Here is a 40,650-nt window from a genome sequence, read left to right on the forward strand (position 1 = left end):
GCCCTCACCCTTAATCCCTCTCCCACGGGGAGAGGGAAACGGGCGCTCCAACTACGGACCAACAATAACCCAGCCACTGAACCTCACGCCGGTTCTGCTATACCCCAATGCAAAGCGGCCCCCGCGGGCCGCCTTTTTGGTATCCGGTGCTTTAGAAGTAGATGCCGATGTCCAGGACGCCGCCCACCGAGTAGATGGAGTCGTTCAAATCGTAGAGGTAGCCCTCGTCATCCTCGACCTCGGTCACGCTGTTGTAGTGGAACAAGCCGCCGACGCCGATGGAAAAATTGTCGGAAACCCAGAAATCCACACCCAACCCGCCGTCCACACCGAAGCCACCGCCGGTCAAGGTATAGCTGTACTCCCCCGCATCCGAGCTCCACAGGGTCGAATCCCCGTTGAACATCGCGTACCCCATGCCGGCCTTGAACCAGGGCCTCGCCATTCCGCGGTCGAGGAAGGTGAGCTTGAACCCGAGGCCGAAGATCATCTCGATGTAGTTGTGGTCGGCGTACATCTCTGAGTCCTCGTAGTAGTCGTTGTAGGCCAATAACGAGAAGTACGGGCCGAAGGAGAAGATGGGGCCGAGGAAGATGTTGACCAGGAGCGTACCGCCGAACTGGACGCCGCGGTCGAATTCGGAGGTCATATCCTTGTAGAGCTCGTTGATGGAGAATAGGAAGGGCGCGCTCAGGGTGACGCCGAAGCCGGGCCCTTTGCCCCGCGGTCGGGGCGTCGTGATCGTGGTGACCACCTCATGCTCGCCGGTCTCGATCCTCCCGCCCAGGCGCACCTTGTCGCCCGTCCTGGGGGGAATGTCACCGGAAAAGGCTGCCTCCGAGAGCTCGTCGGCCAGCACCTTGGTGATTTTCGCCTCGCCCAGCTCCTCGATGTCGCGGCCCAGGAAGGCGCCGGTGTCGGGGTGATAGTACTCCTCGCCCAGGCGGTAGAGCTCCACCATGTCACCCACATTCACGCCCTCCTGGCGGCCCAGGTCCAGCTTGACCGTGTCCCCGGAGACCGAGACCACGGTGCCGACCACGGGGATTTTCGCGGCCAGGCGGGCGGCCATGTCCCGGGTCACGGATAAAAGACCGTCCAGGCTGTTCGACTCGGCCGACTCGGAGAGCTCGACCTTGCCCAGGAAAACGTCCACCACGCGGACGGTGGCGGTGAAGGTCTCGCCCACCTTGGACACCTTGCCCACCACGACCTTGCTCGCGCCGGCCAACTGACCGACCTGGACGAAGCACTCCGTGGTGGTGCAGCCGGAAAGCGCCAGACCCTGCTCCTCCATCAGGGCGTTCAGGCGGTCCCGCTCCACAATCTCGAAGCGCTTCGTATTGATGAGAGCGTCCAGGAGCGTGTCGGCGATCCCGCCGGCGGAGGCCTCGCTCACCCCGGAGGCCTCCAGGCCGATGAAGGCCACGGTGGTCTTTTCGGCGGCGAGGGAGCCCGCGGCGAGAATCAGAACGAATATAAAGAGTTTGCGCATCAACCCCTCCTTAAAAGAATCGGGATAAAAAGACTACAATTGCAGTATCGTAACACATAAACGTGGGAATGTTCCACCACCCGTTCGTGGAAGAGTCTCGGCGCCCCGTCAGCCGAGACGACCGGACGCCGCGAGCCAGTAAACCGTCCGACCCAGGAGGAGGGTCACGAGGCCGCAGAACATCGAAGCCTTCAACCAGCGCTGCACCCTCCCGGCCTCCCCCGTCCGAGAAAGACCGTAGACGCCGATGACGACGAGGGGCAGCGCCATCCCGACGGCGACTGCCAGGGCGTCTACCCAGGCGAGACGGTCGAAGAAATGGAAGAGCGCCAGGGCCGGCGTCACGGCGAAGGCGACCGAGGCGCCGATGAGCCTCGTGGGACCCTCGCCCAGGCGCACCGCCAGCGTACGCGCGCCGGCCTCGGCGTCCCCTGGGAGGTCCTCCACGTCCTTGAAAATCTCCCGGGAGAGGTTCACCAGAAAGGCCAGGGCGGCCAGGGGGATGACGCGGTCCAACCCGCCCGCCGCCGTGGCGCCGTAGGCCAGGGCCAATGATGTCATCAGCGCCACCGCCAGGTTCCCGGCGAGACCGGTGTGCTTGAGGCGCATGGCGTAAATGACGGAAAGGAGGATGCAGAAGGGGACGATGATGTACCCCGACGGGGGGCCGAAGAAGGTCAGCCCGATTGCCGCGGCCCAGGCGCAGACGCAGAAAACGACGGCGGAGCGCGGCGAGAGGTGTCCCGCCGGCAGGGGGCGCTCCGGGCGGTTGATCCGATCAATGGCGAGGTCCATCCGGTCGTTGAGGGCGTACCCCCCCGCGGCGACGAGGCTCAGGGCGACCGCGGCGGCAAGCAGCGGGCCGAGGGCTTCCCACCAACCGGATGTCGGGCACGCGCCGGGTGGCAGGGCCAGGGCGGTGCCGAAAACGACGGCGGCGAACACGAGCAGCATGTTGGTCGGCCGCGCCAGTTCCACGAAGGCCCTGAATTTCGTCACCACCAAAAACACCGCCTAGAGAAGGTGCCTCATTTTCAAAACCAGTCCCGGGGCGTTTTTCAGGGCGTAGCCGATGATTCTCAAGGGGGATATCTCCCCCAGCTCGCCCTTCGCCGCCCCGGCCGCCAGGGCCGCCACGGCCTGGTCTATCTCGTCGTCGGCGAGGCTCGTGACCAGGGCCTTGATTTTGTAGAGCTGGCGGTGCTCCCGCCCGTGCCGCTCCCGCCAGCGTTTCTCGTAAATTTTTAGGGTCTTGGTCGTGGGCTCAATGCCGGAGCTGATAACCTCGACCGCCGTCTCCCCGGCCAGCCGCCCGGCCTCCACGGCCCAGTTGATCCCCGCGCCGGAAAAGGGGTCCACCTGCCGCGCGGCGTCACCGGCCAGCATGCAGCCCTCACCGACGAAGCCCCGGGGCGGCGGCGACGTGGGAACGCAGCCGTGAACCTCCTCCAGCACGGAAATTCCCGGAAAGTTCTCGGAGAGGAAGTCGCGCAGGTAAGCCTGCGCCGTCCTCGACTGGTTGCCCGGGATTCCGAGCCCGACGTTCGCCGTCCCCCGGCCCTTGGGGAAGAGCCAGGCGTAACCCCCGGGCGCGACCCGGGAACCGAGTTGGAAGTAAACGGTGTCGTCCTCCACCCACGCGGGCAGGCCGGCGGCCAGCACCTGGGCCCCGGCGTGGACGTCGGCCGGAGGCAGGTGTCTGGAAAGACCCGTCCAGCGTCCGACCAGCCCCTCCACCCCGTCGGCGCCGACGAGTACCGGGGCCTCCACCGTCTCCTCCCGATCCGGACGGCGCACCCCGACCCGCCACAGAGCGCCGTCCCGCTCGGCCCGGAGAGCCTGTGATTTGACCCAAAGCTCGGTCCCGGCCCCGGCGGCCCGCTCGGCGAGATGGAGATCGAAGAGTTTCCGCTCGAGGACCCAGCCGGCGCCTTTTTTTTGAACCTGGGCCCGGTTCCCCCCGGGTGAGACGGTGATCCCGCCGTGGAGATGGGCGGCGCGGTAAGGCGGGGCGAGGTCTCCCGTCGGGCCTTCGGGGAAGAGGACCCCGTCGTCGCCCAACTCCTCGACGAACCCGTCGTGTCCGACCGCTTCGGCGCAGCGCACCGGGAAACCGACCTGCTGGCGCTTCTCCAGAAGGAGCACGCGCAGACCCCCCCGAGCCGCGTGATAGGCGGCGCTGGAACCAGCGGGCCCGGCCCCCACGACTATCACATCGTAGCGCAACCTTCTCCTGGATTCGGCTATCCCGACGGGCGCAGTTAATCGGACCAAGTATAACTTAAAGGCGAGGCTCATCGCCCCGCCCCTTCAGCCCGATCGAGAGGATTATACAGAACTCATCGTCGGCCGGCCTCGATGCCCCGACCATTCGGTCCGATCTCGGTGTCGCCCCCAAACATGGTGGACGATACACTCTACGCCCCGACCATTCGGTCCGATCTCGGTGTCGTCCCCAAACATGGTGGACGATACACTCTACGCCCCGCCCATTCGGTCCGATCTCGGTGTCGTCCCCAAACATGGTGGACGATACACTCTACGCCCCGCCCATTCGGTCCGGACGGTCGAGCTAGTATTCCATCGCCTTGATCTGGCCCCAGGACGTCTCCTTGACCGGGGTCTGCCATTCACCGAGGTCCACCCGGGCGGACTGGACGATCTGCTTGGTCATGAAATTCTGGACGATGACGTAGCCGATGACGTCGTCCACCTTCCACACCTGGTCCACGTCGAACTCCTGGGTCCAGTAGTGGACGCCCTCGTTGTCGGGGATAAGCCAGCCGGGGTAATCGGGCTCGGTGATGCGCATGGTGTAGTTGTAGTGCCTACCGCCGGCGGAGAGGTCCTTCTCGACGATGATGAAGTATGCGCGGTAGTAGCCGTCGGGAACGCTGTCGGTCCACTCGAACCGGGCGCTAAGGTAGCCTTCGCTGCCGGTGATGTTCCCGTCGAGGACGATGTCCATCGGGCTTGGGACGTTAATCCGGCTGGCCACGTAAGCTCCGGCGGAGCTCCAGCTGACCTTGGTCCCATCCACGTAGGTGTCGGGGACGGAGTTGACCCCGTATAAGGATCGCCGGTTGTTCTGGTCAACGGGATTGTAGAGGTAGAAAGGATCGCTGGCTCCGGGCCAGTTCATGTGCCACTCGCAGAGGATCATGTTTTCGTGGTATTGAGCGTCAATGGCCTCCCACGCCGCGTCCGCCGAGGGGCAACTGGGGCAGGTGTAGTTGGTGAAACCCTCGAGCACCACCATGCGCTGGGTGGCGAAGCTCACCGCGACGAGGACTAACAGCACAAGGACAGCCTTCCGCATAATCTCCTCCTTCGATCGTACCGATATGTCTCTATTTAACGTGATTAACCCGTAGCGATTTTTAACTTAAAAACCCCCGCGCGTCAAGGCTTCTCGTTGACCGACGCCAGGAGTTTCGGCAGAATCTCCTCGGCCGATTGCAGGTCCGTCACGGCGTCTCGGTACGTGTCCAGAATCTCCCTGACGCGCTCCTGACGGGTGATTCGATCCATGGAACCGCCCTCGTACTCGAGAACCAAGTCCTCGTAAGCCTCCTTGGCGTCGGAGAGGACGTCGGCGGCCGCGATGGCGGCTTCGTAGGCCGATGTGCGTTCCTCACCGAGCTCGGCCAGGCTCTCGGGGGCGGTGAGGTTGAAGAGACGCAGATTCTCCACCGGCGCCTCTATCGCGCCGAGCAATCCCTCGTCCACCGGGACGGTCATACCCAGCTCGTCGCTCTTCGTGAGCAGCTCTTTTACACTCTCCGAGGACAGTGTGCCCAGCAGGTCCTTCAGGAGCAGATCGTAGGAGCGGCAGTCGTTCAGGTAGCTGGCTTCCGCCCCCGATTGCTCGATCGCTTCGTGCTCGCAACCCAGGACTAAAAATCCGAGCACGGCCAACGTCATAATGGTAAATTTCACGGTTCGCTCCTCAACGGGTAAGGTTTGTGATTTCATCGTACAACTTGAGATGGTCGTCAGCCACATCAGCCCAGCTCCTCCGGGTCATCTCCAGACCGAGGCGGCGAAGGCTTTCGGCGAAAGCGGTGTCCTCGAGCACCCGGCGCAGGGCGCGGCGCACGTCCTCCACGGACTCCGGATCGCAGTAACTTGCGGCTTCGCCGGCGACCTCGGGCAGAGCCCCCGCCCGGGCCAGCACGGCGGGGCAGCCGCAGGCCAGCGCCTCGACCGCCGGGAAGCCGTAGCCTTCCTCGAAGGAGGGAAACAGGAGCGCCGCGGCCCCCGTGTACAGGGCGGGGAGATTTTCCGGGTATCCCAAATGGCGAATCCTCCCGCCCAGCGGGTCGGTCAGCTCACCCTCGCCGGCCAGCGGTTCCCCGCTCACCGCGAGATCGAGATCGAACTCCTCCAACAGCCCCCGGGGCGCCCCGAAGATGGCCCGTGGATTTTTGCGGGGAACCCGGGAGCCCAGGTGGAGGATGTACCTCCCCGGTCGGAGCCCGTAGTGCCCACATACCTCCTCCACATCTTCGGACGGTCGCGGTTCGAAACCCGAGGGCGGCGCCCAGTGTATCACCCGAACCATCCCGTCGGGAAGACCGAACTGGGCGGAAATCCCGCGGGCGGAATGAAGGCTGGGCGTGATTACTGCGGCGGCCCGGGCCGTCTCGCGGGCGAGCTGGCGGCGCCTGTCCCTGGCGTAACCCAGCTGGGGGGCCACGTCGTGCAGCGTCAGGACGGAGGGTAAAGAGCCTCGGTACAGCAGCCGATTGGCCGGACCGTGCCACAGGTCGGCCTCCACCCCGAACCGCCGGCGCCTGAAAAACGTCCCGCACCGCGGGGAACCCCAGACGGCGAGCCTCTCGACCACCGGCCGGTGAACGCTCCGGCAGAAGAGGGTCAGCTCTACGCGGGGGTTTTTCGCCAAGGCGCGGAGAAGCTCGTCGCAGTACCGCCCCATTCCCTGGGGCCGCGGACGGAACGCCTCGGTCGCGTCGAAGGCCAGACGAAGGGACATAGGGGGCACCGGATCCCGACCGATGTGCGCGGACGGATCGAGGCCGCGGTCCCGTGCTCCGCCCGCCAACCCACGCGCCGTCGCCATTTCCTCCATCCAAGTATACCACGGCGCGGACGGATTGAACAACGCAGCCGGGGGCCCGTCTTGCCGAGGGGCGGGTCCTCTGGTAAGATAGACACGCTAATTATCCACCGGAGATACGATGGTTCAGCACCGCCCGTTGCCGATGGCGCTCCTCCTCTTCTTTCTGCTGATCGCCGGTTGCGGCGAGAGGGAATCCAAGCTCGAAGAGGTGAAGCGCTACCACGAGGAGATGGACGGTCCGGATGCGGACGTGCTGCTCCTGACCGAGCAGGTACGCCGCTGGGCCGACGACATCGCCCAATTGGCCCCCGAAATCGTCGGCCGCGAGGTCCCGGGGCTTTTAAACGAGGCGCTCACCTACCAGGAGAAGGCCTACGAGTTCGGTGAGTTCTTCGCCAGCGCCCACTACAAAACGGAAAACATCGCGGAGTTCCTGGAGTTGAAAATCGAGGTGCTAGCCACCCTCCAGGCGGACCTCCAGTCGTTCATTGACGATTTCCTGAAGGTGTACATCTTCTCCCTGGAGGACGAGGAGGGGCTGCCCGGTTACCACTCCGAGTGGATCGCCCTCTCCTGCAAGAACTTCACCGAAGCCGTGGAAAAGGTCGAGGGCGAGTTCACCCGTGGCCGCCGGGTGCTCCTGTCCCAGTTCATCCTCATGGGGGAGCGCTAGAGGCATGCCGCGGACTTTGATTGGGACGCTCGTGGCGGCGGTCATCTTAGTCGGCTGCGGCCGGAGCGATTACGACGAGCTGACGCGCTACAAGAACGAGGCCACGCCCGCAGACGCAGAGCTGCAGGCCTGTCTGGACGCCTACACCGGCAGGCGGCTCCGCATCGGCGAGGGGTACGGGTACCGCCTGCCCTTCGACTCGGAGGAGACCCGGGAGCTGTTGCGCAGGGCGGAGAATGCGACGGAGGAGCTCGGGAGGGTAGAGACTCCCGAAACCGCCCGGCGCCTCGCCGAGGGGAAGATCGCCGCAGCCGAGGGAATCCGCGGGGCGTTCGAGCTCCTGAACGAGGTGACGCGGGAGTGGGAGGGTCGCCTCCCGACGGGCCTCCCGGCGGAGGGGGATACCGAGACCGTGGAGCTTGCGGCGGGGGACGTCGAGACGTGGCGCAACGACATGGCGCGCGTGGACGGGGCCTTCGGGTCGGCGGAGAGGGCCTTCGACGCCGCCGCCCTGGCGCTGGGGGCGGACATCCTCGCCGCCCATGACGAGGAGTACTAGGCGGAGGTGCACATGCGGTACCGTTTGCTGGGTCTGGAATCCGCCTCCCTTTTCCGTTTCCTCTTCTTCGGATTCTGGATCGTCCTGGGCGGGCTGGGATTGATCGGTTACGCGGCGTACATCATCGGCTCGATCGAGGCGGGCCTGGTCGAGGACGAGTTCCTGGCGACGCTCTTCGGGTGCGTCCTGGGACCCCCGTTCTACTCCCTCGTCTTCGCCGGCATCGGTGTTCTGGGCAACGCGGTATATAAAAAACTCCTCCGCAGCCTGCCCCCACTCGTCGCGGAGATGGAGGAGGCGGGCGCGACCGTCGCCCAACCGGGCCGGGGGGGAACAACCGCGGACGACTGGAGCCGGCTACCCTAGGGCGGGTTGGATGACGGCAGCCGTTTGGTCTCTCTTCGGTCTCATCGCCTTCGTCTACATCGGGTATCCCCTCCTCATCGGTCTGATCGGCCTCGTCCGCCGCAGACGGCCCCAGGCCGATTTCAGCCACCTGCCATCCCTCGCCCTTCTGATTCCCGCCCACAACGAGGCGACCGTCATCGCCGACAAGCTCGCCAACGTCCTGGAAAGCGATTATCCCCCCGACAGGCTGCGGATTTACGTCATTTCGGACGCCTCGGACGACGGCACCGACGGGGTGGTCTCGGGAACGGGCGACCCCCGGGTGCGCCTCATCCGCCAGGAGAGGCGGGAGGGAAAGGTCAACGCCCTGAAGCGGGGGATAGCCGCCGCCGAAGACGCCGAAGTCATCTGTTTCTCCGACGCCAACTCGCGCTACGAACCGGACGCCCTGCGGAGGCTGGCCGCCGTTTTCGCCGATCCCCGGGTGGGCGCCGCCTGCGGCCGCCTGCGCCTGCTCGGGACGGAGCGGTCGGGCACCGCCGCCGGCGAGGGGCTGTACTGGCGCTACGAGGACGCCATCAAGGCCGCCGAATCGCTCTCCGGCACGATGCTGATGGGGGCGGGCACGATTTACGCCGCCCGGCGGGAGCTGATCCCCGACGTGCCGGCCCACCGGGCCGACGACTCCATCGTCCCGCTCGCGATTGCCGTCGGGGGCCGCCAGGTGGCCTGGGTGCCCAAGGCGGTGGCCTGGGAGCGCACCGCGGTGGACGCAGGCGAGGAATTCCGACGCAAGGTCCGGATGATCGCCCACGATTTCGGCGGTTACTTCCACCTCCGGGGCTGCTGGCGGCGGCCGTCGGTGGGGCTGCGACTTTTTTTCCACAAATTCCTGCGCTGGCTTGTGCCCTTTTTCTACCTCGCCGCCCTCGGCCTGGCGATTCCGCCGGCACTCTCCGGCGACACGGCGATGCTGGTCGCGGCGCTGGTCCTGGGAGGCGGGCTCCTGTGGGGCGGTGTCGCCTGGGGAGCGATGGCTTTCGGCTGGCGACCGAAATCCCGCCTCGGCCGCCTCCTGGCCCTTCCCGGCCACTTCGTCATGGTGAACACGGCGTCCGTCCTCGGCATCTGCCGGTCGGTATTTCGGGGGAGCCAGGCAGCGTGGGAGGCCGCCTCCAGCTCGCACGGGGGTCTTTAGTGAAACGGCCTCCCGACCGCGATAAGGCCAAGGAGTTCTACGACCGGGAGAGGTTACCAGACGGGGACCTGGAGCGGCTGGCCAAAGGCCGGGGGCTGGGCCTGCGGCGGGCGATCCTGGGGCTGGAGGGGCTCCGGGATGAGATGCTGGGCGGAATCGCCGGAAAGAGGCTGCTAGAGATGGGCGCGGGCTACGGCGAAGAGCTGATTGAATTCACACTGAGGGGTGCCCGGGCGGTGGGGGTGGACTTCGCCTTCACCCGGCTATCCCAGATCCCCCAAAAAGCGGAGGAAGCCGGGATCGCGGTCGCCGTCGTAGCCGGTGATTGCCACTGTATGCCCTTCCCCGACCGCTCCTTCGATATCGTTTACGGCAACTCCGTCCTGGTCCACATGGACCGCGGGCGGGCCTTCGCCGAGGTTCAGAGGGTCCTCCGGCCCGGGGGCCGCTTGATTTTGATCGAGCCGCTGGACCGGCACCCGCTCCTGAAGCCCTACCGCCGGAGCCTGAAGAACAGGGAGGACGTAGCGTCTTACCTCGACTACGCCGAGCTGGACGCGGATCGGCTGGGTGGCGGGTATGAGCTGCGACCCGCGGGTCTAACCTCGGCGGCGCTTCTGCCCCTGGCCGCCGCGGGGGTGGACGGCGCTTTCTGGCGCGGGACGGCCCGACTCCTCAACCGTCTGGACGCTCTGCTCTTCGCCAAAAGCCTCTGGGCGCGGAGACACGCCTGGGTCTGCCTCGCCGGGTACCGGGGGAAAGACCTTGAGCGCTGAGGGGAGAATCGGCGAGCTGCGCCGTTTCTTCGGCGCGGAGCGGGACCCGGGACCGCTCACCAGCCTCGCCCTCGGAGAACCCGCGGGGAGGTCCGTCGCCGTGGTCGGGCTGCGCCACCGGTGGAGGGAGGCGCTGGGGGAAATCCGGGGACGGCGCGCCCTGGAGCTGGGCTGCGGACACGGTGGGGAGATGGCGTATCTGGCGGGGAAGGGCGCCGCGGTGGTGGGGATAGACCTTTCACTCCGGCGATTGAACACCGCGCGGTCCGCCGCTCCGGGGGCGGCGGTTCTGCTGGCCGATGCCGAGCGGCTGCCCTTCACCGACGGCGCATTCTCCCTGGTGTACGGGAACTCGATTCTGTTGCACCTGGACAGGGAGAGAGCCTTCGCCGAGATCGGGCGGGTCCTGGAGCCCCGCGGGACGGCGGTGTTCCTCGAGCCGCTGGACCGGCACCCCCTCCTGCGCGCGTACCGCTCCCTCTTTACCCGGCGGCGCGGGCTCGCCCGCTACCCCTCCCTGGAGGAGTTGGAGGGGATGAGCCTCGGGGGCGGGACCGACGTCACCCCGTGGTATCTGACGGCGGCGCTGCCGGTGCTCGCGGAACGCCTGTTCGGATCGAGCGGCCTCACCCGCGGCCTGGCCGAGCTCCTCTCCCGGTTCGACGGTTGGCTCTTCCGCCGTAGCCGTTGGGCCGCCCGGCGCGCCTGGACGGCTTTTACCATTTATCGCAAGAGGTAAGCTTGGATACGATTCGTACCACCGGCGAGCTCGAGGAGCGCAGGGAAACCCTCGAGCGCGAGCTTCCCTCGGGCGGCGTGGCGCTCACCTTCCTCGGCGGGGTGGGCGAGTTCGGCAAGAACATGCTCCTTCTGGAGGACGACTCGGGCATCGTGGTCGTGGACTGCGGTCAGGCCTTCCCCGACGACACACTCCTCGGCGTGGATTCGGTCATCCCGGAGACGAGCTACCTGGAGGCTCACACCGACCGGCTGCTGGCCTACGTCTTCACCCACTGTCACGAGGACCACATCGGGGCGCTGCCCTACGTTCTGCCCCGGGTGCCGGCGCCGCTCTACGGCTCGCGTCTGACCCTGGGCTTCATTGACGGGAAGCTGCGCGAGTTCCCGGATACGCCCGACGTGGAGCGGGTGGAGATAAAGGCCGGGCGGAAGTTCAGCATCGGCGGCTTCGAATTCGAGCCGATCGCCGTCTCCCATTCCACCGCCGACAGCCTGGCCCTGGCGGTCACGACCCGCGCCGGGGTCATCCTCCACACCGGCGATTTCAAGCTCGACCCGACCCCCGTCGGCCGGCGCCACGACCCTCTCCCCCGGCTGCGCTACTACGGCAAACGGGGAGTCAGGCTCCTGTTGTCCGACTCGACCAACGCCGAGTTCACCGGGCACTCCCAGTCGGAAACCGTGGCCCAGGAGGGGATTCTGGAGGCTTTCCGCGAAACGCGGGGCCGGATAATCCTCACCACCTTCGCCAGCCACATCCACCGCATCCAGGGGGTGGTGGACGCCTGCGAGGAGACCGGCCGCAGCCTGGTCGTCTCCGGGCGCGCGGTGGAAAAGAACGTCCGCATCGCCCTGGAGCTCGGATACCTGCGGATTCCCGGCGGGATGCTGGTCCCGACGAAGGATTTGGGCGAGCTGCCGTCCAGCCGCCTCACCCTGTTGGTCTCCGGCAGCCAGGGGGAGCCGCTTTCGGCCCTGGCGCGCATCGTCGAGGGGGAGCACAAGCACATCAAGCTCGAGGCGGACGACCTGGTCATCTTCTCCGCCCGGATGATTCCGGGCAACGAGGTGGCTATCGGCCGCCTGATAGACCGCATTTTCCTCCACGGCGCCCGGGCCCTCTACGAAGGGGTGGCCCAGGTCCACGTCTCCGGCCACGCCTACGCCGACGAGCTGAACGAGGTGATGCGGGCGGCGAACCCTGAATACTTCATCCCGGTCCACGGCGAGTACCGCCAGCTCTACGCACACAAGCGCCTGGCCGAAGACCTGGGGCTCGATGAGCGGAAGATACTCATCCCCCACGTCGGGGCGCGGCTTTTAATGGACGCCGAGGGGGCCTGGTGGGGGAAACCGGTGCCCGCCGGGCGCATCCTGGTGGACGGCAAGGGGGTGGGCGATGTGGGGCCCATCGTTCTGCGCGACCGCCGGACGATGGCCGACGACGGCATCCTGGTCATCATCGTCGCCGTCAGCCGCCAGACCGGGGAGGTCCTGCGCGAGGTGGAGCTTGTGACGCGGGGGCTGGTTTACATTGACGAGAACGAGGAGCTCTTGGCCGAGGTCGCGGCGCGGGTCCACGAGCTCATCGAGGAGGCCGAGCCCGAGGTGCGTGAGGACCGGGAGCTTTTCGCCGATTGGCTGCGCAGGAAGACGCGGCGGTTCATCCAGAAGAAGCTGGAGCGCCGCCCTCTTGTCGTGCCGGTGATTTACGAGCTGTAAGGAGTTATTATGGTAGTAGTAATTACTTCAAAGGATGAGTTGAAATCGTATGTTAAACTTGTCCTATCATCAATAGACGAAACAACTAAAAAGCTTCTATCATATAGTAATAATGGCTTGAATCTATTTAAAGATATTAAATTCACTACCTTTGGCGTTCATCCTAAAGATGGAAATACTCCACTAAACCTCATTGAACAGGTAAATCAGGTCTTCACATACTTGACTACTTTTTGGGGTATTGACGAACTAAAGAGTATCTACACAGAGAAGAAATTCATTGCACATCTCGGCACAACTGGAGGGTTTGATATTGAATCAAAAGATGATAAACAAATATGCGCAGAAGTATTTGCAACTGTTGATCCAGAAAACAATAAAAAGATACATAATGACTTACAACGACTAAGAGAAGGTAACTATATAACTAAATATCTATTCTATTGTTCTCCTATAAGGAGCGGTATAAATGAAACTGGGATTATTATTCACCCAACAACCCCAGAAAGACTTATTGATTGGGCAAGGAAGTTGATAGCAGAGGATTGCCCCTCACCCTAGCCCGTGCCTCGAAGGCCTCCCCAGAGGGGAGAGGGGACAGCTAACAGTTCAATTCTAAAAGCGCGAGCAACTATCCCCCTCTCCCTGTGGGAGAGGGGATGGGGGTGAGGGCTTCCCCTAAAAAAGAGAGGGTCACCGACTCTCCCGCGGGCGGGTGTGGACACCCGCCCCTACAGGGGACTCGAAGCTATTCTAAAATCTCCTCGTCCTCGGGACGCCAGGCGGGGTCCACGACGCACAGGAAAACGAACGGCTCCGAGCCGCCGGAGTTGTCAATCCACTGCACCGTCCCCGGCGGAATCTCCACCGCGTCCCCCTGCTCGATCACGGCCGACTCCTCACCCTGGTGGATGACCGCGTGGCCCTCGACGACGAAGTAGAGCTCGTGGGTCTTCAGGCGGTGCTTCTTCGATTTGTAGCCCGGCAGTAGAATCGCCTCGGCCAGGCTGTAACGCCCCGTAAAACCCTCGTCGTTGACGGGATTGACCAGCTCGCGCAGGTGGACCCCGTCGCCGGCGACGACCTTCTTCGAATTCATCAAGGACTTGATGCGCATGAACCCTCCCTTTATCGGCCAAAAGATGAGGTTACCCGCCCGCCGCCGGGCTGTCAAGCTCCTGGCCGCCTGCCTGGCCGCCGCACTCCTGGCTGGTTGCTCGGCTACGCCGGAGGAGCTCGTCGCCGACTACCTCTCCGACGACCCCGACGTTTCCGGCCGGGCCGAACGGGACCTCCTGGGCCTGGGCGGAGAGGCCTTGCCCGCGCTGGTAGACGCCTTCGTCGCCGGGGAGAGCCGGGAAAAAACGGGGCGCCTCCTGGCGCGGTTCGAAAAACCGGCCGTGGAGCCGCTGGCCGGCCTACTCGGTTCCGACGACCCTGCGCTCGCCGCCGACGCCGCCTGGGTGCTGGGTCAGGTAGGCGAGGCCGCCGTGGAGCCGCTCATCGGGGCGCTCGAGTCCGGGACGGGGAGCCCCGCCGACCTGGCCGCCGCCCTGGGCGCGATCGGCGGACCGGCCTGGGCGCCGATGCTGGCCCTTTTCGATTCAACGGAAGATGAAAATCTCAAGGGCATCCTGGCCGCCGCCTTCTTCACCTCGGGCGACGCCGACCTGGCGGAGACGCTCCGGCCGCGCGTCGGCGACCCCCGCTTCGGCGACGCCTTCCTCTCCACCGTCGTCGCCCACACCCCGCCGGAGGCGCTCGCAGGGACGGTGGACGCCGGGACCGCCTGGCGCATCCTCACCTTCGTGCCACTCGAACCGCTGGTGGGGCCGATTTCCGAGCTCGTCCCGGAGCTCCCTCCGGACGTGCTCGACGAACTGACCCGGACGGCGGCCAAACGGGACAGGCCCTCCTTCGAGCGCGACCTGGTCCGGATGCACCTCGCCGGAGTCGCTGGGGAGTGGAACGAGGCCGCGTCCTACGGCGCCGGACCCTTCGAGACGCTGGTCGTCTCCTACGACGCAGAACGGGAAAATCCACTGAGCGCCGACCTCCTCCGCGTGGCGCTGCTGCACCACGGGGGGCTGTACTTGAAATATCTGATTGACGGCGCCGAGGCCCTGGCGGACTCGGATTTCGAGCAGGCGCAGCGGCTGAGCGCCCTCGCCGGAGAGGTCACCCGGGTCATCGAGGAGCTGACGGGCGCCGCCCGTCGGTCAGGCCCGTGAACGGCCCTTCGATCGCTCCGCCTGGCCTTTGAAAGCCCGTCTGTGCTAACATTCCCCCAAGACACACCCCCGAAAGGTGCACTGATGAGCCAGGAACTGCTCGCCTACATCCGGGTCATCGAGGATTTTCCGAAGCCGGGCATCAGCTTCAAGGACATCACCACCCTCATCAGCCACCCCGAGGGGTTCAGTAAAACGCTGGACGAGCTGGAGGCTCTGCACCGGGGCGACCCGCCCGACGTGGTCGCGGGCATAGAGAGCCGGGGGTTCATCTTCGGCGCCGCGCTGGCGGACCGCTTCGGCTGCGGACTGGCGCTCATCCGCAAGGAGGGCAAGCTCCCCGCCGCCACCTATTCGGCCAGCTACGAGCTGGAGTACGGCACCGCGACCATCGAGGTGCATCGGGACGCCTTCGAGCCGGGGCAGAGGGTGCTTTTGGTGGACGACCTCCTCGCCACGGGGGGCACGGCGCGGGCCGCGGCGGGGCTCATCGAGAAGGCCGGCGCCCGGGTTCTGGCCGTGGACTTCGTCATCGAGCTGGATTTCCTGAAAGGGCGGGAGAAGCTGAAAGGGTACACGGTCAACACGCTGATCCACACTTAGATTATGAGCGGGCCGCGTTTTTATCGAACAAACCAGCACGCGGCGCTAAAGTAACGAATTTCAATAAATTCACTCCGCGACTGCGCCCCCCCAAGACTGGGGGGGATGGGGGGCGAAGGGCATTAATTGGAAACCTGGCCCCGCGCGCGGCGAAAGATAAACGAATTTCAATAACGTCCCGTCGCGAGATTGCCCCCCTGGAAGGGGGGATGGGGAGTACAACCAGGAGAATTTGAACAAGGTCCCGCACGCGGAGTAGACCGTAAGAATTTAAAAAAATCCCGTCGCGATACTGCCCCCCCAAGATGGGGGGGTTGGGGGGGTTGAGGGCCTGTAGCTCAGTGGATAGAGCAGCGGTTTCCTAAACCGCGTGCCGGAGGTTCGATTCCTCTCAGGCCCACCAGCCAGCTTGAAGCTGGACCCTGCCCCGCGAATAAAGCCTATTTCATTCGATGGGCTACCGCCGCGAGCGACACCCCTTTAAGTCAAAAAGAGTCATACCAGCTCGAAGCTGGACGGTACTCGACCGCATGAGCAAGGTCTACAATCTGCGACGCGCGCCGTTCCCCGCGCCGCGAAACCGACACCGCCCGCCGAGCGTACCTTACTTGCCCCCCGACGGGCTTTGGTCTATATTAACCGACGAGGTATCCCCACCGTGATTCAAAGAACGGCACTTCTGTTTCTTTTCCTCTGCGCCGCAGCGCCGGCCGCCGAGGTGCTCGTCGCCGACTACGACGGGGACATGGAGTTCAGCGATCCCGACGACGGTCAACTCGTGGGCTCCGAGTACGCCGTCACGGAGGCCCTCGACGCCAACGGCCGGGACTACGACCTGGTCACCGACATCCCCGACGACCTCGCCGGCTACGACATCGTCTTCGTCCTTCTGGGGACCTTCCCCGCCTCCCGACCCCTGGACTACTCCGATCAGCAGGTTTTGCTGGATTTCGGCCGGTGGCGGGGGCTGTACGTGGAGGGCGGCGACGTGGGCTACGACTACTCCCCGGCGCCGCTCTGGGACCTCTTCGGCGCCCGCTACCTCTACGACGGCGAGTCCACCGAGGACGGGAACGTCGAAACGGTGAACGGCGTCTCCGGCACGCTCGTCGCCGGGCTCGCCTTCGACTGTCCCGGGTATCAGATCGAGCCCAGCGACAACTACCTGGACGAAATCACCAACGACGGCGGCACGGTGGTCTTCACCAGCACACCCATGGGTCACGTCTCCAACGCCAGGACGGTGGCCTACGCGGGCGACGGCCACCACCGAGCCGTGGTCTCCACGTTCCTCTTCGGCGCCCTGGCCGACGGGTCCTCCACCAAGGAGGAGCTGATGGGTCGCCTGCTGGACTACCTCGGCGAGACGATGCCCGTCGAGGAGACGAGCTGGGGCGATATTAAGGCCTGTTACCGTTAATCTGGAGGGGGGAGGATGCGTAAATCGGTGACGTTATATCTGGCGCTGGCGGCGGCGGCCTCGGCGCTCTCGCCCGCCCAATCCCCGACCGCCCACGTCGGTCCGGCGCCGACTTCCGCGGGCGTGCTCCTGGTGAGCGACCAGGAGGACGGCGTCTCGGAACCGCTCTACTTCGACGACTACTACTCGGACGCCATTGACGACATCTTCGGGCACCCTTACTACTACAACATTCTATACCACACCCGGGACGTCAGGGTCGAAGACCTTACGGGTCACGGCGCCGTCGTCTGGTACACCGGCATCTCGGGAGGCACCTCCTCCGCCGACGGGCCGGCGGGTCACATCACCCTCACCGAGGACGAGGAAGACGCCATCATCCAGTACCTGGAGACGACGCCGGACGGCGAGTGCCGGGGGGTCTGGCTCTCCGGGATGTACATCGCCTGGAACTGCGTCGCCGCGGTTCTGACGGAAGGTCAGCTCTACTCCGAACTCTTCAACAACTACGTCGGCCTTTCCTACCCGACGAGCAATTTCAGGAATCCGATCCACGTGGACAGCTCCTGGATCGGGGGTTCCGGCTCCTCGTCGCCACCGCTGTCAGGCGTCCCCTACTCCATCTGGTGGGCCTCGGGCGATTACAACTACCCCGACATGCTGGACACCTCGGGCTCCGCCTGGTCCGCCCTCACCTGGCAGGACTCGGGTGGCGCGACGCACCACTCCAGCGTCATCGCCAATCAGGGCGCGAGCCCCTACGGCGGCACGTGGTACATCGTCCTCTCCGCCCTACCCCTGGAGAGCATCGGCACCGAATCCTCCGGCGAGGAGCGCAGCTACATGATGTCGGACATCCTCTCCTGGTTCCAGGTCACCGTGGGCGTCGAGGAATCGAGCTGGGGTTCGATCAAGGCCTCCTTCAACTGACGGTTGACTCCAGCGCTCTCCGTGGAAGGAGCATCCGTACACGGGATTAAGGGTGAAGGCTGCATTATAAAAAACGGGCCGACCTGAACGGCGCGCCGTCGGTCGGCCTCTACGTCATCGCAGGCGGGGGGAGGGGTGTAGCGGTCCCCTCTCCCTTTTAGGGAGTGCTCGCCTACGGGCCGGCGTGAGGGTCGGGGTTGGTATGTGTAAAAAGGGCGGGTGTGGACACCCTCCCCTACAGCCGATTGTGTAGTTGTTGGCGTAGGGCGACAACTCTATGTGCCGCCCAACATAAAGAATCAAGGGCGGGGTACAGAGCCCCCGCCCTACGTCCATCCCGCGCGAATCCCATCCGCAGGGGCGGCCGTCATCTGTCGCCTGCGGACCGGTGTGAGGGTCGAGGTCGGGGACGGAAACGCGGCGGGGATTATAAAAAGAAGCCCCAGGCGGGGGCTTTTTCGTTTGGGTAAACCGGTCCGCGGTCAGAGCGTCTTCCGTTTCCGGTTCCGGGAGACGAAGTAGGCGAGGTTGCCCAACAGGATGAGCACCACGATGACCACGTGAACCACCATCTGGGCGACCATCCCGCGCATGGCGGCGGCGGGCCGGCCTAACATCTTCTCGTACTCCGCCGCCCCCTTCAGGCCGCCGAGCATCCCCACGATCTGCCGCGTCTGGAGGTAGGCGTAGTAGTTGGGCGCGTAAACCGCCGTACAGCCGACCAACACCGGGATGCCGAAGGGTACGCCCGCGTAGGAAATCCACGCCTCGGGCATCGCCGTCCCGGAAACCGCCGAGACCAGCCCCATGTCGTCGAAGGAGTGTACACCGGCCATCATCGGGTAGTCGTCCAGGGGGGTGCCGTAGTAGTCGCTGGGGTAGGCCTTGCGTATCTCCTCGCCCAACTGGAGGATGACGGCGTCGGCGCCGGCGCGGAACCCGAGATATATCCAGTCCTCGCCCATCGTTATCCGGCGTTCCTCGCCCTTGGCCGCCAGCTCGGCGTTGAGCTGGTCCTGGGTCTCGAGCATTATCCGCTCGCCGATGGACGGCCCCTCGACCAGGAGCGTCATGGCGATGACCCGGATGCCCCGAGTGAGGGCGTGTCGGACCGTAGCGACCAGGATGGGCTCCAGCTCGGGCAGCGTACTAGGGCCCAGGTCCATGGAGACCAGGATGGTCGAACCGGGCGGCAGGCGGTCAATGGCGTTGTAGTAGAGGGCCACCGGCGAGGTGATCGAGACGTCTACGCTGAAGGGACCGACCAGGGAGACTATTACGCCGATGGCGACCAGGAGGAAGATCCAGCGGCGGTCCAGCCCCAGGAGGAAATCCATGGCCCGGCCCGAGAGGTCCGCGATTTTTCGAAAGACCACGGCTCAGCCCCCGACCTGTTGCCGGGCCTGGCGCTTCTTGACGAACCGGGTACCGTAGTAGGCGAGGTTGCCTAAAAAGATAAGAATCACGATCAGCACGTGAACCACCATCTGGGCCACCATCCCCCGTGTGGCGTCGGCGGGCCGGGAGATGAGCTTTTCGTACTCGGCGGCCCCCTTGAGACCGCCCAGTATACCCTCCATCTGGCCCGTCTGCATGTAGGCGTAGAACTCGGGCGCGCTCACCGCCGTGCAGCCCACGAGAACAGGAATCCCGAAGGGGGTGTGGGCGTAGGAAACCCAATCCACGGGCAGGGAGGTCCCGGAGACCGTGACGAGCAACCCCATGTCGGTGAAGGAATGTATGTCGCCCATCAGGGGGTAGTTGTCCAGGGGAACTCCGTAGAAGTCGCTGGGGTAGGCCCGCCGGATCTCGTCGCCGAGTTGGAGGATGACCGCCTCGTAACCCGACCTAAAACCCAGATAAACCCAGTCCACGCCCATCGTTATCCGTCTATCCTCGCCGGTCTTGGCGTATATTCCGTTCAGATCGTCCTGGGCCTCGAGCATCAACCGCTCGCCGATGGAGGTCCCCTCGGGCAGAAGGGTCATCCCGATGACGTTGACCCCCCGCCTCAGGGCGTGGCGGATGGTGGCGGCCATGATCGGCTCCAGCTCCGGCAGCGTACTGGGGTCCAGGTCCATCGAGACGAGGATGGTGGAGCCGGGCGGCAGATCGTTGATGGCCTTGTAGTAACGGGCGACCGGGGCGGTGATGGACACTTCCACGGAGAAGGGGCCCAGAAGGGAAACGATCACCCCCACCGCGATCAGGAGGTAGATCCAGCGGCGGTCGAGCTTGGTCAGCCCGTCGAACACGCCTCCCCAGGACATGTCTCAGGCTCCGAGGTTGTCGGTCTCCGTGGGACCGGTTGAAGACGGGGGACGGCGAGAGCTCATGAACCGGTCGGCGAAGAAGGCGAGGTTGCCCAGGACGATGGCCAGGACTAGAAGAGCGTGCACCCCGAGCTGGGCCACCATCCCCCGGCCGGCGGAACCCGGGTTGTTCGTTATCCGCTCGTACTCGGCGGCCCCTTTGAGCCCCCCCAGAAGCCCGGCCATCTGCCCGGTCTGCAGGTAGGCGTAGTACTGGGGAGCGCTCACCGCGGTGCAACCCACCAGGATCGGGACGCCGTAGGTCACGCCGGCGTACTCGACCCACGCCTCCGGGGTGGACGACCATGAGATATCAATGGCCGCCGCCATGTCGTCGTAGTTGTGCGTGTCCTGGAAGAGGGGCATCGTTTCCAGGGGCGTCCCGTAGAAATCGTTGGGGAAGACGCTCCTTATCTCCTCGCCCAGGGAGATGATGACGGAGCTGAACCCCGCCCGGAAACCCAGGAGCGCGTAGTCCACCCCTGACTTGAGCTGCTCTCCGCGCCCGGTCTGGAGCACCCGGTCGTTTATCTCGCCCGTCACCTGGTTCAACAGGCGCTCGGAGATGGCGACCCCCTCCATCTGGAGGGAGATGAGGATGACCGGCTGACCCCGGCTGAAGGCGTGCCGGAGGATGGTGACTATCATGGGCTCCAGCTCGGGCAGTCCGGCCGGAGGGGTGTCCACGGCCACCAGGAGTGGCTTGGAGGGATCGCTCTGGTGGATGACGCGGTAGAAGTCGTTTACCGGCTTGGTGATCCTCACCCCGATCCCGAAGGGTCCGACCAGGGCGAAAACGACGACGGCCGCCTCCAGGAGAAACATCCAGCGGCGATCGAGGTTCAGGAAACGCTGGAGGAGGGAGGGCCTGGTCATCGGGCCGCCGGCAATTGTTAAAAAGGGCCGTCGGGGGCCGGTAGGTCAAAGCTTCCGGTCTTCCCGACTACCCTTAGGAGAACGGGTTTAGCGATTTTCCCCAACTACACTTCGTCTGAAAATCCCCCGAGGCATAAGTCCTGGTCATGTAAGACCGAGAGTCCGGGCAAACCATCGTCATGCCGTCAGCTAATCGGAGTTACGCCCCAGGTAAATCTGTTTTTGAACCCCGATGATTCAGCGGTCCGCAGGACCGGATGAACATCATGCGCCCCGTCCGCCCGCGGCGGCCCGCAGGGAACTCGTCCTACGGGACCCACCCTACTTGGGTAGGCCGAGCCAGTCGAAGAGGAGGAAGTGGACACGGCCGATCAGGAGCGAGACGCGGGCCATGACGGTGTAGCCGAAGCTGGCGCCGAAGCCGATCATCAGGAACCAGATACCGACGCGCGCGGCGCCGCCCAGGACCCCCTTGTGCTCCAGCGAGAAGAAGAAGTAGGCAAGTGTGCACAGCGTGCCGACGATGAAGAGCGGCCCCGAGATGGCGTCGAAGAAGGTGCTTATCCCCGGTGCGGCGAAGAAATCCCGCCAGGAGTCTATGGAGAAAAGCGGCACCACCAGGGCACCGTGATCCTGGACGAAGGTGCCGCGGAGCTGGGAGATGACGCGGGCCTGAAGGGCGTTCGGGATGGCGATACCGGAGTTGGCGCCCAGGATGAAGGCCAGGGAGTACCGGCTGATCCACGAGATTTTCGGGATGAAGCGGGTGAAGAGCAGTAAACCCAGGATGACGGGGATCAGAAGGAGGACGAGGGCCACGACGGGGGTGAAGTCCTCCAGGATCGGCGGGAGGGAAGTCATGCCCTGGGTATCGGCGTAGGCCTGGAACTCGGCCGGGGTGAGGGAGAGTTTGTTGAGCGTGACGCCGAAGGGGATGAGGAAGTCCTCGACGATCACGTTGTGGTACAGCACGGCGGTGAAGTACCCCGCGCCGAGCCCCACCATGACGTGCTCCGCGAGCTTGTAAAAGGGGTTGTCCTTGTAGAGGAATGAGTAGACGAACAGGGTGAAGATTGCCGCCACCCAGATCCAGATATCAAGGGAGATGTTCAACGTCCACCCCTTTATGTTTCATCTTTCGGGCGTACCGTCGCGGACATACCGCCGCGCCGCCGCACATGCCCTACTTCACCGTCTCGGAACGCCGCGCAAATACACTGGTCGTAACTCCGCTTCGCTCTTTAACCGCTTCCCCGTCGCAGATTCACGGCCTCAACGTCGCGGATGTCCGGTTTCCCCGTCTCTCGCCGCCCTCACAGGTTTACAGCTTCGTCATCGCAGATTGACGATTCTGCCGCCGCAGTTTTACGGGTTACGACTTCGTCGCGGTTTTATCGCGATCCTTTTTACCGCGGGTGACGAAATAGGCGATGTTGCCCAAGAGGATGAAGGCCACGATGACGATGTGGATCCACTGCTGGGCGTTCATGCCCTTGGTCGCGGTCCCATCGTAGCTCAGGAGCCTCTCGTACTCGGCGGCGCCCTTGAGCCCGCCCAAAAGTCCCGCCATCTGTCCGGTCTGCGTGTAGGCGTAGTACTGGGGGGCACTCACGGCGGTGACACCGACGAGAATGGGGATACCGTAGGGGGCGCCGGCGTACGAGACCCAGGCCTCGGGTAGCGCCGTCCCGGAAATATCCGCGACCATCCCCATGTCGTCAAAGGAGTGAACGCCCTCCATCATCGGGTAGTCGTCGAGGGAAACGCCGTAATAGTCGCTGGGGTACGCCTGACGTATCTCCTCGCCGAACTGAAGAATGACCGCGCTGTATCCGGCACGGAAGCCCAGATAGATCCAGTCCTCGCCCATGACCATCCTGCGTTCGTCCCCCGCCGCCTCGTACTTGGCGTTAAGCTCGTCGGTCACCTGGAGCATGATCCGCTCGGCGATGGAGGGACCGTCGGGCAGGAGGGTCATGGCGATGACTTTCAAGCCGTGACTGAGGGCGTGATAGACCGTGGCCTTGAGCATCGGTTCCAGCTCGGGCAGCGTGCTCGGCCCCAGGTCCATCGAGACCAGGATCACCGATCCCTCCGAGGCGCCCTCGATCACGTCGAAAAAGTTCTGCACCGGGGTGGTGATCCCGATGGAGAGCTTGATGGGTAGGACGAGTGCCGCGATCACCACTATCCCGATGATCAGGAAAATCCACCGTCGGTCTATAACCAGCAGCTTCTCGAACAGGGTTTTTTTCATCGTTTGGCTCACCTTTGCCGGTTTGTACCGGGGGGCCGGTATTCCCGGGGGCCCTTTTCTATCCCCGCGGACCCCTCGACCGGGAAGCCCGCTTACTCACCACCGAGATAGCTCCGTTCGATGCCGAGCACGATCTTCAACGCCGTGGCGATGATCCCCAGGCCGACGCCGATGACGATACCGCGCTGCGCGGCGCCGTTGGGAATCTCGAGAATCCACTCCGTGATGTTGGACAACCAGTCCACGTCAATGACCCGCCCCAGCATGATGATCACCGCGGCGCCCAAGAGGAGCGTCGCCTCCTTACTGCGGGCGCGGAATGCCCGGAAGGCGGCCGAGGCGATGAAGAAGGCCAGGAGGCTGAACATCGTCGCCTCCATCGGCGCCTGGAGATAATCGAAGAGCTGGCGGAAGAGCGTCCCCTCGTCAATGCCCCCGAATAGCCCCACGAGGGCCATGACCAGAAAGCTGGCGATGGCTACGGCGTTGAAGGCCCAGCCGGGGACCTGCCGGATCATCTTATTGCCGTGGTTGCGCAAGAAACTGGCGATGCCGAGACCGATGGCGAAGGCGGAGAGCAGCCGGAGCCAGGCCAGCATCTGCTCGCGCAAGCCCTGAATCACCGGGTCCATGATGACGTAGGAGAGAGCCCCAAAGAGACCGGCGACCAGAGCAATCACAAGCGGGATTTGTCTGCGCACTTATCTCCTTTTGCCGTATCGAAAGTAACGGGCTCTACCCGACGATGAACAGATCGGAGAACCAGGTGGTGAAGAAACTGGTTATGACCCCGATGACGATGAGCACGCCGATGATGAACTTGGCCCAGTCCTGCCCCTTCAGCCCGCCCAGAAGAAGCGGCTCGCGGCTCATGTAAGCGGACGCCGCGTAGAGCTCCTCGCCTATGATGCAGTAGTCGCAGGCGGTGATGAAGAACGGTATCTGCACGACGGCGTCGGTGCCGGCTATCTGAATCGCCCCGGTGGAAGCGCCGGTCTCGGCCAGAATCAGCGACTCGGCGAAGAACATCCCCATGTAGAAGTTCGTCGCCGGTTTCTCGCGCAGCATGATGCCGTTGATCGCCGCGGCGTAGGCGAACTGGGACTGGGTGACGAAGTAGATGTCGTTGGGGTTGTAAGCGTCGGGACGGCCCGCGTCGAGATAGGCTTCCTTGACCACCTCGCGCTCGACGGCCATGACGATGGGATCGTAGCACGGGACGATGAGCCGGATCTCGTAGATGGCAGACTTGCGGGCGACCTGGCCCAGGATGTTCACCGCGGCGATGGTGGCCACATCGGCCATAGTCGAGAGCCCCGAGACGTAGAGGATGGGCTTGCCCATCTCGGTGGCGCGCCCCAGAGCCTCCTCGACGGCGTCCAGGCCGGCGATGCGCCGGATGAATAGATCCTTCCCCTTTCGGGCGCTGTAGATGAAGTAAACCAAAAGCAACGTGATCACCACGATGCCGATGAGGGTGTTCCAGCGCTGGGAGTGGAAGAAGTGTGACCGCGCCTCGGCGGGTTCGGATGGACGGGAGTAGCTGACGGCGACGCCGTTGCTGGCTGCCACCATGTAGACGTAGGTGTGTTCGGGCTCGCAGGAGGAATCGGTATAGGACGACGTACCGGCCTCGACCTCGTCTATCACGGCGAAGTCCGTCTGGTTTCCCTCGCCCGACTCGGGATCGGGAACCTCCTTGCGCTGAATTATGTAAGAGACGACGTTGTTCTGCCCGCCGCCGTCGTCGAGGGAGCGCGTCCAGCTCAAGGCGAGGCGTTCACCGGTGTCGTCGGGCACGTCCTCGGCCCGGACCAGGAGCGGCGGTGCCGAGGGGAGGTCCACCAGGGGGTAGAGGTACTCCGTAGACTGCGCCGACGCGATCAGGGGAGTGAGGAGAAGCACCGGTAGGACGACGTATATGCGCCCGAAGGGAGATTTCAGGCATCCCATCCCTTTAGCGCGGGGTGAACCGCCGGCCATAGCGCTCCTTTGGAGATGGTTATCGCAAACGTGCTTGATAACGGTCCGAGTTTACCAAAGCCTCTGTGGAGTGTCAACGCCCGTTCATCGTTCACATCCCCTTGGGTTTAATGGGGGATACAACCCCGGCCCCGGCGGCGAGACACCGCTCGACCGCCTCCCCTTTGAGGGCGTAAAAAGTGAAGTACAGGTCCGGCGCAGTCTGAACAAGCATCGGCTGGTACGACTCGGCGAAACGCGGATCGGAGAGCACGGACCGGTTGGGGTAGGAGAGCCGCTCGAAGGTGTACCCCGGGACGGCGTACCCACCCTCGAGCCACACCGCCACGTCATCGGAGTTGCTGGAGTTGGGATTGATGACGACCACCAGGGGTTTTTCGCGGAAAATCTGGTCCACGTCGCAGATGAAGTGCCCCATCATCCCCTCCTCGCTCCTGGACCCCTCCAGGGCCGCCCGGGCGTTGCACAGACCGGCGAAATCGAGGTTGGGGAGCCCCGACGCGTAGGGCAGGGCGCCCGCAGAACCACTCGCGATCAGAGTCCCCGCCGGCAACGCCTCCTTCAGGAATTCACCGGCGATAATCTTCCGGTTGTTGTGCAAGAGATCGCCGGGCGACGACCAGCGATCCAACGTCGGCTGAATCCCGGCGACGACGCCCCACAGGGCCACCAGACCGGCGAAAAGTCCGGGGACGAACCGCCATTTGGAACCCAGCTCCCGTAGCTCCCCCAGGCCCAGCGTCGCCCACAGGGCGAGAATCGCCGCGTAGGGCGCCATGAACCGGAAATGCCCCATGTAATCCCCGCCGGAGTAGACGATGAATACGGCACACCCGGCCAGCATCAGGGCCAGAAGGCTCGCGTCGGCCCGCTTGAAGCGGCGGACCAGCGCGAAGATCCCGGCGATTCCGAGCACCAGGGGCGGTCGAAGAACAACCCAGGAGAAGAGGTAACCAAGGCCGCTCTTGAGCTGGTAGAGCGACCCCCCGGCCTTGACGACGGCGGGTAGAGACCACCACAAACCGTAGTAGAGCCGGCGGAAGACGAGCTGCGCCGCCACCAGGCCCAGGGCGGGGATGAGATCGCGCCAGTCGGACCCGGTGGGGATTTTCCGCCACCGGCAGTAGACCTGATGAACGGCGAAGATGAGGATGAAGCCGAAGCCCTCGGGGCGCGTCAGCGCGGCCAGGCCGAGGAAAAAGCCGGTCCACGGGAACCGACCCGGTCTTTCACGGAGGTGGAAAAAGACGGCGCAGGCCAGCAGAAGCCCGAAGAAGACCGTTTCCAGCCCGGATCCGGCCCAGTAAACCACGGAGAAGGACGCGGCCACGAAACCCGGCGCCGCCAGGGGAAGCCAGCGCCGGTCCGGGAAGAACCTCTTCGCCAGACGCCAGACGACGTAGAGGAGCATCGCGCCGGAAAGGATACCCAGCGCAGGGGCGGCATGCTCCGGTGGGATGCCCGCCAGGGCGAAGGGGGCCAGGAGGAGGATCCAGAGGAGATTGGAGTAGCCCTCGTCGTGGACGCCGGGGTTGTAGACCAGCCCCTGACCTTGGACGAGGTTCTGCACGTAGCGGAAGGAGATGAAGGCGTCTTCGTTTAAAAAGAAGCAGGATACGGCCCAGGCTGACCACAGGACCACGATGGCGAGGAAGACCAGGTGGGGTACGAGGTCCCGAGTCGGTCCGCGTTCAAGCTCGGTCATGTCCGGCCCGCCGCGAGGTCGTTTCCGCTTCGCGTCCATTTAAAAGAGTTGTGAACCAAATCGGACCCGGGGGACGGGCGCAACCCCCGCGCCGCAACCGCCGGCCTCAGAGCAGGCCCAGCTTCCCGAGCTCCGCCCGTGTGCTCTCCAGACCCGCCGGGTCGCCGACGCCCAGAACCCGGATTCCGGGGGCGCAGCGTTTCAACAGGCCCGCGAGCACGTTCCCGTTGCCGAACTCCACAGCGAGCTCTACGCCCCGCTCCTCCAGGTATTGCGCGTCGGCCAGCCAGAGCACCGGCTCACAGACTTGGCGAGCCAGTGTTTGAGGAATTTCGTCCATGTCAGACACCGGCTTGCCGGTGACATTCGTAGCAACGGGAAAATCGGGGCGATTAAACGTGTATTTCGCCAACTCACCCGTGAGCGCGATAGCGGCGTCTTTCACCAGCGAGGTGTGGAAGGGGCCGCTCACGTTCAGAATGACCGCCCGCTTGGCCCCCGCCCCCTTGGCCAGCTCGACGAAGCGCTCGAGGCCCCGAACCTCGCCGCCGACGACGATCTGGTTCGGGGCGTTGACCGTGGCCAGCTCCACCCGGCCCGCCCCCCGAGCCTCGGGGATGATTTTACCGACCTCGTCCTCGTCCAGGCCGATGACGGCGGCCAGGGTGCCCGGGTTTTTGGCCGAGGCGTCGCGGATGAGCTCGCCGCGTCGGCGGACGAGGCGCAGGCCGTCCTCGAAGGAGACGGCCCCGGCGGCGGCGTAGGCTGAATATTCGCCCAGGGAGTGGCCGGCGGCCACGGTCCAGTCCAGGTCTCCGGCCACTTCCCGGAAACAGGCCCAGGCCGCGTAACTCACCAGGTAGATGGCCGGCTGCGTGTTCTCGGTGGCGGTCAGCTCCTCGTCCGGCCCCTCGAAGCAGAGCTTTTTTATCGAATAGCCCAGCGCGTCGTCCGCGCGTTCGAAGAGCTCCCGCGCCAGGGGGAAGGCGTCGAAGAGAGCCCGGCCCATCCCCACGGTCTGCGAGCCCTGTCCCGGAAACACGGCGGCGAGCCTCATCCCGTCCTTTCGTTTTATGAAAGACCTCATCGCCGGCCGTCGGACCGGGCGGGGGCAAGGTGCGTTTTACTACTTCAGAGAGAACACGACGCCGGCATGGATGTCCAGATAGGAGGCCCCGGCGTTGTCCCCCCACTCCACCCGCTCGCTCTCTTCGATGTCAATCGTCTGAAACTTCCCGGTGAAGTGGTAGCCCACCGCGAGGTTGACGAACATGATGGAGTTCAGCCTGTACCCGCAGCCCAGCTCGGCGTGAATACCGTGGGCCGTGAGAAAACCGGTCCCGGTGGTGTCGGTGATGGAGGCGTCGAGGGTGTAACCCACCGCGGGCCACAGCCGCCACTTCTCGCCCAAATTCACCTCGGTGAAGAGGTCGAGGGAGAAGAGCTGGTGCGACATCGGGACCGTGTTATCCTCGGATACCTGCCACTCGAAGGGGGAGAACTCCAGCAAGGCCCTGGCCCCGACGATGCCGGCGATGGTCAGCCCGAGGTCCAGCCGGACCAGGAAGCCCGGGTCGTCGAGCCCTCCGGGCACGTCCCGGACGCTGGGAACCAATAGACCGGTCCCCAGCCCGATGACGAAGCCGAGGACCTGTTCCTCTTCTTGAGCCCCGATGGGTGTCCACAGCGCGGCGACCAGAAGAGTCATCAGAACGATTCTGAACACGTTAAGGGCCCCCTTCGATGTGATAGCGGGCGGCTAGGAGTCCAGCTTACCAGTTACGCCCCACCGGGTCAATCGGTGTGAGGGCGGACCCAATCGAAGGAGACAAGGGGTTTGAATCCCTTGCCGGTCGGCGGAGGTTTTAAAAAGCCCCGGCGGACCGGGGCCGATGGATGGCAAAAACGACGGGAATCAGATGCACCAGCGCAGGAGGTTGGCGGCCCAGGCGAAACCCGCCCCGAAGGTGGTGGTGCAGACCAGGTCCCCCTTCTTGAGCCGACCCGTGCGGTACGCCTCCTCGAAACAGATGGGGATGGTGGCGGCCGAGGTGTTCGCCTGCCGCTGGATGTTCACGAAGGCGCGCTCGGGGGGGATGTCGAGCCTTTTGCGTACCGCCTCGATGATCCGCAGGTTGGCCTGATGGGGAACGAGGAGGTCCACGTCCTCCTCGGTGTAGCCGGCCTTCTGGATCACCGACTGGGCGCCCTCGACCATGGCGCGCACGGCGCCTTTGAACACGTCCTGACCGGACATGTGGACGTAATGCATCCGCTTGTCCACGGTCTCGTGTGTCGCGGGGTTGCGGGAACCGCCGCCGGGCTGGTAGAGCTGCATGCCGCTGCCGCCGTCGGCCTTGATGAAGTGGGCCAGGATGCCCTCCCCCTCGGCGACCGGCGAGACGACCACCGCTCCGGCGCCGTCGCCGAAGAGTACGCAGGTGTCGCGGTCCGTCCAGTCCGTGATCCGGGTCAAAGCTTCCACGCCCACCACCATGACGTTCGTCAGAATCCCCGCGCGGATGTAGGCGTCCGCGACGGAGAGAGCCGAGGCGAAACCGGCGCAACCGGCGCTCAGATCAAAACCGCCGGCGTTTCTCGCCCCCAGGCGGTCCTGTACGAGGCAGGCGGTGGCGGGGAACGCGTAATCCGGGGTCACCGTCGCCACGATGACGGCGTCCAGGGTCAGGGGGTCCAGGCCGGACATCTCCAGGGCGGCCTGGGCGGCGGCGAAGGCCATGTCGCTGGAGGCTTCGTCATCGCCGATGATGTGCCGCTCCCACATGCCGGTCCGCGTCTTTATCCACTCGTCCGAGGTGTCCACCATCTTCTCGAGATCGAAGTTGTTGAGCACCTTCTCGGGGAGGTAGGACCCCACTCCGACGATACCCGCGCTACGCTGCATCATGACTCCAATCGTCGCCTGAAAGGCAGGGATTCGGTGGTTGACACGGCGATGCCCGTTCAGAACGTGAACGGGCGGCTCACCCGTTCTTGGCCAATCTCACGTTACCCAAATATAAAACGTCGAGCCCGCAAGAGTAAAAAGTGCGGATCGCGTCGGTGGGTGTGCAGACGATGGCTTCGCCGTTCAGGTTGAAGCTGGTGTTGAGGATGATGGGCACGCCGGTCTTTTCTTCGAAATGAGAGATGAGCTTATAGTACAGGGGATTCGTCTCCCGGTCCACGGTCTGGAGGCGGCCGGTGCCGTCCACGTGCACGACGGCCGGAACTTCCGCCGTCTTTTCGGGCCGGAAATTGAGCACCCGCTCCATGAAAGGCACCCTGTCCTTCGGCCTGCACTGGAAATAATCCGCCACCCTCTCGGCGATGATCGAGGGCGCGAAGGGGCGGAAGCTTTCCCGGTACTTGACGGCCAGGTTGACCCGGTCTTTGGTCCCGGCGTCCCGGGGATCGGCCAGAATCGAACGGTTCCCCAAGGCGCGCTGCCCGAACTCCATCCGTCCCTGGAACCACCCCACGAGCCTGCCTCGGACTAAATCCTCCGCCGCCATGACCGCCGGATCACCGACCACCTCGTGAGGAAGGTTGTATTTCTTGACCGTGTCCAGGCATTCGGAGTCGGTGAAGCCGGGCCCCCAGAAATTGTGCTTCATCGCGCCTGCCGGCCTCTTCCCGGTCCGGACGGACTCCAGGTACAAAGCGGCCCCGACGCTGGTGCCGGAATCATCCGGACAGCCGGTAATGAAGCTCTCTTTGAAGGGGGACCGATCGTCGAGCTTGCCGTTGATAACACTGTTCATGAAGCAGCCGCCGGAAACCACAAGGTTGGAGGCGCCGGTGCGGCGGTGCAACGCCCCGAGCATGGAGGACACGCATTCCTCGAACGACGTCTGCAGAGCCGCCGCGATTTTCTCGTGGCGCTCGGTGAGCTCTTCACCGTAACTGCGCGGTTGGCCCAGGAGCTCGACCAGCTTCGGGGAGTACATCTTCGGTTCGGTGTAGTTATACCAGCCGAAGTAACTCAGATCGACTTCGAAGCCGCCGTCCTCGTAAAGGGTCAGTAACTTGCGGAGCTCGTCGGTGTACTCGTTCTCAGCCGGGGCGAAGGACGAAAGGGCCATCACCTTCCACTCGTCGGAATCGGGCCGAAAGCCGAGGAACTGAGTTATCGCCCCATAAAAAAGGCCCAGCGAGTGCGGGAAACACACCTCATCGAGGAAGGTCACGTCCACGCCCTTTACCCGGGCCATGAGCTGGGTCATCCTCTCGCCCCGGCCGTCGAGAATCAGGACGGCGCAGTCATCGAAGGGCGAAAGGAAGACGGCGTTCCCGATATGGGCCAGGTAGTGGTCCACGAAGGTTACCGGCGGCGCGTCCCGGGTAAGGTTCCTCCAACCCGGCAGAGGGTGCGCCGGCTGTCCGAGGAGGGCCTTAATCCTCGCCGGCACCGAAACGGCGTGTTCCGATCTCCACCGCCTCGTGTAGAATCCGGCCGGCATCGTCTCCATCTCGATGACCGGATTCCACGCGACCGCAATCTCGTCGAGCTCTCCGATCCGCAACCCCCCCATCTCGAGGCACTTCTCGACGGCCAGGGTCGGGAATACGTTGCTCCGTTTCCGCCTGTCCAGCCTCTCCTCAGCCATGGCCGCCACGACTTCACCGTCAACCACCAGGGCGGCGGAGCAAATCCAGACGTCGTGGCAGATGCCGAGAATCTTCATTCGGTTTCCCCCCTACTCCGCACCGGCGGCGTTGTCCTGGAGGTTCAGGATTATTCTGCCGTTCACATCCTCGTTAACGAGGCGGCGGGCCATCTTCAGGGCGTTCATCACCGCCTCGGCGTCGGAGGAACCGTGGGCGATGATGCTCGTACCCCTCACGCCGAGAAGCGGCGCCCCGCCGATGGAGCTGGGATCGGCCACGCGGCGGAAGTGGCGGAAGGCCGGCCTCATCAAAAAACCACCCAGGGTGGCCAGCGGCCGCCCGCGCATGCCCTCGCGGAGGTGGTGAATCACCCATCGCGACGCCGATTCGGAAAACTTCAACAGCACGTTCCCGACGAAACCGTCGCAGACCAGCACGTCGGCCCCGCCCGTGTAAACGCCGCGCCCCTCGACCATGCCGATGAAGTTGATCCCGGGGGTCTCACTCAGGAGCCGGAAGGCTTCCACCACCAGCTCGTTACCCTTGGCGGCCTCCTCGCCGATGGAAACCAGGCCGACGCGGGGGTTCTCGACGCCGAAGATGTGCCGGAGGTAGAGGGTTCCCATGACGGCGAAGCCGACGAGATGGCTGGGCCGGTTCTGGGCGTTGGCGCCGGCGTCAATCAGAACACCCCAGCCCTGGGTGCCGGGGAAGGCCACGGCGATGGCCGGCCGCTCCACCCCGGGCAGACGGCCCAGGTGGAGAATCGAGCTGGCCACCTGGGCTCCCGTCGAGCCGCAGGACACCAGGGCGCAGGCCTTGGCGTCCCGGACGAGGCGGGTGGCCACGGCGATGGAGGCTTCCCGCTTCCTCTTCAGGGCGTACGTCGGAGTCTCGTCCATGGCCACGGTCTCGGCGGCGTGGACGATGACGAAGGTCTCGGGGGGTATTTTCCGACGCTCGAGCTCCCCCGACACCTCGTCCGCGTGCCCGACGAGGATGATGGGACCTATCCCGTTACGCAGGGCCAGCCTGGCGCCCTCGATCTGGGCCCCCGGCGCGTCGTCGCCGCCCATGACGTCCAGGGCGATGGGTGGAGCTGCCGCGACGACTTCAGCCTTCTGTGACAAGGATTTCCCTCGGGAGTATATGCAAGCGGCGCGGTTCGCCCCGGCCCCGCGCCTCCAAGGGTCGAATCAACCCGCGCACCGCCGCGTCGCCGGCTTTACCCCTCTTGCTTCTCGGGGATGATGATCTGGCGTCCCTTGTAATGGCCGCAGGAGGGGCAGATCCGGTGGGGGAGTTTGGCCTCTCCGCAGTTCGGACAGGCGGTGAGGGTGGGAACCCGGAGGCTCGCCACCCAGTGAGCCCGGCGCATGTCGCGCTTGGAGCGCGATTTCCTTCTCTTCGGTACGGCCATGTCAAGCTCCTCGTATCAACAACGGCTTTCCGCAACGGCGGAGCCGTATATCTGCGACGGCGCAGCCAAAATCAACCGGTAACGGAGACCATGACGATGTCTTTAGTATCCCGGGCTATCACGAGCTCCTCGTTGGTGGGGATGACCCAGACGGATACCCTGGAATTTTCAACCGTTATCCTGCCCTCTTTCCCCGCGCCCGGCTTGAACGTATCGGTGTTGAGCCGCTCGTCGAGTCGGAGCCCCAGGTACGAGAGCGGTTCGCAGACCAGGGTGCGGACGATGGAAGAATTCTCGCCGACTCCCGCGGTGAAGACGACGGCGTCCACGCCGTTCATGGCTGCCGTGTAGGCTCCGATGTACTTCCGGATGCGGTAGGCGTAGATCTCCATGATTTCACGGCAGACCGGATCGCCCTTGAAGTACTGCTCCTCCACGTCCCGCATATCTATGTACTTGTCGCCGGAAAGGCCCTTGATGCCCGACCGGCTGTTCAGGAGGTTGTCCACCCTGCCCGGCGAAAAGCCCTCGTTCCTCATCAGAAAGACCGGGATGGCCGGATCTATATCGCCGCAACGGCTGCCCATCACCAGGCCCTCCAGGGGGGTGAAGCCCATCGAGGTGTCCACACTCTTCCCGCCGCTCACCGCCGCCACGGAAGCCCCGTTGCCCAGGTGGCAGGTGATTATCTTCAGCTCCTCGGCGGGACGGCCGATGAGCTCGGCGCAGCGATGGCTCACATAGCGATGGCTCGTCCCGTGGAAACCGTACCGCCGCAGGCGGTATTTCTCGTAGAGCCAGGCCGGTACGGCGTAGAGGTAGGCCGTGCGCGGCATGGTCTGGTGGAAGGCGGTGTCGAACACACCGACCTGGGGGACGCCGGGGAGGACCTTGGTCGTAGCCTCTATCCCCTTGATGTTGGCCGGGTTATGCAATGGAGCCAGGGGAACACACTCCTCGAGAACCTTGTACACGCGATCATCTATGAGCATGCTCTCGGTCATCCGTTCCCCGCCGTGGACGACCCGGTGCCCCACGGCGTCTATCTCCTTGACGGACCCGAGGACCCCCGCCTCGGCGTCGGTGAGTTGATCCAGGATGACCTGGATGGCTTCGGCGTGGTCGTTCACATCGGGGGGCTCCTTCTCGAGCTTGGCCCCGGCGGTCTGGTACTTCAACCGGGCCTGCCCCGCGCCGATCCGCTCGACGATTCCCTTCGCCAGCACTCTTTCGGTGTCCATGTCCAGTAGCTGAAACTTTACCGAGGAGCTGCCGCAGTTCAGGACCAGGACGTTCATCGGTGGGCCCGCAGTCTTTAGCTGGATTCGACCTTAATCATCCCCGCCCCAGGGGGGCGGGAATCTTTGTAGCGGCTTTTGGAGCGGTAGTTTAGCACCCGAGCCCCCGTTAGTCAAGAACGGGCTGACCCGGATGCACATTCCGTCGGCCGGTCCCCAAACCCACCGTAGGTCTCCGACGAAGCTGCGACCGAAGGCAAAGCGGATGGTCCGGACCATCCGCTTCAGGAGGTGCGAAAGGGGGGGGCGGGTTACCGGGTGACCACCAGAGGCGCGCTCGCGCTCACACCATCGCTCGTGGCCCGAACGAAGTACGCCCCGGAACGGAGCCCCGTGGTGTCTACGGCCAGCTCGTGCCGCCCTGCGGTCAGGGTGCCTGAAAAAACGGTTCCCACGCGGCGCCCGGCCGTATCGTACACGGCGACCTCTACGTTTCCGGTCGCAGGCACATCGAAGCTCACCACCGCGCCGTTGTCGGCCGGGTTGGGTGTGATCGAGCTGAGGATGATCCGAGGCGGAGAATAACCGTCGGAGTTGCCTTTCGGCGGTACGGGATTGTGCCGGTAGTAAATATCCCAGTCCACGCCGCCGTCGATCGAGTAGGCGTAGATGAGGTTCAAATCACCTTTCAGACCGCTGGAAAGCGAAACCGTGCGGGTGTTGCCTAAGTAGGAGCCGATGAACTCTGGGGTGCTCATGCCATAGAGGCCCACCGTGGCCTGGTACAGGCAGTAGTGCCCCTCCACCCCTTGAGACCAAACCAACCGCACGCCCGAGTAAGACACCCCCAGCGCGGCCTGTCTGATAAAGAAATCCCCGGCCGGGCTGACGGATTGGCCCTCCAGGAGCCAGACATCGTTGGGGTCATAGATGCTTTTCACCGAATACTCGACCTGGGTGGGTATCCCCTCGGGGGGATCGTACATGCCCAGCTCCACGTCTTGGACGCATGTTTGGGATAAAAACAGCAGGTCTGTGCAAATGACGACGTCATGGGGCATACCGGGGCCGAGGTTCAGCTCTTCGCTCCAGACACCATTGGGGGAGAGCGTTTTGTAGTAAACGTGCCAGTCGTTACGGGCCGTGCGGTCGTCGGCCCATAAGAGGTGGAGGGTCCCGGTTTCATCCAGCACCATCAACTGCGCCCAGCGATCGCCCACACCGATATCCGTCAACGGCACCTCATCGGACCACTGCCCGTTCTCCCAGTAACAGTAGTGGAGTTCGAACCGCGTCCGCGATTCGCCCGGGCCATCGCACCAGACGAGGTGCACCTTCCCGCCCGGCTCGGCCACCACGAGCGGAGCCAGAGAATGCCAACGCGGTTTCACGACCAGCGGCTCGTCGTTGCTCCAGGTCCCGGCCGAGGCGTCGTAGCGGCACCAGAAAACATCGCCGTACGGGTAATTCAAACGGTAGTCGTACCAAACGACGGTGATGTTCCCTTTGCCATCAATCGCCATCGAGGGGACGTGGGACATGCCTTCCCCCCAGCTCAGACGCAGCGGCTCCGACCAGGTGCCGCCCTCATTGTTCATGTAGTAGATTTCGCGGTTTCCCGGTTCCTCGAAGTCGGAGAAGAATACCAGATGCAGGGTTCCGCGGCTGTCCATGACTTGGCAGTACGTGCCCGATCCACCGACCATATCCACCGAATCGGTCGCGACGATGGCCTGCGGATCGGACCAGGTGTGCGCGAGCACCATCCCGACCAGGAGGGTCAACACCAGCATCACATTCTTCATCTTCGCACCTCCATCTCTTCCACTCCCTTCTAAATTAGCCTAAAAAATGCTTTCTGACAAGACGGATTCTCCGTTTATTACGCGCTTCACCTAAACCTTTTTTAAGCACACGCCGTGCCACCTTCTTCGGGCCGATGGTCGTTATTTTACATACGCCCATCTTCAATCCGGTGAACAAGTTACGCTCTCTCACCCCGGAACGGTCTGACGGGGCCGTAACACCCATGGGGTGAATCGGGGGGGTGTTTCAGGAACCGCGTTACATTTCCTCCCCTCATCGTGGTGAAATATTTAAAAAAAGGAGGGCGAAACGCCCCCCGACGTCGAACCCCGCTCAAGGATTCGGCCCCCAGACACTGCCACCGTCGTCATCGTCGTCGTCATCGTCGTCGTCGTCGCCCGTGGACGGTCCCCAAACGTCGCCGTGGTCGTCGTCATCGTCATCATTACCGGACACCCAGCCCCCGTCATCGTCGCCATCGGACTCGGCGGGGGTGCAGAACGCGGCGAACAGCACATCCAGAAGGCAGGAGGCGACGGCCTCCCCGGCAGCGTTGTCCTCCTCGTCGGATTCCGCGTCGAAGCCGAAGTAGAACTCCTCCACCACGACCCCCTCGGGCACGACGCTCACGAAGCGCGTCTCCAGGGGGGCGTCCTCACCGTCGTAGAGGGTGAGGCGGTGGGAACCCGAGGTCAGTCGCAGCTCGAGCCCATCGAGGGGAACGACCCCCACGGGGTTCCCGTCCACGGCGGCGGTGAATCCCCGCCCGTCGCAGCGGACGAGGAGCCTCCCCCAGGTGACCGATTCCTCGGCGACCGGCGGAAATTCTCGGTGGAAACCCTCGACGGCGGCGGCGGTCAAGAGGGGGAGCACGTCGGCGGAGGTGCCCGTAAAACGCCGCTCCTCGAGAATCTTGCCGTTCACCCCGACCAGATTCAGGCTCCAGTCGCCGTCGGTCTCGATGAAAACGAAAAGGACGGCGCGGGCGCCGTGATCGGCGGCGGGACCGAGATAGGGGGTGAAACCGCGGGTGCGCTCGTCCGGGCCCCAGACGCCGGAATCCGGCTCATCCGCCACGGTCCCGCTGTAGACCAGGCCCATCTCCCCGCCGAAGGTTTTGACCAGCACCCCGTCGGCGTGATCAGCCTCGACGGACGCGTCCCCCCGCAGGTCCACCACCGGCGCCAGGGCGATTCTCTCGCCCTCGGTGGAAAATACCCGCAGCTCGCCGCCCAGGGATGCCAGACACAGAATCAGGACGAAAAAAGCGATTCGACGCACGTCAAACCTCCCGCAACGTTATTGAATAATTATACCAGTAAATCCGCCCCGCGCCCGGGAAGTCTTTATTTAACCGGGGCTCTGTGGTAGCATCCATCTTTTCCGCTGAAGCGGAGGCGGCGATGCGGCTCTACGAGTACGAGGCGAAAGGCCTTTTCGGCGAATTCGGCATCCCGGTGCCGGGGGCGCGGGTGGCGAACGACCTGGCAGAGCTGGGCGGGTTCGCCGGCGAGCTGACGTATCCCGTGGCGGTCAAGGCCCAGGTGCTCACCGGCGGCCGCGGTAAAGCCGGCGGGGTTAAGGTGGTCGGGAACGCCGAAGAGCTTCTGCGCGAGGGGAAGCGCATCCTCGGGCTCACCATCCGCGGGTTCCCGGTGCGAAAACTTTTGATTGAAGACGCCCTGGACATTGCGGAGGAGCTCTATCTGGGCGTCGCCCTGGACCGCGCCGCCTACGCCCTCACCGTCATCGCCTCCCGGGAGGGAGGAGTAGAAATCGAGCGCGTGGCCGAAGAACGGCCCGGGGCCATCCACCGGCTCACGGTGGGGATTGACGAGCGCTTCTACCCCCACCAGGGCGTGGCGCTGGGGAAGGGACTCGGCCTGGAGGGGGACCGGCTCTCCGCCTTCGCCGCGATCGCCGCCCGCCTGCTGAAGCTCTTCCGCGCCCTGGACGCCAAGATGGCCGAGATAAATCCCCTGGTCGTAACCAAAGAGGGGGAGCTCGTCGCGGCCGACGCCCGCGTCAACGTGGACGACGACGCCCTCTTCCGCCAGCCGCGGCTCGAGGCCCTGGCCGGCGGCGGACGGCACGAGGAGGGGGAGCTCACCCCCCGCGAAAAAAAGGCCCGGGAGCTCGGCATCCCCTACCTGGACCTGGACGGCGACATCGGGATGTTCCCCGGCGGCGCCGGCTTCGGCATCATGGGCAACGACTTCATCCATTACTTCGGCGGCCGACCGGCCAACTTCATGGACTCCGGCGGCGGGCCCACCCCGGAGCGCCTGGCCGCGATGCTCAAGCTCCTGGACGAGAATCCCAACGTCAAGGTCATCTTCGGCGCCCGCTTCGGCGGCGTATCCCGCTGCGACGACTTCGCCCGGGGCGTGGTCATGTTCCTGAAGGAGCACGGACTGTCGAAACCGATGGCGTTGCGCTTCACCGGGAACATGTGGCGGGAGGGTGTGCGTATATTCACCGAGGAGAAGGAGCAAAATCCCGCGCTCTTCGAGAAGATCGAGTTCTTCGGCATCGAGACGCCCATCGAGACCGTGGCCCGGCGGGCCGTCGAGCTGGCCCGGGCGGCCGTGTAGGACGGGCACCCCGATCCGTGCGATTTGTTTACGTGGAACCAGCCATAAGCCTGGAGGAAAAATGCAGCGGATCATCGTTCTGGCGCTAATTCTCAGCCTTACTCCGGCCTTCGCCCTCACCGACGACGACATGGTGAGCCTCCTGGTGGACCTCTACACCTCGTCGTACACAGGCCGGACCGAGGGGGAGATATTCGCCTCCTACGGCACCACCGAGGCTGAGATGAGCGCGTACTACGACTCGCTCCCCGCCGAACGGCAGGACGAAATCGTTGCGCGGATGCAAGCGGGCTACTACGCCTTTATGGACTCCCGCTTCGAGGACTTCTACGGGAAGGGCCCCGCTCTCTTCACCGCGCCTTCCCTGGGCGGCGAACCCTACATGCTTGCGGAGGACCTCGGCGACAAGGTGCTTTTCATCAACGTCTTCGCCACCTGGTGCCCGCCCTGCGAAGATGAAATCCCCAACTTCGTGGCCCTCATCGAGGAGTACGGGGGCGCGTTCGGCGTGGTGGGGGTCAGCGTGGATGATTATCTCAAGGTGGACGATCTGGACTGGTTCGCCAAAGAACATGGGATAAATTACCCCCTCGTCCTCTACACCCAGACCGACGAGGAGGCCCAGGGCTACTACTCCGCGGACAGCATCCCCACCACGTGGATAGTGGACCCCGAGGGGCTGGTGCAAAAGGTCATCGTCGGCAGCCGACCTAAAGAGGAGTTCAAGGAAATCATAGATTCCTACCTCGCCGGCGATTGACGCGGTGTTACCCCCTCCCCCCTCTGCTGGGGGGAGGGCTGGTATGGGGGATAAAGCGGCGGCCCGCAGAGGGGCCGCCCTACATTCAAGCGTAAAACGGGAATTAAAAAAGGGGGGGTTCACCCGCCAATGTCTATACCCAACCAATCCCCGTAGGGGCGACCGTGGACGGTCGCCCCTACGCGCCGTTTAATGCGGCGTCGCCGTAGGGGCGGGTGTCCACACCCGCCCGCGGGCCGACCTGAAGGTCGGCCCCTACGTCATCGCAATCTGCCAAGCACGAGCAGGAGTGAGGGTTGCCCAATATCCCCTCTCCCTTTTAGGGAGAGGCTCGCCTACGGGCTAGGGTGAGGGTCAGAACGGCGGCCCGCAGAGGGACCGCCCTACGGAGTTTTGGAGGTATTTTGAGTACTTCGAGTACAGGAAGAGGACAATTTTACGATTAGTCGAGTGGTTCCGTTCGGTTTAATCAATGGTAAGTGCTTCCTGAATTTTTAAATGTTGGATTACGCTAGAAATAGCAACCTACATTGATGCCATACGTAAGCATGGGGGTATCATATTCTAGCTCATAGTAGCGATCACCATGGGAACCAGATGCTAAACAATCAGCTGTTAAACCACCAGGAATCACCATATTACAGAAAATGCCCAACTCAGTTTGTGTATCCAAGGATACGGCAAGGCTAGCTTCTGCTGTATAAACAAAACCTGAGGATCTCAAATGTACAAAATAATCTGATAAACCTATGTCATTAACATCAGCCCAGAATTTTAAATACGCCCAAAAATAACCCGCTCCAGCTTCTAAATATAAATTAATAGGATTTAATCTTAAGAAACCTGTTGAAAGAGAAGTATAGATAAACCAATTTTGAACATCGCCATTTCCTCCGGTAGGGAAATAGGTACCACCGATATTTAAATTAATCCAATATAAACCTCTATATATAAATCGAAGATTTACGGGTAGTAATAACTCATTGTATTTAAAATCACCCTCATCTGAATTATCACCCGTGAATGTAATATAATATGATGGAAACTGCGCACCTATAAATGTTCCTATACCAAACGGGTATCTAGTCACCTCACGTCTTTGCGCAGCAGCTTTTCTTTCACTTTCTTTAATTGCTTCCGCATATTGTATTTCTTCAACCTCTTCAAGAACAGCGCCTTCCAATGTACCAACAGCATTATAGGCCCAGGGTAATATTCCCTTTTCTGTATCAATCATCTCAAGGAGCAATTCGCTTTCACCCCCAAAATTAATCGTACCTCGGCCATAAATAAAGCCGTCAATTCCATA

At 63.7% G+C, this 40,650-nt stretch carries 39 protein-coding genes and 1 tRNA gene; 15 read left to right on the forward strand and 25 right to left on the reverse strand.

Going from position 1 to position 40,650, the window contains the following annotated elements; genetic code table 11:
- Positions 1-151: 151 nt before the first annotated feature.
- From VM054_02730 to VM054_02755, 6 genes are all read right to left on the reverse strand, one after another.
- Positions 152-1,495 (reverse strand): CsgG/HfaB family protein, encoded by a 1,344-nt coding sequence (locus VM054_02730; GenBank protein ID HUT97974.1) that lies wholly within the window; start codon positions 1,493-1,495, stop codon positions 152-154.
- A gap of 108 nt (positions 1,496-1,603) precedes the next feature.
- Entirely contained in the window at positions 1,604-2,494 is an 891-nt protein-coding gene (locus VM054_02735) for a geranylgeranylglycerol-phosphate geranylgeranyltransferase (protein HUT97975.1), read from the reverse strand.
- Positions 2,495-2,509: 15 nt separating this feature from the next.
- Entirely contained in the window at positions 2,510-3,721 is a 1,212-nt protein-coding gene (locus VM054_02740; GenBank protein HUT97976.1) for an NAD(P)/FAD-dependent oxidoreductase, read from the reverse strand.
- A 346-nt stretch (positions 3,722-4,067) separates the two neighbouring features.
- Positions 4,068-4,814 carry a hypothetical protein gene (locus VM054_02745; protein ID HUT97977.1) on the reverse strand — a complete coding sequence of 249 codons (747 nt, stop codon included), beginning with the start codon at positions 4,812-4,814 and terminating at the stop codon, positions 4,068-4,070.
- Positions 4,815-4,897: 83 nt separating this feature from the next.
- Complete coding sequence (locus VM054_02750; protein HUT97978.1) at positions 4,898-5,434, reverse strand: hypothetical protein; 537 nt, start codon at positions 5,432-5,434, stop codon at positions 4,898-4,900.
- 10 nt (positions 5,435-5,444) lie between these two features.
- Positions 5,445-6,491 (reverse strand): glycosyltransferase family 1 protein, encoded by a 1,047-nt coding sequence (locus VM054_02755; GenBank protein ID HUT97979.1) that lies wholly within the window; start codon positions 6,489-6,491, stop codon positions 5,445-5,447.
- Positions 6,492-6,696: 205 nt separating this feature from the next.
- Between VM054_02755 and VM054_02760 the strand changes: the two genes are divergently transcribed.
- The 8 genes from VM054_02760 to VM054_02795 are packed head-to-tail and all read left to right on the forward strand — an operon-like array spanning position 6,697 to position 13,156.
- Positions 6,697-7,251 carry a hypothetical protein gene (locus VM054_02760; GenBank protein ID HUT97980.1) on the forward strand — a complete coding sequence of 185 codons (555 nt, stop codon included), beginning with the start codon at positions 6,697-6,699 and terminating at the stop codon, positions 7,249-7,251.
- A 4-nt stretch (positions 7,252-7,255) separates the two neighbouring features.
- Positions 7,256-7,810: a hypothetical protein gene (locus VM054_02765; protein ID HUT97981.1), complete on the forward strand. Its 555-nt coding sequence runs from the start codon at positions 7,256-7,258 to the stop codon at positions 7,808-7,810.
- A gap of 12 nt (positions 7,811-7,822) precedes the next feature.
- On the forward strand, positions 7,823-8,176 hold the full coding sequence (locus VM054_02770) for a hypothetical protein (protein HUT97982.1): 354 nt from the start codon (positions 7,823-7,825) through the stop codon (positions 8,174-8,176).
- Positions 8,177-8,186: 10 nt separating this feature from the next.
- A complete protein-coding gene (locus tag VM054_02775) occupies positions 8,187-9,356 on the forward strand; it encodes a glycosyltransferase family 2 protein (protein HUT97983.1) in 1,170 nt (389 codons plus the stop codon).
- Positions 9,356-10,132: a class I SAM-dependent methyltransferase gene (locus tag VM054_02780; GenBank protein ID HUT97984.1), complete on the forward strand. Its 777-nt coding sequence runs from the start codon at positions 9,356-9,358 to the stop codon at positions 10,130-10,132. Before VM054_02775 ends, VM054_02780 begins: the two co-directional genes overlap by 1 nt.
- On the forward strand, positions 10,122-10,871 hold the full coding sequence (locus tag VM054_02785; GenBank protein ID HUT97985.1) for a class I SAM-dependent methyltransferase: 750 nt from the start codon (positions 10,122-10,124) through the stop codon (positions 10,869-10,871). Before VM054_02780 ends, VM054_02785 begins: the two co-directional genes overlap by 11 nt.
- A gap of 2 nt (positions 10,872-10,873) precedes the next feature.
- Positions 10,874-12,595, forward strand: a complete 1,722-nt coding sequence (locus VM054_02790; protein HUT97986.1) for a ribonuclease J — start codon at positions 10,874-10,876, stop codon at positions 12,593-12,595.
- A gap of 9 nt (positions 12,596-12,604) precedes the next feature.
- On the forward strand, positions 12,605-13,156 hold the full coding sequence (locus tag VM054_02795; protein ID HUT97987.1) for a hypothetical protein: 552 nt from the start codon (positions 12,605-12,607) through the stop codon (positions 13,154-13,156).
- A gap of 187 nt (positions 13,157-13,343) precedes the next feature.
- Here the strand turns inward: VM054_02795 and VM054_02800 are convergent, their stop codons facing one another.
- Positions 13,344-13,712 carry a cupin domain-containing protein gene (locus VM054_02800; protein HUT97988.1) on the reverse strand — a complete coding sequence of 123 codons (369 nt, stop codon included), beginning with the start codon at positions 13,710-13,712 and terminating at the stop codon, positions 13,344-13,346.
- Positions 13,713-13,737: 25 nt separating this feature from the next.
- Between VM054_02800 and VM054_02805 the strand changes: the two genes are divergently transcribed.
- From VM054_02805 to VM054_02825, 5 genes are all read left to right on the forward strand, one after another.
- Positions 13,738-14,826 (forward strand): hypothetical protein, encoded by a 1,089-nt coding sequence (locus VM054_02805; protein ID HUT97989.1) that lies wholly within the window; start codon positions 13,738-13,740, stop codon positions 14,824-14,826.
- Between the two features lie 84 nt (positions 14,827-14,910).
- Positions 14,911-15,429, forward strand: coding sequence for an adenine phosphoribosyltransferase (locus VM054_02810; protein HUT97990.1), 519 nt, complete (start codon positions 14,911-14,913; stop codon positions 15,427-15,429).
- Positions 15,430-15,756: 327 nt separating this feature from the next.
- A tRNA-Arg gene (locus tag VM054_02815) sits at positions 15,757-15,832 on the forward strand.
- A 255-nt stretch (positions 15,833-16,087) separates the two neighbouring features.
- Complete coding sequence (locus tag VM054_02820; protein HUT97991.1) at positions 16,088-16,849, forward strand: hypothetical protein; 762 nt, start codon at positions 16,088-16,090, stop codon at positions 16,847-16,849.
- 15 nt (positions 16,850-16,864) lie between these two features.
- Positions 16,865-17,779 (forward strand): hypothetical protein, encoded by a 915-nt coding sequence (locus VM054_02825; protein ID HUT97992.1) that lies wholly within the window; start codon positions 16,865-16,867, stop codon positions 17,777-17,779.
- A 482-nt stretch (positions 17,780-18,261) separates the two neighbouring features.
- On the opposite strand, the gene VM054_02830 is transcribed toward VM054_02825, so the two are convergent.
- The 17 genes from VM054_02830 to VM054_02910 form a co-directional block, all read right to left on the reverse strand.
- The gene (locus tag VM054_02830) at positions 18,262-19,155 is read right to left on the reverse strand and encodes a hypothetical protein (protein HUT97993.1); all 894 of its coding nucleotides are present in this window, start codon (positions 19,153-19,155) and stop codon (positions 18,262-18,264) included.
- A gap of 3 nt (positions 19,156-19,158) precedes the next feature.
- On the reverse strand, positions 19,159-20,049 hold the full coding sequence (locus VM054_02835; GenBank protein ID HUT97994.1) for a hypothetical protein: 891 nt from the start codon (positions 20,047-20,049) through the stop codon (positions 19,159-19,161).
- A 3-nt stretch (positions 20,050-20,052) separates the two neighbouring features.
- Positions 20,053-20,967 (reverse strand): hypothetical protein, encoded by a 915-nt coding sequence (locus VM054_02840; protein HUT97995.1) that lies wholly within the window; start codon positions 20,965-20,967, stop codon positions 20,053-20,055.
- Between the two features lie 321 nt (positions 20,968-21,288).
- On the reverse strand, positions 21,289-22,080 hold the full coding sequence (locus tag VM054_02845; GenBank protein ID HUT97996.1) for a hypothetical protein: 792 nt from the start codon (positions 22,078-22,080) through the stop codon (positions 21,289-21,291).
- A gap of 259 nt (positions 22,081-22,339) precedes the next feature.
- Positions 22,340-23,224, reverse strand: coding sequence for a hypothetical protein (locus tag VM054_02850; protein ID HUT97997.1), 885 nt, complete (start codon positions 23,222-23,224; stop codon positions 22,340-22,342).
- A gap of 92 nt (positions 23,225-23,316) precedes the next feature.
- Complete coding sequence (locus VM054_02855) at positions 23,317-23,925, reverse strand: hypothetical protein (protein HUT97998.1); 609 nt, start codon at positions 23,923-23,925, stop codon at positions 23,317-23,319.
- 34 nt (positions 23,926-23,959) lie between these two features.
- Entirely contained in the window at positions 23,960-25,129 is a 1,170-nt protein-coding gene (locus VM054_02860) for a fibronectin type III domain-containing protein (protein HUT97999.1), read from the reverse strand.
- Positions 25,130-25,298: 169 nt separating this feature from the next.
- Positions 25,299-26,912 carry a hypothetical protein gene (locus VM054_02865; GenBank protein ID HUT98000.1) on the reverse strand — a complete coding sequence of 538 codons (1,614 nt, stop codon included), beginning with the start codon at positions 26,910-26,912 and terminating at the stop codon, positions 25,299-25,301.
- Positions 26,913-27,018: 106 nt separating this feature from the next.
- A complete protein-coding gene (fabD, locus tag VM054_02870; GenBank protein ID HUT98001.1) occupies positions 27,019-27,969 on the reverse strand; it encodes an ACP S-malonyltransferase in 951 nt (316 codons plus the stop codon).
- Positions 27,970-28,038: 69 nt separating this feature from the next.
- The gene (locus VM054_02875; GenBank protein HUT98002.1) at positions 28,039-28,638 is read right to left on the reverse strand and encodes a hypothetical protein; all 600 of its coding nucleotides are present in this window, start codon (positions 28,636-28,638) and stop codon (positions 28,039-28,041) included.
- Positions 28,639-28,827: 189 nt separating this feature from the next.
- Complete coding sequence (locus VM054_02880; protein HUT98003.1) at positions 28,828-29,820, reverse strand: beta-ketoacyl-ACP synthase III; 993 nt, start codon at positions 29,818-29,820, stop codon at positions 28,828-28,830.
- 76 nt (positions 29,821-29,896) lie between these two features.
- Positions 29,897-31,600, reverse strand: coding sequence for a carbamoyltransferase C-terminal domain-containing protein (locus VM054_02885; protein HUT98004.1), 1,704 nt, complete (start codon positions 31,598-31,600; stop codon positions 29,897-29,899).
- Between the two features lie 12 nt (positions 31,601-31,612).
- Positions 31,613-32,653 carry a phosphate acyltransferase PlsX gene (plsX, locus tag VM054_02890; GenBank protein HUT98005.1) on the reverse strand — a complete coding sequence of 347 codons (1,041 nt, stop codon included), beginning with the start codon at positions 32,651-32,653 and terminating at the stop codon, positions 31,613-31,615.
- Positions 32,654-32,748: 95 nt separating this feature from the next.
- Positions 32,749-32,943, reverse strand: coding sequence for a 50S ribosomal protein L32 (rpmF, locus tag VM054_02895; GenBank protein HUT98006.1), 195 nt, complete (start codon positions 32,941-32,943; stop codon positions 32,749-32,751).
- Between the two features lie 71 nt (positions 32,944-33,014).
- Complete coding sequence (locus VM054_02900) at positions 33,015-34,241, reverse strand: acetate kinase (protein ID HUT98007.1); 1,227 nt, start codon at positions 34,239-34,241, stop codon at positions 33,015-33,017.
- Positions 34,242-34,492: 251 nt separating this feature from the next.
- Positions 34,493-35,986: a T9SS type A sorting domain-containing protein gene (locus VM054_02905; protein HUT98008.1), complete on the reverse strand. Its 1,494-nt coding sequence runs from the start codon at positions 35,984-35,986 to the stop codon at positions 34,493-34,495.
- A gap of 334 nt (positions 35,987-36,320) precedes the next feature.
- A complete protein-coding gene (locus VM054_02910; protein ID HUT98009.1) occupies positions 36,321-37,268 on the reverse strand; it encodes a hypothetical protein in 948 nt (315 codons plus the stop codon).
- Positions 37,269-37,351: 83 nt separating this feature from the next.
- On the opposite strand from VM054_02910, the gene VM054_02915 reads away from it, so the two are divergent.
- Positions 37,352-38,581 (forward strand): ATP-grasp domain-containing protein, encoded by a 1,230-nt coding sequence (locus tag VM054_02915; GenBank protein ID HUT98010.1) that lies wholly within the window; start codon positions 37,352-37,354, stop codon positions 38,579-38,581.
- A 61-nt stretch (positions 38,582-38,642) separates the two neighbouring features.
- Positions 38,643-39,341 carry a TlpA disulfide reductase family protein gene (locus tag VM054_02920; protein HUT98011.1) on the forward strand — a complete coding sequence of 233 codons (699 nt, stop codon included), beginning with the start codon at positions 38,643-38,645 and terminating at the stop codon, positions 39,339-39,341.
- A gap of 511 nt (positions 39,342-39,852) precedes the next feature.
- Here the strand turns inward: VM054_02920 and VM054_02925 are convergent.
- Positions 39,853-40,650 (reverse strand): hypothetical protein (locus VM054_02925; protein ID HUT98012.1); only part of this gene is annotated, 798 nt, incomplete at its 5' end.

Source organism: bacterium (genome assembly GCA_035528375.1).
In the GTDB taxonomy this organism is placed as follows: domain Bacteria; phylum RBG-13-66-14; class RBG-13-66-14; order RBG-13-66-14; family RBG-13-66-14; genus RBG-13-66-14.

What these genes read in the sequence shown, in the direction of transcription:
- VM054_02745 (HUT97977.1), bottom strand. Translation starts at nt 4,814, where the DNA reads ATGCGGAAGGCTGTCCTTGTGCTGTTAGTCCTCGTCGCGGTGAGCTTC.
- VM054_02800 (HUT97988.1), bottom strand. Translation starts at nt 13,712, where the DNA reads ATGCGCATCAAGTCCTTGATGAATTCGAAGAAGGTCGTCGCCGGCGAC.
- VM054_02810 (HUT97990.1), top strand. Translation starts at nt 14,911, where the DNA reads ATGAGCCAGGAACTGCTCGCCTACATCCGGGTCATCGAGGATTTTCCG.
- rpmF (HUT98006.1), bottom strand. Translation starts at nt 32,943, where the DNA reads ATGGCCGTACCGAAGAGAAGGAAATCGCGCTCCAAGCGCGACATGCGC.
- VM054_02805 (HUT97989.1), top strand. Translation starts at nt 13,738, where the DNA reads ATGAGGTTACCCGCCCGCCGCCGGGCTGTCAAGCTCCTGGCCGCCTGC.
- VM054_02760 (HUT97980.1), top strand. Translation starts at nt 6,697, where the DNA reads ATGGTTCAGCACCGCCCGTTGCCGATGGCGCTCCTCCTCTTCTTTCTG.
- VM054_02905 (HUT98008.1), bottom strand. Translation starts at nt 35,986, where the DNA reads ATGAAGAATGTGATGCTGGTGTTGACCCTCCTGGTCGGGATGGTGCTC.
- VM054_02840 (HUT97995.1), bottom strand. Translation starts at nt 20,967, where the DNA reads ATGACCAGGCCCTCCCTCCTCCAGCGTTTCCTGAACCTCGATCGCCGC.
- VM054_02885 (HUT98004.1), bottom strand. Translation starts at nt 31,600, where the DNA reads ATGAAGATTCTCGGCATCTGCCACGACGTCTGGATTTGCTCCGCCGCC.
- VM054_02850 (HUT97997.1), bottom strand. Translation starts at nt 23,224, where the DNA reads ATGAAAAAAACCCTGTTCGAGAAGCTGCTGGTTATAGACCGACGGTGG.
- VM054_02730 (HUT97974.1), bottom strand. Translation starts at nt 1,495, where the DNA reads ATGCGCAAACTCTTTATATTCGTTCTGATTCTCGCCGCGGGCTCCCTC.
- VM054_02920 (HUT98011.1), top strand. Translation starts at nt 38,643, where the DNA reads ATGCAGCGGATCATCGTTCTGGCGCTAATTCTCAGCCTTACTCCGGCC.
- VM054_02835 (HUT97994.1), bottom strand. Translation starts at nt 20,049, where the DNA reads ATGTCCTGGGGAGGCGTGTTCGACGGGCTGACCAAGCTCGACCGCCGC.
- VM054_02755 (HUT97979.1), bottom strand. Translation starts at nt 6,491, where the DNA reads ATGTCCCTTCGTCTGGCCTTCGACGCGACCGAGGCGTTCCGTCCGCGG.
- VM054_02825 (HUT97992.1), top strand. Translation starts at nt 16,865, where the DNA reads ATGCGTAAATCGGTGACGTTATATCTGGCGCTGGCGGCGGCGGCCTCG.
- VM054_02770 (HUT97982.1), top strand. Translation starts at nt 7,823, where the DNA reads ATGCGGTACCGTTTGCTGGGTCTGGAATCCGCCTCCCTTTTCCGTTTC.
- VM054_02865 (HUT98000.1), bottom strand. Translation starts at nt 26,912, where the DNA reads ATGACCGAGCTTGAACGCGGACCGACTCGGGACCTCGTACCCCACCTG.
- VM054_02795 (HUT97987.1), top strand. Translation starts at nt 12,605, where the DNA reads ATGGTAGTAGTAATTACTTCAAAGGATGAGTTGAAATCGTATGTTAAA.
- VM054_02880 (HUT98003.1), bottom strand. Translation starts at nt 29,820, where the DNA reads ATGATGCAGCGTAGCGCGGGTATCGTCGGAGTGGGGTCCTACCTCCCC.
- VM054_02775 (HUT97983.1), top strand. Translation starts at nt 8,187, where the DNA reads ATGACGGCAGCCGTTTGGTCTCTCTTCGGTCTCATCGCCTTCGTCTAC.
- fabD (HUT98001.1), bottom strand. Translation starts at nt 27,969, where the DNA reads ATGAGGCTCGCCGCCGTGTTTCCGGGACAGGGCTCGCAGACCGTGGGG.
- VM054_02765 (HUT97981.1), top strand. Translation starts at nt 7,256, where the DNA reads ATGCCGCGGACTTTGATTGGGACGCTCGTGGCGGCGGTCATCTTAGTC.
- VM054_02900 (HUT98007.1), bottom strand. Translation starts at nt 34,241, where the DNA reads ATGAACGTCCTGGTCCTGAACTGCGGCAGCTCCTCGGTAAAGTTTCAG.